Annotated in this window: 56 protein-coding genes and 1 other RNA gene (2 of these 57 only partly in view); 31 read left to right on the top strand and 26 right to left on the bottom strand. The window is 41.3% G+C overall.

Features of this window, described 5'->3' with window-relative positions:
• Nucleotides 1-732 carry the beginning of an FMN-binding glutamate synthase family protein gene (locus Q4600_RS08570; protein ID WP_102528253.1) on the bottom strand. It extends 750 nt beyond the left edge of the window, so the window shows 732 of its 1,482 coding nt (coding positions 1-732); the start codon lies at nucleotides 730-732; its stop codon lies beyond the left edge, outside the window.
• Between the two features lie 274 nt (nucleotides 733-1,006).
• Here Q4600_RS08570 and Q4600_RS08565 point away from each other — a divergent pair, with 274 nt between their 5' ends.
• The 6 genes from Q4600_RS08565 to Q4600_RS08540 all read left to right on the top strand — a co-directional run bounded on the left by Q4600_RS08565 (nucleotide 1,007) and on the right by Q4600_RS08540 (nucleotide 7,423).
• Entirely contained in the window at nucleotides 1,007-1,600 is a 594-nt protein-coding gene (locus Q4600_RS08565) for a DUF5610 domain-containing protein (RefSeq protein ID WP_303515312.1), read from the top strand.
• A gap of 40 nt (nucleotides 1,601-1,640) precedes the next feature.
• Nucleotides 1,641-2,390, top strand: coding sequence for a ferredoxin--NADP reductase (locus Q4600_RS08560; RefSeq protein WP_102528255.1), 750 nt, complete (start codon nucleotides 1,641-1,643; stop codon nucleotides 2,388-2,390).
• A 251-nt stretch (nucleotides 2,391-2,641) separates the two neighbouring features.
• On the top strand, nucleotides 2,642-3,661 hold the full coding sequence (locus Q4600_RS08555; RefSeq protein ID WP_102528256.1) for a Fe(3+) ABC transporter substrate-binding protein: 1,020 nt from the start codon (nucleotides 2,642-2,644) through the stop codon (nucleotides 3,659-3,661).
• Between the two features lie 53 nt (nucleotides 3,662-3,714).
• Nucleotides 3,715-5,346, top strand: coding sequence for an iron ABC transporter permease (locus tag Q4600_RS08550; RefSeq protein ID WP_102528257.1), 1,632 nt, complete (start codon nucleotides 3,715-3,717; stop codon nucleotides 5,344-5,346).
• A 1-nt stretch (nucleotide 5,347) separates the two neighbouring features.
• Nucleotides 5,348-6,376, top strand: coding sequence for an ABC transporter ATP-binding protein (locus Q4600_RS08545; RefSeq protein WP_248955510.1), 1,029 nt, complete (start codon nucleotides 5,348-5,350; stop codon nucleotides 6,374-6,376).
• A 108-nt stretch (nucleotides 6,377-6,484) separates the two neighbouring features.
• Nucleotides 6,485-7,423, top strand: coding sequence for a Dyp-type peroxidase (locus Q4600_RS08540; RefSeq protein ID WP_229369178.1), 939 nt, complete (start codon nucleotides 6,485-6,487; stop codon nucleotides 7,421-7,423).
• A 107-nt stretch (nucleotides 7,424-7,530) separates the two neighbouring features.
• Here the strand turns inward: Q4600_RS08540 and argR are convergent, their stop codons facing one another.
• Nucleotides 7,531-8,001, bottom strand: a complete 471-nt coding sequence (gene argR, locus Q4600_RS08535) for a transcriptional regulator ArgR (RefSeq protein ID WP_102528260.1) — start codon at nucleotides 7,999-8,001, stop codon at nucleotides 7,531-7,533.
• A 316-nt stretch (nucleotides 8,002-8,317) separates the two neighbouring features.
• On the opposite strand from argR, the gene mdh reads away from it, so the two are divergent.
• On the top strand, nucleotides 8,318-9,253 hold the full coding sequence (gene mdh, locus Q4600_RS08530; RefSeq protein ID WP_102528261.1) for a malate dehydrogenase: 936 nt from the start codon (nucleotides 8,318-8,320) through the stop codon (nucleotides 9,251-9,253).
• 114 nt (nucleotides 9,254-9,367) lie between these two features.
• Here the strand turns inward: mdh and Q4600_RS21175 are convergent, their stop codons facing one another.
• The 3 genes from Q4600_RS21175 to Q4600_RS08520 form a co-directional block, all read right to left on the bottom strand.
• Complete coding sequence (locus Q4600_RS21175; protein ID WP_368501615.1) at nucleotides 9,368-9,520, bottom strand: pentapeptide repeat-containing protein; 153 nt, start codon at nucleotides 9,518-9,520, stop codon at nucleotides 9,368-9,370.
• A gap of 38 nt (nucleotides 9,521-9,558) precedes the next feature.
• A complete protein-coding gene (locus tag Q4600_RS08525) occupies nucleotides 9,559-10,389 on the bottom strand; it encodes an SDR family NAD(P)-dependent oxidoreductase (RefSeq protein ID WP_303515303.1) in 831 nt (276 codons plus the stop codon).
• An 89-nt stretch (nucleotides 10,390-10,478) separates the two neighbouring features.
• Nucleotides 10,479-10,868 (bottom strand): thiol-disulfide oxidoreductase DCC family protein, encoded by a 390-nt coding sequence (locus Q4600_RS08520; RefSeq protein ID WP_102528263.1) that lies wholly within the window; start codon nucleotides 10,866-10,868, stop codon nucleotides 10,479-10,481.
• A gap of 148 nt (nucleotides 10,869-11,016) precedes the next feature.
• On the opposite strand from Q4600_RS08520, the gene Q4600_RS08515 reads away from it, so the two are divergent.
• From Q4600_RS08515 to folM, 6 genes are all read left to right on the top strand, one after another.
• Nucleotides 11,017-12,105: an efflux RND transporter periplasmic adaptor subunit gene (locus Q4600_RS08515; RefSeq protein WP_303515297.1), complete on the top strand. Its 1,089-nt coding sequence runs from the start codon at nucleotides 11,017-11,019 to the stop codon at nucleotides 12,103-12,105.
• A 112-nt stretch (nucleotides 12,106-12,217) separates the two neighbouring features.
• The gene (locus tag Q4600_RS08510; protein ID WP_303515294.1) at nucleotides 12,218-13,294 is read left to right on the top strand and encodes an efflux RND transporter periplasmic adaptor subunit; all 1,077 of its coding nucleotides are present in this window, start codon (nucleotides 12,218-12,220) and stop codon (nucleotides 13,292-13,294) included.
• A gap of 74 nt (nucleotides 13,295-13,368) precedes the next feature.
• Complete coding sequence (locus tag Q4600_RS08505) at nucleotides 13,369-16,437, top strand: efflux RND transporter permease subunit (RefSeq protein WP_303515291.1); 3,069 nt, start codon at nucleotides 13,369-13,371, stop codon at nucleotides 16,435-16,437.
• A gap of 130 nt (nucleotides 16,438-16,567) precedes the next feature.
• Nucleotides 16,568-16,924, top strand: coding sequence for a dihydroneopterin triphosphate 2'-epimerase (gene folX, locus Q4600_RS08500; protein ID WP_102528314.1), 357 nt, complete (start codon nucleotides 16,568-16,570; stop codon nucleotides 16,922-16,924).
• Between the two features lie 70 nt (nucleotides 16,925-16,994).
• A complete protein-coding gene (gene folE, locus Q4600_RS08495; RefSeq protein ID WP_102528267.1) occupies nucleotides 16,995-17,639 on the top strand; it encodes a GTP cyclohydrolase I FolE in 645 nt (214 codons plus the stop codon).
• A gap of 232 nt (nucleotides 17,640-17,871) precedes the next feature.
• Nucleotides 17,872-18,597 carry a dihydromonapterin reductase gene (gene folM, locus Q4600_RS08490; protein ID WP_303515288.1) on the top strand — a complete coding sequence of 242 codons (726 nt, stop codon included), beginning with the start codon at nucleotides 17,872-17,874 and terminating at the stop codon, nucleotides 18,595-18,597.
• A 125-nt stretch (nucleotides 18,598-18,722) separates the two neighbouring features.
• Here the strand turns inward: folM and Q4600_RS08485 are convergent, their stop codons facing one another.
• The gene (locus Q4600_RS08485; RefSeq protein ID WP_248955501.1) at nucleotides 18,723-19,934 is read right to left on the bottom strand and encodes an MFS transporter; all 1,212 of its coding nucleotides are present in this window, start codon (nucleotides 19,932-19,934) and stop codon (nucleotides 18,723-18,725) included.
• A 165-nt stretch (nucleotides 19,935-20,099) separates the two neighbouring features.
• Between Q4600_RS08485 and Q4600_RS08480 the strand changes: the two genes are divergently transcribed.
• The gene (locus Q4600_RS08480) at nucleotides 20,100-20,981 is read left to right on the top strand and encodes a LysR family transcriptional regulator (RefSeq protein WP_303515282.1); all 882 of its coding nucleotides are present in this window, start codon (nucleotides 20,100-20,102) and stop codon (nucleotides 20,979-20,981) included.
• A 136-nt stretch (nucleotides 20,982-21,117) separates the two neighbouring features.
• Here the strand turns inward: Q4600_RS08480 and Q4600_RS08475 are convergent, their stop codons facing one another.
• The 6 genes from Q4600_RS08475 to Q4600_RS08450 all read right to left on the bottom strand — a co-directional run bounded on the left by Q4600_RS08475 (nucleotide 21,118) and on the right by Q4600_RS08450 (nucleotide 28,969).
• Nucleotides 21,118-21,891, bottom strand: coding sequence for a 5-formyltetrahydrofolate cyclo-ligase (locus Q4600_RS08475; protein WP_303515279.1), 774 nt, complete (start codon nucleotides 21,889-21,891; stop codon nucleotides 21,118-21,120).
• A gap of 226 nt (nucleotides 21,892-22,117) precedes the next feature.
• Nucleotides 22,118-24,004, bottom strand: coding sequence for a hypothetical protein (locus Q4600_RS08470; protein ID WP_303515277.1), 1,887 nt, complete (start codon nucleotides 24,002-24,004; stop codon nucleotides 22,118-22,120).
• A 54-nt stretch (nucleotides 24,005-24,058) separates the two neighbouring features.
• Nucleotides 24,059-26,542 (bottom strand): hypothetical protein, encoded by a 2,484-nt coding sequence (locus tag Q4600_RS08465; protein WP_303515274.1) that lies wholly within the window; start codon nucleotides 26,540-26,542, stop codon nucleotides 24,059-24,061.
• Nucleotides 26,543-26,584: 42 nt separating this feature from the next.
• Nucleotides 26,585-28,039 (bottom strand): glycerophosphodiester phosphodiesterase family protein, encoded by a 1,455-nt coding sequence (locus tag Q4600_RS08460; RefSeq protein ID WP_303515271.1) that lies wholly within the window; start codon nucleotides 28,037-28,039, stop codon nucleotides 26,585-26,587.
• A 376-nt stretch (nucleotides 28,040-28,415) separates the two neighbouring features.
• Nucleotides 28,416-28,598, bottom strand: a non-coding RNA gene (ssrS, locus tag Q4600_RS08455) — 6S RNA.
• Nucleotides 28,599-28,660: 62 nt separating this feature from the next.
• Nucleotides 28,661-28,969 carry a cell division protein ZapA gene (locus Q4600_RS08450; RefSeq protein WP_102528275.1) on the bottom strand — a complete coding sequence of 103 codons (309 nt, stop codon included), beginning with the start codon at nucleotides 28,967-28,969 and terminating at the stop codon, nucleotides 28,661-28,663.
• Between the two features lie 688 nt (nucleotides 28,970-29,657).
• Between Q4600_RS08450 and Q4600_RS08445 the strand changes: the two genes are divergently transcribed.
• The 6 genes from Q4600_RS08445 to gcvP all read left to right on the top strand — a co-directional run bounded on the left by Q4600_RS08445 (nucleotide 29,658) and on the right by gcvP (nucleotide 38,035).
• Nucleotides 29,658-30,233, top strand: coding sequence for a UPF0149 family protein (locus tag Q4600_RS08445; RefSeq protein WP_229369164.1), 576 nt, complete (start codon nucleotides 29,658-29,660; stop codon nucleotides 30,231-30,233).
• A 113-nt stretch (nucleotides 30,234-30,346) separates the two neighbouring features.
• The gene (gene ubiH / locus Q4600_RS08440) at nucleotides 30,347-31,678 is read left to right on the top strand and encodes a 2-octaprenyl-6-methoxyphenyl hydroxylase (RefSeq protein ID WP_303515265.1); all 1,332 of its coding nucleotides are present in this window, start codon (nucleotides 30,347-30,349) and stop codon (nucleotides 31,676-31,678) included.
• A 58-nt stretch (nucleotides 31,679-31,736) separates the two neighbouring features.
• Nucleotides 31,737-32,948, top strand: a complete 1,212-nt coding sequence (locus Q4600_RS08435) for an FAD-dependent oxidoreductase (RefSeq protein ID WP_102528278.1) — start codon at nucleotides 31,737-31,739, stop codon at nucleotides 32,946-32,948.
• 275 nt (nucleotides 32,949-33,223) lie between these two features.
• Entirely contained in the window at nucleotides 33,224-34,318 is a 1,095-nt protein-coding gene (gene gcvT, locus Q4600_RS08430) for a glycine cleavage system aminomethyltransferase GcvT (protein WP_102528279.1), read from the top strand.
• Between the two features lie 263 nt (nucleotides 34,319-34,581).
• Nucleotides 34,582-34,971, top strand: coding sequence for a glycine cleavage system protein GcvH (gcvH, locus tag Q4600_RS08425; protein ID WP_102528280.1), 390 nt, complete (start codon nucleotides 34,582-34,584; stop codon nucleotides 34,969-34,971).
• Nucleotides 34,972-35,146: 175 nt separating this feature from the next.
• Nucleotides 35,147-38,035 carry an aminomethyl-transferring glycine dehydrogenase gene (gcvP, locus tag Q4600_RS08420; protein WP_303515260.1) on the top strand — a complete coding sequence of 963 codons (2,889 nt, stop codon included), beginning with the start codon at nucleotides 35,147-35,149 and terminating at the stop codon, nucleotides 38,033-38,035.
• Nucleotides 38,036-38,478: 443 nt separating this feature from the next.
• Here gcvP and Q4600_RS08415 read toward each other — a convergent pair whose 3' ends face one another.
• The 8 genes from Q4600_RS08415 to Q4600_RS08380 form a co-directional block, all read right to left on the bottom strand.
• Nucleotides 38,479-39,243: a hypothetical protein gene (locus Q4600_RS08415; protein WP_303515255.1), complete on the bottom strand. Its 765-nt coding sequence runs from the start codon at nucleotides 39,241-39,243 to the stop codon at nucleotides 38,479-38,481.
• A complete protein-coding gene (locus Q4600_RS08410; protein ID WP_303515253.1) occupies nucleotides 39,233-40,057 on the bottom strand; it encodes a hypothetical protein in 825 nt (274 codons plus the stop codon). The genes Q4600_RS08415 and Q4600_RS08410 overlap by 11 nt, the downstream gene beginning before the upstream one ends.
• A gap of 367 nt (nucleotides 40,058-40,424) precedes the next feature.
• Nucleotides 40,425-40,931, bottom strand: coding sequence for a DUF2726 domain-containing protein (locus Q4600_RS08405; RefSeq protein WP_303515250.1), 507 nt, complete (start codon nucleotides 40,929-40,931; stop codon nucleotides 40,425-40,427).
• 143 nt (nucleotides 40,932-41,074) lie between these two features.
• A complete protein-coding gene (locus tag Q4600_RS08400; RefSeq protein WP_303515247.1) occupies nucleotides 41,075-41,737 on the bottom strand; it encodes a hypothetical protein in 663 nt (220 codons plus the stop codon).
• Nucleotides 41,734-42,639 carry a hypothetical protein gene (locus Q4600_RS08395; RefSeq protein WP_303515244.1) on the bottom strand — a complete coding sequence of 302 codons (906 nt, stop codon included), beginning with the start codon at nucleotides 42,637-42,639 and terminating at the stop codon, nucleotides 41,734-41,736. The genes Q4600_RS08400 and Q4600_RS08395 overlap by 4 nt, the downstream gene beginning before the upstream one ends.
• A 195-nt stretch (nucleotides 42,640-42,834) precedes the next feature.
• Nucleotides 42,835-43,209: an ankyrin repeat domain-containing protein gene (locus Q4600_RS08390; RefSeq protein ID WP_303515241.1), complete on the bottom strand. Its 375-nt coding sequence runs from the start codon at nucleotides 43,207-43,209 to the stop codon at nucleotides 42,835-42,837.
• A gap of 370 nt (nucleotides 43,210-43,579) precedes the next feature.
• Nucleotides 43,580-44,731: a lipase family protein gene (locus tag Q4600_RS08385; protein WP_303515238.1), complete on the bottom strand. Its 1,152-nt coding sequence runs from the start codon at nucleotides 44,729-44,731 to the stop codon at nucleotides 43,580-43,582.
• A gap of 16 nt (nucleotides 44,732-44,747) precedes the next feature.
• A complete protein-coding gene (locus Q4600_RS08380) occupies nucleotides 44,748-45,185 on the bottom strand; it encodes a DUF6795 domain-containing protein (RefSeq protein ID WP_303515235.1) in 438 nt (145 codons plus the stop codon).
• A 304-nt stretch (nucleotides 45,186-45,489) separates the two neighbouring features.
• Here Q4600_RS08380 and Q4600_RS08375 point away from each other — a divergent pair, with 304 nt between their 5' ends.
• The 4 genes from Q4600_RS08375 (at nucleotide 45,490) to Q4600_RS08360 (ending at nucleotide 48,137) form a co-directional block, all read left to right on the top strand.
• The gene (locus Q4600_RS08375; protein ID WP_303515232.1) at nucleotides 45,490-46,557 is read left to right on the top strand and encodes a hypothetical protein; all 1,068 of its coding nucleotides are present in this window, start codon (nucleotides 45,490-45,492) and stop codon (nucleotides 46,555-46,557) included.
• A 3-nt stretch (nucleotides 46,558-46,560) separates the two neighbouring features.
• Nucleotides 46,561-46,905, top strand: a complete 345-nt coding sequence (locus Q4600_RS08370; RefSeq protein WP_303515229.1) for a hypothetical protein — start codon at nucleotides 46,561-46,563, stop codon at nucleotides 46,903-46,905.
• A gap of 284 nt (nucleotides 46,906-47,189) precedes the next feature.
• Complete coding sequence (locus Q4600_RS08365; RefSeq protein WP_303515227.1) at nucleotides 47,190-47,363, top strand: hypothetical protein; 174 nt, start codon at nucleotides 47,190-47,192, stop codon at nucleotides 47,361-47,363.
• 207 nt (nucleotides 47,364-47,570) lie between these two features.
• Nucleotides 47,571-48,137, top strand: a complete 567-nt coding sequence (locus Q4600_RS08360; protein ID WP_303515220.1) for a hypothetical protein — start codon at nucleotides 47,571-47,573, stop codon at nucleotides 48,135-48,137.
• A gap of 42 nt (nucleotides 48,138-48,179) precedes the next feature.
• Here Q4600_RS08360 and Q4600_RS08355 read toward each other — a convergent pair whose 3' ends face one another.
• Together Q4600_RS08355 and Q4600_RS08350 are read right to left on the bottom strand one after the other, a co-directional pair.
• On the bottom strand, nucleotides 48,180-48,365 hold the full coding sequence (locus tag Q4600_RS08355) for a hypothetical protein (protein WP_303515217.1): 186 nt from the start codon (nucleotides 48,363-48,365) through the stop codon (nucleotides 48,180-48,182).
• A gap of 69 nt (nucleotides 48,366-48,434) precedes the next feature.
• The gene (locus Q4600_RS08350) at nucleotides 48,435-48,731 is read right to left on the bottom strand and encodes a hypothetical protein (protein WP_303524381.1); all 297 of its coding nucleotides are present in this window, start codon (nucleotides 48,729-48,731) and stop codon (nucleotides 48,435-48,437) included.
• Nucleotides 48,732-49,050: 319 nt separating this feature from the next.
• Here Q4600_RS08350 and Q4600_RS08345 point away from each other — a divergent pair, with 319 nt between their 5' ends.
• From Q4600_RS08345 to Q4600_RS08315, 7 genes are all read left to right on the top strand, one after another.
• The gene (locus Q4600_RS08345; RefSeq protein WP_303515212.1) at nucleotides 49,051-49,941 is read left to right on the top strand and encodes a hypothetical protein; all 891 of its coding nucleotides are present in this window, start codon (nucleotides 49,051-49,053) and stop codon (nucleotides 49,939-49,941) included.
• Nucleotides 49,934-50,410, top strand: a complete 477-nt coding sequence (locus tag Q4600_RS08340; protein WP_303515209.1) for a hypothetical protein — start codon at nucleotides 49,934-49,936, stop codon at nucleotides 50,408-50,410. The genes Q4600_RS08345 and Q4600_RS08340 overlap by 8 nt, the downstream gene beginning before the upstream one ends.
• A 2-nt stretch (nucleotides 50,411-50,412) precedes the next feature.
• Nucleotides 50,413-51,087: a hypothetical protein gene (locus Q4600_RS08335; protein WP_303515207.1), complete on the top strand. Its 675-nt coding sequence runs from the start codon at nucleotides 50,413-50,415 to the stop codon at nucleotides 51,085-51,087.
• A 215-nt stretch (nucleotides 51,088-51,302) separates the two neighbouring features.
• Nucleotides 51,303-51,617 carry a hypothetical protein gene (locus Q4600_RS08330; RefSeq protein ID WP_303515204.1) on the top strand — a complete coding sequence of 105 codons (315 nt, stop codon included), beginning with the start codon at nucleotides 51,303-51,305 and terminating at the stop codon, nucleotides 51,615-51,617.
• A gap of 46 nt (nucleotides 51,618-51,663) precedes the next feature.
• Complete coding sequence (locus tag Q4600_RS08325; RefSeq protein ID WP_303515201.1) at nucleotides 51,664-51,798, top strand: hypothetical protein; 135 nt, start codon at nucleotides 51,664-51,666, stop codon at nucleotides 51,796-51,798.
• Between the two features lie 70 nt (nucleotides 51,799-51,868).
• Nucleotides 51,869-53,116 carry a radical SAM protein gene (locus tag Q4600_RS08320; protein ID WP_303515198.1) on the top strand — a complete coding sequence of 416 codons (1,248 nt, stop codon included), beginning with the start codon at nucleotides 51,869-51,871 and terminating at the stop codon, nucleotides 53,114-53,116.
• On the top strand, nucleotides 53,116-53,697 hold the full coding sequence (locus Q4600_RS08315) for a deoxynucleoside kinase (RefSeq protein ID WP_303515195.1): 582 nt from the start codon (nucleotides 53,116-53,118) through the stop codon (nucleotides 53,695-53,697). Before Q4600_RS08320 ends, Q4600_RS08315 begins: the two co-directional genes overlap by 1 nt.
• A gap of 137 nt (nucleotides 53,698-53,834) precedes the next feature.
• Here Q4600_RS08315 and Q4600_RS08310 read toward each other — a convergent pair whose 3' ends face one another.
• The 4 genes in view from Q4600_RS08310 to Q4600_RS08295 are tightly spaced (each overlapping or abutting the next) and all read right to left on the bottom strand, a layout consistent with a single transcriptional unit that may run on beyond the window.
• Nucleotides 53,835-55,538 carry a Na(+)/H(+) antiporter subunit D gene (locus Q4600_RS08310; protein ID WP_303515192.1) on the bottom strand — a complete coding sequence of 568 codons (1,704 nt, stop codon included), beginning with the start codon at nucleotides 55,536-55,538 and terminating at the stop codon, nucleotides 53,835-53,837.
• Nucleotides 55,525-55,875 carry a hypothetical protein gene (locus tag Q4600_RS08305; RefSeq protein ID WP_229369151.1) on the bottom strand — a complete coding sequence of 117 codons (351 nt, stop codon included), beginning with the start codon at nucleotides 55,873-55,875 and terminating at the stop codon, nucleotides 55,525-55,527. The genes Q4600_RS08310 and Q4600_RS08305 overlap by 14 nt, the downstream gene beginning before the upstream one ends.
• A complete protein-coding gene (locus Q4600_RS08300) occupies nucleotides 55,865-57,355 on the bottom strand; it encodes a monovalent cation/H+ antiporter subunit D family protein (protein WP_102528290.1) in 1,491 nt (496 codons plus the stop codon). Before Q4600_RS08300 ends, Q4600_RS08305 begins: the two co-directional genes overlap by 11 nt.
• Nucleotides 57,352-57,671 carry the 3' end of a monovalent cation/H+ antiporter subunit D family protein gene (locus Q4600_RS08295; RefSeq protein ID WP_102528291.1) on the bottom strand. The gene runs 1,159 nt beyond the window's last position, so only the last 320 of its 1,479 coding nucleotides appear in the window; its start codon lies beyond the right edge, outside the window; it ends in the stop codon at nucleotides 57,352-57,354. The genes Q4600_RS08300 and Q4600_RS08295 overlap by 4 nt, the downstream gene beginning before the upstream one ends.

Genomic DNA, 57,671 nt, shown 5'->3' with positions numbered 1-57,671 from the left:
AATACCGCCTTTGCCCGGTTTAGCACCTTGGCTTAATTTTATTTCAAACATTTTTACATTATCGTGGGCTGCTATAGCAGTTAGCTTTTTGTCATCCAGTTTGCCGTTTTCATCTCGAACACCGTATTTGGCTGTGCCAATTTGAAACACTAAATCACAATGGCCCTTTAAGTGATGTTCACTTAATCCACCTTCTCCAGTATTGAGCCAGCAACCTGCTTGCGCTGCGCCATGGGACAGTGCCGTCACTGCGGGGCGTGATAAAGCACCAAAACTCATGGCCGAAATATGACAAATTGTGGATGTTTGGTAGGGGATCTTACATTCAGCGCCAATGGTAAGAATATTGTCTGTATGTTCATCTGAGTCATACTTGGGAAATGCAGCATTCAAAAACATCACAGTACCAGTCTTGTCATGTGTTTGGGTTGAACCGAATGAAATGGTGCGATCAATATTTTTAGCAGCACGATATATCCAGCTGCGCTCTGCACGGTTAAATGGTAGCTCTTCACGATCTTGAGCAAAGAAATATTGTCTAAAAAACTCACCCTGTTTCTCGAATAAATATCGAAAGCGGCCAATTACGGGGTAGTTATGTCGAATCGCCTGCTTTGTTTGTACTTTATCGACGATATACATATAAATAACCGCGATAACACCGAAAGCAATACAGGCTAAAAATAACCCAGTAAATATCTCTAATCCGACAATAAACCAATGTGGTTGCATTTTTGTTCCTTAAAAATGTTCAATGGATAACCGTGACAAAACTTAGCATCGTTTAAGCTGAATGCTATTCGTAATATTGTTTACTTTTTGACTTAATTGATTATGGATGAAGCTAACCCATTGTTCTAGCCTCATTTTCATCTTCAGATATTCGTGGCTCAGTTTTCTTCGTGAAAATGGTTTACCGATTAAAGCTAAAAGCTTAAGTTTTTAATTATGTTGCCGATAAAATAAGCTAACCTGAAATGTAATTAATCGTTAATTGGAGCTGGTGATGGAGTTATATAATCCGACGCAAATGAATGCTAAATCGAATCGTCAATCACCGCCTGAACAGGCGGCGGACAAATTGAATTCAAAGCCAATAACTGAGACTACTGAAATAAAAAAAACTTCAGTGAATGAAATAAGCCGCGAGTTGAAAAATAGCAGTATTTTAGCGGCACAAGAAAAGGTCAGTATTGCAGCGGGCGATCAATCGATGGCATTGCTATATCGCGCTGCAATTGATGCGATAAATATTGAGCTTGAACCTACAATGGGTGAAAACGCGATACAAAAAGCAGCAGAAACCGATGTTGATTATTCGCCAGAAGCGACGGCAGAGCGTATAGTCAGTTTTGCGACCAATTTCTTTTCGGTGCACCAGCAGCAGAATAGCCAAATGGAGTTTTCTGAACAATTAGATACTTTTATGGACAAAATTTCTGGTGCTATCGATCAAGGCTTTAAAGAGGCAACCGAGATATTATCGGGTTTGAAAGTACTTGAAGGTGACATTGCAGCAGGGGTCGAACAAACCTATAGTTTAATTCAGGCAGGGCTTGAAACCTTTAAACAAAATACAGCACCGCCGCAAGTTGAATGAATACAATCGATTTCTTCATCTAAGATTCAAGGAATAGCTTATGTGGACAACGGGTACCGTCATTGAACGTATTGAATGGAATGAGAAGTTATTCTCGCTACGCATCAAAGCAGATGTAGAACCATTTATTGCAGGACAGTTTATCAAGCTGAGTCAAATTCGTGATGAGAAACGTATTGCGCGTGCCTATTCAGTGGTCAACCCACCAGGGAAAGACTATATCGAAGTGTTGGCTGTTGCTGTAGAAGACGGACAGCTTTCCCCAGATCTTCAAGCACTGAGTATTGGTGACACAATTGAAGTGAGCACCAAGGCGGCTGGCTTTATGACTTTAGATGAAATTCCCACCGGCGCCTTACAAGGGCCGCATCTATGGTTTTTAGCGACAGGTACAGCTGTTGGGCCATTTATTTCTATGATGGAAACAGCAGAACCTTGGCAGCGATTTGATAAAGTGGTGCTAGTGTATGGTGTTCGCTTGATTGAAGACTTAGCCTATTTACCACAGTTAGAAGCATTAAAAGCTAAATACCCAACCCAATTCATATTTATTCCGTTAGTCACCCGCGAAGCATATAGCGGTGGTTTGTCATGTCGAATTCCTGATGGATTACAAAGCGGTATTCTTGAACAGACAGCTGGAGTTGCGCTTAATCAAGATAATTCTCAGGTGATGATTTGTGGCAATCCTGGAATGATTACCGATGCGCAAACAGCATTAATTGAAAAAGGTTTAGTGAAGAACTTACGTCGAGCCCCTGGCCAAATCACCGTTGAAAAATATTGGTAATCTGCCTTGAACAAGCTGTATGACATCTAATTTATGCAGCTCTTGGGATATGATTTATTGCTTATAAATACATAAATCCCCTTGGTATTCAAAGATGGATTCATAAACAACACTTGCTCCTTTAGCAGCGATCTATTATCCTTTCGCAACTGATAATTATTATCATTTCCATAAGCAATCACTCACTATTTTGTTACATATATATTTGTGACAAGGTGAAGTGAGTTATGCAACGCCAAGGAGAATTTGGAATGAAGTCGTTTAAAAGTCTAGCATTGTTAGGTTTAGCTACTGTGTCATCAATGGGATCAATGACTGCTACAGCAGCTGAAGATCTTACTGTTTATTCATACCGACAAGCTTTTCTTGTTGAGCCGATTTTAGAAAAATTCACCCAGGATACAGGCATTAACGTCAATGTCGTATTCGCTAAAGATGGTATTGCAGAGCGTATTGCTCGTGAAGGTCGTCTTTCTCCTGCTGACGTTGTACTCACCTCTGATTTTTCGCGCCTTATGGAATTGGTCGAAAAAGACTTAGTTGTTGATGTTAACAGTGACACGCTTAACAACAATATTCCTGAGCAATATCGCTCACCAGAAAATGACTGGTATGCGCTGACTATGCGTGTTCGTAATGTTTATTCTTCTAAAGACCGTGTCGGTAAGCTTGATCTAAGTTATGAAGATTTAGCCTCTGAAGAGTACAGAGGGAAAATTTGTACGCGTAGCTTCAAACACCCTTATAACATCGCATTAGTTGCATCAATGATCGCTCATCACGGCGAAGCTGAAACTAAAACTTGGCTTGAAGGTGTTAAAGCCAATTTAGCGCGTAAGCCACAAGGAAATGACCGAGCACAAGTTAAAGCGGTGAAAGAAGGTTTATGTGATATTGCTATCGGTAACAGCTACTACTTCGGTAAAATGATGTCAGATCCTAAGCAAAAGAGCTGGGCTGAAGCGGTATATATCAATTTCCCAAATCAGCAAAACCGTGGTTCTCACATCAATGTTTCAGGTATGGCACTCGCTAAGTTTGCACCAAACAAAGATAATGCGATAAAATTAATGGAGTTTTTATCGTCTGATGTAGCTCAAAAATCTTACGCAGAAGTGAATATGGAGTATCCGGTTAAAGCGGATGTGAAGCCTTCTGAAATGGTAGCCTCTTGGGGTGACTTCAAAGCTGATAGTCTTCCAATCTTTAAGCTAGCAGAAAACCATCAAGCAGCAGTGAAGCTACTTGATGAAGTAAAATTTGATCTGTAAGGATGCTTTATTACGCCGCATGATAATCATGCGGCACTGACTGGAAAGTATTTATGATCTTAGGCTTAACCAGAAGCTGGTCGCTCGCTGGTTATGCGATTGCGGTAATATTAATATTGCCGCTTTTTGCACTTTTAGTACAAGCAACATTCCCTGACGAAGCTGTTTTTAGTCATTTAATTGATACCGTACTTCCAACCTATATCAGTAACAGCCTGTTGCTCATGTTGCAGGTTTGTCTCGGTTCTTTAGTCATTGCTGTTCCTGCTGCTTGGTTAGTGGCGAGGTGTGACTTTCCTGCTCGTCGATATTTTCAATGGGCATTATTACTGCCCCTAGCAATGCCCGCTTATATTGTTGCGTATGTTTATACCGACATGCTTGACTATGCAGGCCCCGTGCAGCGCATGTTAAGGCAAGTGTTTGGCTGGACCTCCCCTCAAGATTACTATTTCCCTGATATTCGTACTTTAACTGGTGCAGCTATCATGCTGTCATTGGTGTTATTCCCGTATATCTATTTGCTGGCTCGCACCGCTTTTATGGAGCAATCTTCGAGCTTATTGCACGCCTCACGTATTATGGGCTGTAGTCCTTGGCAAAGTTTCTGGCGATTAGGTTTACCGATGGCAAGGCCTGCGCTAGCCGTTGGCATGGCATTAGTTGCCATGGAAACGGCTGCTGATTTTGCCACTGTAAGCTACTTTGCTGTGCCAACACTTACCACTGCTGTATACGATACTTGGCTAGGGTATGGCAGCCTTTCAGCGGCAGCAAAATTATCAGCAATCATGCTATTGGTCATATTCGCTATGGTGGGTTTTGAGCGTTTTGCCCGTCGTAAACAAGAGTTATTCCAAAAACAATCAAGGTTAACTGAGTCTGATCGCTATCACCTTAAAGGCGTTAAAGCTTGGGTGTCTTTTGGCTATTGCAGTTTACTTATTGTGTTGGCTTTTTTACTGCCATTTATGGTGCTTGCGGGTTATGCCATCGACTATTTCGATGAAAGCTGGAACAGTCGTTTTTGGCAATACAGTTTTAATAGCTTATACATTGCCGCTGTTGTGAGCTTTATCTGCGTTGTTTTAGCCTTACTGATGATGTTTATTAGGCGAGTGAGCCCGCGTAAAAGTGACATTTTACCTTCTCGGTTAAGCAGCACAGGTTACGCGATCCCTGGCACCGTATTAGCTATCGGTGTGTTAGTGCCATTAACCTATCTTGATTTCGCGATTAATGATATTTATGACTATTTTGATGCCCGTGGACCAGGCCTGCTATTTACCGGCAGTGTGTTTGCGTTGATTTTTGCTTTCTGTGTTCGCTTTGTGGCGATTTCAATCGGGAGTATTGAAAACAGCTATAAACGCATATCGCCTTCATTAGATATGGCCAGTATTACCATGGGGCAAAAGCCACGACAGTTATTATGGCGCGTGCACTTACCTTTACTGCGTAAAGGTATATTTGCTGGCGCGTTACTGGTCTTTATCGAAAGCATGAAAGAACTTCCTGCGGCATTATTACTACGTCCTATTGGATTTGAAAACCTTGCGACCCATGTTTTTCAATTCGTTTCAGATGAGCAACTCGAACATGGTGCTTTAGCTGCTATTGTGATTGTAATTGTTGGGCTTATCCCGTTGATTTACCTAAACCGTTCATTGGAGCAAGAGAGCTGATATGTCCACATTGACCATTCAAAATGTAAAAAGTGACTACCAAGGACAGGTGATTCTCAAAGGATTAAATCTGACTTTAGAACAAGGTGAAATCGTGGCTCTTTTGGGCCCCAGTGGTTGCGGTAAAACGACATTGCTTCGCGCGATTGCCGGACTGCAAGCCATTAGTGAAGGCAGTATTGCTATCAATGGTCAGTCGCTAAGTGCTGACGGTGTGTTTGTCCCGAGTGAAAATCGCGGCATTGGAATGATATTTCAAGACTATGCGTTATTCCCACACTTAACCGTGAGCGACAATATTCTTTTTGGAGTAAAAGACTTAACTGCAAAAGAACGCAGTGAACGCCTAGAAGATATGTTGCAACTGGTTAAACTTGAAGGGTTAGGTAAGCGATACCCTCATGAATTATCGGGTGGCCAGCAACAACGAGTGTCGATTGCCCGCGCGCTGGCTTATCAGCCAGAACTGCTATTACTCGATGAGCCTTTTTCAAATATTGATTCGCAAGTACGTAGCGAAATGATGTTAGAAATTAGGCAAATCCTTAAGCAGCGTAACGTTAGCGCAGTATTTGTTACTCACAGTAAAGATGAAGCATTTGTATTTGCTGATAAGTTAGCTTTATTTAAAGAAGGCGGCATTGTTCAGCATGGGTTAGCTGAAGAGCTATATGCTGAACCTATTGAGCGTTATGTGGCTGAGTTTTTAGGCGAGGGCAACTATTTAACTGTTACGGTTAAAAGCCCAACTCAGGTCTCTTCGGTTTTAGGGTTAATTGAGAGTACTAAAACGTTAAACCTCGCGCTTAATAGCCAAGGTGAATTACTGCTACGACCGCAACAAATTGATTTACAACCAGCATCTCAAGGGCATGGTGAAATTGTCGAAAGGCGTTTTCTGGGTACAATTTGTCATTATTGGGTTAAAGTAGGGTTACAAACGCTCGAAGTGAGAAGTCAATTAACTGCATTGAAGCTTGGTCAGAAAGTGAATTTATCCATATCGGCACACCCTTTAGTGATATTTTAGTGACCTAAGTCTAAATTGGTTAATTATCGTATAGAGCATAAGGAATAAATTGCTCAACTACCTTACAATATTAGCATCTTATTATTGTCAAAGGTGGTTGATTCCAACATGGAAACACAGAATATGCCTCGCGAACAGTTAGGAGTTTGTGCTGAAGGAAATTTGCATAGCGTCTACTTGATGTTTAATGCAAATGACGGCGTTGAAGCTCAACTGCGTCCTTGTTTAGCCAATGTAGCCCAATATATTTATGAGTTATCAGATCAATATGCAGACAGTGCCTTTAATGGTTTTGTCGCTATTGGTGCTAACTATTGGGACACTATTTATGGTGAACAGCGTCCAGCTCAATTGCGTCCATTCCCAGCGATGCAAGAGGGGAATCGTGATGCTCCTGCCATTGAGTACGATTTATTCATGCATATCCGCTGTGATCGTTATGATATTTTGCATTTAGTTGCCAATGAAATTAGCCAAATGTTTGAAGGTTTGGTTGAGCTAATTGAAGAAGAACGTGGTTTCCGTTTCATGGATAGCCGTGATTTAACAGGCTTTGTTGACGGCACTGAAAACCCGAAAGGGCGTAGTCGCCAAGAAGTTGCGCTAGTCGCTGATGAAGATAATCAATTTAAAGGCGGCAGTTATGTGCATGTGCAAAAATATGCTCATAATTTAAGTAAGTGGAATCGCCTACCACAGAAGAAACAAGAAGATATTATCGGCCGAACAAAGCAAGATGATATTGAATATGCTTCTGAAGATAAGCCATTAACCAGCCATATTAAACGCGTTAACTTAAAAGACGCTGATGGTAAGTCAATGGAAATCCTACGTCAAAGCATGCCGTTTGGTTCATTAAGAGAGCAAGGGTTAATGTTTATCTCGACTTGTAGCAAGCCAACTCATTTTGAAGAAATGCTTCGCAGTATGGTGCACGGTGATGGCCATGGTAACCATGATCATTTAATGCAATTCACTAAAGCATTAACGGGCTCATCTTTTTTCGCCCCTTCATTAGATTTCTTAGCTCAGTTTGCTAATGACTAACCTGTTTAGTTGTTAGCTATTAGACACAAAAAAAGCAATGCGATGGCATTGCTTTTTTATTGGCTGACTTCCCGTCTTACATCGGTTAGTTCGCCGATATCGTTTAATTACTCGCTGTAATTAAACAGTGACTTAACCGTTTCCAGTGTATCGTCAATAGTCTTGATGCTAGCTGGACAAATGAAAATAGTGTCATCTCCAGCAATCGTTCCTAAAATCCCCTCAGGCTTACCTATTGAGTCCAATAAGCGAGCGATTAACTGTGCAGCGCCAGGGCTGGTGCGAACCACAATCATTGCTTGGTTATGGTCAACGTCGAGGACGAGGTTTTTTACTGGGCTACCTGCGGTAGGAACACCTAATTCTGCAGGTAAACAGTACACCATTTCTTGTTTAGCATTTCGAGTACGTACGGCCCCGAACTTGCTTAGCATACGTGAAACTTTTGACTGGTTGATATTGCCAAAACCTTCTGCTTGCAGCGCGTTAACTATCTCACTTTGGCTACCAAAGCGCTCTTCCTTTAGTATCGACTTAAACGTTCTAACGAGTTCATCCTGATTCTTGGTCGCTGGCATATTTTTTTCGTCTTATAGTAATAATTAAAATGAATACAATATATTCACAAAACGGGTTCATTTTGAATAGATAAACGTCACAAGTCAAGAAATAAGCTAAATCGGTGAATAAAAATTCACTTTACAGTGTAAATGGCTAAATCAGTGATTATTTATATACATATCATAGAATAAGTAATTCACCTTACTCCACTAACGGATAATTGAAATTGTCTCGCTGATGCAGTAATGTGACGCCACAAGAAATATGATCTATGTCACAAACTGCGAATCATACATTTAGAAGTCATACACTAGAACGTTATTGGAGATAATTATGAAAGTAGCTGTACTTGGTGCTGCTGGCGGTATTGGCCAGGCCCTAGCTTTACTATTAAAAACTCAACTTCCTGCAGGCTCAAAGTTGTCTCTTTATGACATTGCTCCTGTTACTCCAGGTGTTGCTGTCGATTTAAGCCACATCCCAACAGACGTTGAAGTAACTGGTTTTGCTGGCGAAGATCCAACGCCTGCATTAGTTGACGCTGATGTTGTGTTAATCTCTGCTGGTGTTGCACGTAAGCCAGGTATGGATCGTTCAGATCTTTTCAACATCAACGCGGGTATCGTTCGTAACTTGATTGAAAAAGTGGCAGCGACTTGCCCTAAAGCATTAATTGGTGTGATCACTAACCCAGTGAACACTACGGTTGCAATTGCTGCTGAAGTACTTAAAAAAGCAGGTGTTTACGATAAGAATCGTTTATTCGGTGTTACTACACTGGATGTTATCCGTTCTGAAACTTTCATTGCTGACCTTAAAGGTCTAAACGTTGCTGATGTAAACATTAACGTTATTGGCGGCCACAGTGGTGTGACTATTCTTCCACTTCTTTCACAGGTTGAAGGCGTAAGCTTTACTGATGAAGAAGTTGCAGCACTTACTACACGTATCCAGAATGCGGGTACTGAAGTTGTTGAAGCTAAAGCGGGTGGCGGTAGTGCGACACTTTCAATGGGTCAAGCGGCATGTCGTTTCGGTCTATCATTAGTACGTGGTCTTCAAGGTGAAGCAAACGTTGTTGAGTGTGCATACGTAGATGGCGGCAGTGAACATGCTGAATTCTTCGCACAGCCTGTAGTACTAGGCAAAAACGGCGTTGAAAAAGTTCTTCCATACGGCGAAGTTAGCGCGTTTGAAGCCAATGCTCGTGATGCAATGCTTGATACTCTAAAAGGCGATATCAATCTAGGTGTTGAATTCGTTAAATAAGCATTTCGCTTATTGACTTAAAAAGCGAAGCGTAATGCTTCGCTTTTTTGTGCCTGTTTGATGATTGAATTTTTAGTAAAAGTACCATCATGCTCTTGGCGTCACAGAGTTTTATCAAGGTACCTTTATCAAGCTACTGTTTATCAAGCTACTGTTTATCAAGCTACTGTTTATCAAGCTACTGTTTATCAAGCTACTGTTTATCAAGTTACTGTTTATCAAGTTACTGTTTATCAAGCTACTGTTTATCAAGCTACTGTTTATCAAAGTATTGTTTACCAAGGTACCGTTTATCAAAGTATTGTTTACCAAGGCACTGTTTTACCTTGCCAGTCTAGAAATTCCGCTTCACGATTGAATGATAACCCTTGATGAATCGTCAGTAATTGCTGTGCGACAAATTCAGTTGTGAACAGTTTTCCTTCGGGTACGTTGTGTTGAAATGGTTTTGACAAATCAGTGTCTGTGGTACCAGGATGAAACGCAATCAGTTTGACGTTTTTAGCTCTGCGGCCATATTCAATTGCAGTGGTTTTGATTAGCATATTTAATGCCGCTTTCGATGCTCGATAGCTATACCAGCCGCCTAAATGATTATCACTGATACTGCCCACTCTGGCGCTTAATACCGTTATGATGCAAGGCTGTTTGCCTTTAAGCAATGTAGTCAGTTGTTGCAGCCACATCATCGGCACTATGGTGTTTGAATGGAATAGTGCCTGCATCGATTCTGGATTAATCTCTTCTAAGCGCTTTTCTGGCGCAAGTAATGGGCTCGATGTTGTGTCTTTTGAACTTGTCAGGGATTGAACCTCAGCAGTAGAGCTGCCGTTGGCTTGCTTATCAACTTGATTGTGTAACCTACCATTACAGATAAACACGTTAACGATATGGCCTTTGATTGGGGCTAAGGAATCGCAAATTTTTGCTATGCTTTCAGCTGTATAATCTGAAACCATATGCTGCAGATTAACCTTATTCTTAATCGCATCAGTCACAGTAGCTTGGTATTGGGTACTTTGACTGACAGTAATGATTTGTTCGATGTCATTATTTGCAATTAATTGATCAACAATGGCGCTTGCAATACCTGATGATGCGCCAATGATGATGGCTGATTGAGTGCTGTTGAGCATTGACACCACCTAGGTTGCTTTATTAATCGATTGAGTCTGCTTACTCGATGTATTCAAGTTACTCGATGGATTCAAGTAACTTGATTGATTCATTTTAGGTTGCAGCTGCCTGTTTCACAGCGCTGTTGACCTGTTAATAAGTAAGAAATTTTATAGCGATTTTTAGCAAAACCTCGATAAGCGATATCTGCAAAAGGCTTGACACAAGGCAACCTGAGTAACTGTATCCATTTGTGCTTGCCGGTTAAAGCCCACGCTTTAGCTGTCACATCTAAGCCTGTAAGGATTTCACCCGTGTTGGTTTCAGCATGTAATATCTTATTAGCCACACTTAAATCAATATGAGGATACTTTTGCTCAAAACCCTGCTGATTTAGATCCGCCAGTTCAATTTTATGCAAGCGGTCATACTTTTTAAGTTGCTCCATTTCATTACTGCACAATGGGCACGCGCTATCGTAAAAAATCCTTAATTCCATTGTGAGACCTCTTTCAGATTTATTAATAGTCATTATGGGTACGCTCAATGTCACACAATAGATCTCTTATGAGTATCAGCGCACCTTTAATGCCAAGGTATTGAGTGTTACTATCGAGTTAATTGCTCACTTTTTGATGGAACAAAATATGAAGAAACTCAACCAGTTTGCTTCTTTTTTACTCATAACCTCCACGACGTTCTCCTGTCTTTTTACTTTTTCCGCCTCCGCTGCAAGCAGCGATGAAGCCACTAGTGTTTCTAGCATTCCAAGACCTGTCAAAGTGGAACAAGTCGATATCGGCACAGAATACCGTGAGCGTTTTTTGCCAGGAGAAGTTAAAGCATCTGAAAAAGCGGCTTTATCTTTTCGTGTGTCAGGTGAAATAGCCCAAATATTGGTGAGACCCGGTGATCCTGTCAAAGCGGGTGATATTTTGGCGACACTGGATAGTGATATATACCAGCAGCAATTAGCCGTCGCCCAAGCGCAGTTTGAATTGGCTAAAGTACTTTTTGAGCGTAATGAGTCCTTGGTTGAGCAAGGTGTTGTATCTCGTAATGATTATGACCAAGCAAAGAGTGATTACACTATTGCCCAAGCAGCGTTGGATAAAGCTAAAGCTGACGTGACGTACACTAATTTAATCGCACCCTATCAAGGGGTGATTTCTAAGCGGATGAAGCGTGAGTTTGAGTTTGTGCAAATGCAAGAAGAGGTGATGGGGATCCGCACTGAGTCCGCAGCAGATATTAGCTTTCAGTTACCCGAACAGTTTATTGGATTTCTACAAAAATCAGATAAGAGCTTACAAGATATCAATAATATCGAAGTGAAATTTGATAGTCGCGATCACTGGTATGCGGCAAAACTCAAAGAGCTAAACACGGTTGCAGATCCAACGACCAGCAGTTACACCATCATTCTTACTTTACCTATGCCAGATGAACTTAATGTACTTCCCGGGATGTCAGCGCAGGTGAAAGTTAAACTGCCCGCGAGAACGGCCGATGCTCACCCCAAAATTCCAGCTGGTGCAATGGTTAAAGAAAACCAAGATACTTTCGTATTTGTTTGGTTACCAGAAGAGAAGCGGATTAAAAAAGTGGCTGTGACATTACAAGGCACTCGATTAATGACAGGTTTAAATGATGGTGATTGGTTAGTGGTTGCTGGAGCAAGCGAGCTCAAGGATGGTCAGTCTGCGGTTAAATGGATTAAAGAGCGAGGATTATAAGATGAAGACACTTTTTCCTCATAAGATACTTTCTACTCATAAGATATTTTCTCCTCATAAGAAACTTTCTACTCATAAGAGATTTTCTTCTCATAAACTGGTGAGTCATAAAGTGAGAAACACCTTAGCGGTATTAGTAAGCCTTATTGCTATAACAGCATGTACGCCGAAAGTGACCATAGAGCCAACTGAAACTTTAGTAAAAACTTACACTTTACCCCGTGCTAATAATGAAGTGATCAGGGAGTTTAATGGCGTTGCAAGAGCGCAGGATTTAACTAACCTGTCATTTCGAGTCGAAGGACGAATTGAGCGAATACCTGCAACCAAAGGCAAAGTGGTTGAAAAAGGCGAGCTGCTTGCAGTGCTAGAAAAACGGGATTTTACAATCGCATTGAGTGACCGACAAGCCCGAAAAGAAGTCAGTTATAAGCAAGCCCAGCGAGGCAAACAGCTGGTTGATAGTAAGCTGATGGCACAATCTGAGTATGATCAAATGAATGCACAGTATTTGGTGGCTAAAGCGGAAGAGAAACAAGCTGAACTCTATTTGCAGTATACCGAACTTAGAGCACCATTTTCAGGCATTGTCAGTGATGTATTTTTGGAATCTTTTGAAAATGTTCAACCGGGAGTGTCGGTATTGAGCATGCAAAAGGTTGAGCGAATCGAAGTCGATGTGCAAATCCCTGACGTACTGATTGCAGTGTCTAAAAAGGAAGAGGACAGAAAGCAGCAGGCACGACTTAAAGTGAGCTTTGAAGCGTTTCCTAATACGACATTTGAAGGGCGTTTACTTGAAGTTAATACCGAAAAAGACCCACTAACATCAACTTACATTGCCACCATAGCGGTCGATTTAGACCCTAAGTACAAAGTACTGGAAGGTATGCCTGCCAAAGTCGAAGTCAACTTAAGTGATATGACATACACCTATAATCGAGAGTATCTAGTGCCTATTGAAGCTGTGGTCATGCAAGACGGTAGCGATATCAATACCCAAGCAAGTGGTGTCTGGCTTTATAACCCAAGTGATAAATCAATTGAATATCGCTCAGTGACGCTAGGGGTGATTGTCGGAAATGATATTGAAATCACCAGTGGCCTTGAAGATGGATTGACGATTATTACGACTGGCGCCGCAAGGTTAGTGAAAGGTCAGCGTGTAAAGCTGATAGAAGGAGCCTAAATGATGGGAATATTAATGGGCTCTTATGGCCACAATAGTGACTTACTAACAGCGAAAACAAAGGAATGTGTCTTATGAATATTGCAGGTTACTTTGTTAAAAATACCGTTATCAGTTGGATGTTTACCTTAATCTTATTGATTGGCGGTTTAATGGCATTCACCGGTCTTGGTCAGTTAGAAGATCCACCATTTACGATTAAAGATGCCGTTGTGGTAACGCTGTATCCGGGGGCGACTTCAACAGAAGTTGAAGAAGAAGTGACATATCCCATTGAAAAGGCGATTCAAGCCTTGCCATATGTGGATTACATTCGCTCATTAAGTACTTCTGGTATGTCACAAATCACCGTGACCATGAAAAACATCTATGGCCCAGAAGAGCTACCGCAGATATGGGACGAATTACGTCGTAAAGTGAACGACATGTCAGCCAGTTTACCGCCAGGGGTTCAAACACCGATCGTTAATGATGACTTTGGTGATGTATACGGCATCATGTTGATGGTCAGCGGAGCAGACTATAGCTACCGCGATATTCTCGATTATGTTGATTATGTAAAACGTGAACTTGAGTTAGTCCCAGGTGTGGGTAAAGTTTCCCTTGCAGGTAATCAGCAAGAGCAAGTCTTTGTTGAGATGTCACTGAACAAAGCAGCTAGTTCTAACATTGACCCTTCATTAATCCAAAATTTGCTTAACTCGCAAAATATGGTGTCTGATGCGGGTAATATCAGAGTGTCAGCCGACAACTTAAAAATCCGCACCAGTGGCGGATTTAAGTCCGTCAGCGAGCTTGAAGAATTAATTATTCCTGGCACCCAGGGCAACAAGCTTATCTATTTGAAAGATGTCGCAACGGTTTCTCGTGGCTTTCAAAACATTCCAACCAATCTACTTAAATTCGATCAACACGATGCCATTAATATCGGTATTTCATTTTCAACTGGGGTGAATGTAGTTGAAGTTGGTAAAGCGATTGATGCCAAACTGGCGAGCATTGAAAGTGTCCGCCCAGCTGGGATGGTCATTGAAACCATGTACAACCAACCAAACGAAGTGGACGCTTCAGTTGGCAGCTTTGTGTGGAATCTGATTGCCGCAGTGGTGATTGTGGTCGGGGTGTTACTGGTATTTATGGGCTTCAAGTCCGGTATCTTAATTGGGTTAATCTTATTTTTAACCTGCCTAGGTACCTTTATGTTGATGCTACAAGCCGAAATTGAGCTGCAGCGGATCTCATTAGGTGCGCTTATTATTGCACTGGGGATGCTGGTGGATAATGCCATTGTGATTGTTGAGGGAATCCTCATTGGCAGGCAACGAGGGCAAACAACACTAGAAGCAGCTCAAGCTATTGTAAAGCAAACCATGTGGCCACTGTTAGGTGCAACAGTGATTGCGATCACCGCATTCGCCCCTATTGGCTTATCGCCTGACTCGACAGGTGAATTTGCCGGTTCGCTATTCTGGGTATTGTTGTTCTCGTTATTCTTATCTTGGATTACCGCAATTACGATTACGCCTTTCTTTGCGCAGCTATTTTTTGGCGCAGAGGGTGAGAAAGTAGAAGGTGAGTTAAAAGATCCTTATGGCGGCGCATTTTTTGTGTTTTATAAAATGCTCCTCGATCTATGTATGCGCTTTCGCTGGGTCAGTGTTATCTCAGTAGTGATTGCGTTTTGTATCTCTATCTATGGTTTTGCATACGTTAAACAATCCTTCTTTCCACCTTCAACGACTCCGATGTTCTTAGTTGATGTTTGGATGCCTGAAGGCACGGATATACGTGAAACCCAAACGGTTGTCGAAGGCATGGAGAGCATCGCAGTTGAGCTTGATAATGTGGAATTTGTCGCCTCGACCATAGGTAAAGGTTTCCCGCGCTTTTTGCTGACGTACTCACCTGAAAAAAATTACGCATCTTATGCGCAAATTTCTATTCGTACGACTGACTTTGAAACCTTAACCGATGTAATGGTTAAGTTCAGGAAGGATGTTGAAACGGATTACCCTCAAGCGCAGCTTAAATTTAAGCGTCTTGAAATTGGCCCATCAACGGATGCGAAAATAGAAGCGCGCATTAGTGGCGCCGACCCAGATGTATTGCGTAGTATTGCCGCACAAGTGATGGAAATCTTTAATGCCACCCCCGCCACAGTCAATGTACGTCATGACTGGCGTGAGCGAGTGAAATACATTGCACCACGCTTTAACGAAACCCAAGCCCGTCGTTTAGGTATTGTAAAAAGTGAAGTTGATGAGGCATTGAAGTTCTCGTTTACTGGCATGCAAATTGGTGTTTATCGAGAAGGAACAACACTGCTGCCTATTATCGGTAGGCTACCAGAAGATGAACGTATTGATATCGAGTCAATGGAAAGCATCCGCATCTGGAGCCCAGCACTGAGCGCATTTGTACCACTGCAGCAAGTCGTCGATGGTTTTGAAGTGAAGTTTGAAGATCCGATTATTCAACGCCGGGATCGTAAGCGTACCTTAACGGTATTTGCAGATACTGACTTTGAGTATGACATTTTACCTGCAGAGCTATTTAAAACCATTAAGCCGAAAGTTGAAGCATTGGAGCTGCCTGTGGGTTATGAGCTGCAATGGGGCGGTGAGTATGAATCTTCAAGTGATGCGCAGGAGTCATTATTTGCGACGCTGCCATTAGGGTTCTTGTTCATGTTCTTAATTACGGTGTTCCTATTTAACTCTGTTAGAAAGCCGTTAGTTATCTGGGCTTGTGTACCGCTTGCGATTATTGGTATTACCTCAGGTTTATTGATTTTAGATAAACCATTTAGCTTTATGGCGCTGTTAGGGATGCTGAGTTTATCGGGCATGCTACTTAAGAATGGCATTGTATTACTGGATCAAATCAATACCGATATTAATAATGGGATCGAAACTTTTGAGGCAGTATTTAACTCAACAGTGAGCCGTGTAAGGCCAGTATGTATGGCGGCAATTACGACTATTTTAGGGGTGTTACCGCTATTAACCGATGCCTTCTTTGAGTCGTTGGCTGCCGTGGTAATGTTCGGTTTAGGTGTGGCAACCATATTGACATTGATCATTGTGCCAGTGTTCTATCTGATCATATTTAAAGTTAAGTATAGAAACTACAAAGAGTTTTAGTTAGCAAAACTAGCGATATATCGCTATAACTATAAGAGTCAACTATAGAAAGTTGGCTCTTTTTTATGTGATCTAACTTGCTCATTCTCACGTATCACGTTTATGTATTTACAAGAGGCTCACTATGTCTATTAGCCAAGCAATGATTAAAGTAACAAATCTTCGTTTACGTACCTTTATTGGTTTTAACCCAGACGAACGTGAAAAACAGCAAGATGTTGTGATCAATATTGAGATCCAATATCCAGCCGACAAGTCATTTGAAACCGACGATGTTGCTGATGCACTAAACTATAAAGTTATCACTAAAAAAGTTATTCAACATGTTGAAGAAGGGCGTTTCTTATTGCTCGAAAAGCTAGTAGCAGATGTACTGGCTATTTGTAGTGAACACCCATCTATTACCATGTCACGAGTAACGATTGATAAACCTCATGCTTTACGTTTTGCCGACTCTGTTTCACTGTCTTTAGAGCAGCGCAAATAAGCGATCGCCTAGCAAGCTTTCACGTAACGGTGTGGTTTTTATTTGGCACGGGTTGTCATAAGGAAAACACATGATTTCAGAAGAAGCACGCAAAGTGCAGCAAGTATTAATTGAGCGAGGTCTTGAAACGCCATTAGTTGAAAATGACATGACTAATGAGCAAAAAATTGAACGTATCCAAGGCTTAATGACTGAAGTTGTTTCAACTCTCGGATTGGACTTAACTGATGACAGCTTATGCGAAACGCCGCATCGGATTGCAAAAATGTACGTTAATGAGATTTTCTCAGGGCTTGATTATCATCAATTTCCTAAAGTGACCCAAATAGACAACAAAATGGGCGTTGAGGAAATGGTTAAGGTCAGTGATATCAGCGTCGTGAGTACTTGTGAGCACCACTTTATCACCATCGATGGTGTAGCTGATGTCGCATATTTGCCGAAAAAGAAAATTATCGGCTTATCTAAAATCAATCGATTGGTGCGATTTTTTGCCCAACGTCCTCAAGTACAAGAGCGCCTGACACAGCAAGTGCTGGTAGCGCTACAAACCTTACTTGAAACCGATGATGTAGCGATAAGCATTAATGCTACCCATTACTGCGTTAAGTCTCGTGGGATTATGGATACTCAATCCCACACTAAAACGTCAGCTCTGGGTGGATGCTTTAAAAATAATCCAGCTTCACGGGCAGAGTTTTTCTCTAAGGGTTAAATAAGCTAACTTGTCTTTTATAACTTAAAATTGATTCTACAAACTAAGTTTACAAAAGCTACAAAAGCTACAAAAGCTACAAAAGCTACAAAAGCTACAAAAGCTAAGTCTATAAAAACTCATCAATGATGATTAGGCCATTAGTCAGTGCTAATGGCCTTTGTTTTTTTCGAGTTTATTTTTTAATATCCATAAAGCAGATTTGGATTAACACAAGAATAAGAGATCCCAAATGAAACAAACCATACTGATTACCGGTGTCGGCAAACGAATTGGCTATGCATTGGCAAAGCACTTTATTGCCCAAGATATTAATGTGATTGGCACTTTCAGAAGTCACTATCCATCAATCGATGAGTTGTTAGAACTAGGGGCTGATTTATATCAGTGCGACTTATGCCAACCCGCTGAAATCGATGACATGCTGACTCGAGTTAAGGCGCAGCATCAAGGGTTAGATTGCATTATTCATAACGCGTCTGATTGGCATAACGATAAAACCAGTGCTGACATCACCTCTGCCGATATCATGACTAGAATGATGAACATTCATGTCAGCGCACCTTATCAAATAAATCTTGCCTTAGCTAACATGTTAACCGCCTCAGCAGGCGAAAGTGTCGGTAGCAGTAACATTATCCACATTACTGATTACGTCGCTGAAAAGGGCAGTCAGAAACACATTGCTTATGCGGCCAGTAAAGCGGCGCTGCACAATATGACCTTATCCTTTGCTGCCAAATTAGCCCCAGCAGTAAAAGTGAACTCTATTGCGCCGGCAATGATTTTGTTTAACGAAGGTGATGACGAGGCATATAAAGCCAAAGCATTAGCTAAAGCGATATTGCCAAAAGAGGCGGGTAATAGTGAGATTATCGAGCTCGTGGATTATTTGCTTGCTAGCCAATATGTCACTGGCAGAAGTTATGCGGTAGATGGTGGTAGGCAGTTAAAGTAGCCTTTAAAATACTGCGCTATGTTGTCGATTAATGATGATATAACGATGTTCAGTGAAGATAGGCTAAGCGCAAGGCTTAGCCTATTTATGTCGTCACTAAAACATTATGTTATGACAACCAAAAGTTAGTCAGAGCATAGGCTTTGAGCGTCAGATTGAGCCTTTGTATTTAAACCTGCCGTCTTGTTATCTAGTCGGCCACTTAATCGTGTTAATCCCAGTGCAATCAATACAATCACAGCGCCAACCCAAGGGGTGTGCATTAAGCCTGCGTTAGCCACAATTAATCCGCCGCCCCAAGCGCCTAATGCAATACCGACGTTAAATGCGGCGATGTTTAAACCTGAAGCAACATCAACGGCATCTGGCGTGTATTTTTCAGCTAGCTTGACTACGTATACTTGTAAACCAGGGACATTACCGAAAGCAAATGCGCCCCAAATCAAGATAGTGATTACAGCTGTTACAGGGTTAACAGCGGCAAAGTTAAACATGATCAATACCGTTACCAAACCAGAGAATATGATGGTTAGCGCTTTAATCGGGCCCATTTTATCTGCCATTTTACCGCCCCAAATATTACCGACGGCTACCGAAACACCATAAACCAACATAATCAGTGCTATCGCATCAGGATTAAAACCTGAAACTTGCTCTAAAATTGGCGCTAGAAAAGTAAAAGCGGTGAATGTGCCGCCATAACCCAAAGCGGTAATTGCGTATACCAGCAATAAGCGTGGCTGAGTTAATACTTTAACTTGAGCTGATAACTTGGCCGCTGGTGGCTGTTTTAAGTTATTAGGCACTAATATCGCGCTACCAATGAGGGCGATTAAACCCAGTACAGCGACGACTAAAAAGGTGGCTTGCCAACCGAATTCCTGGCCAATGTAAGTACCTAACGGTACCCCTGTCACCAAGGCTACAGTGAGGCCGGTAAACATAATGGCAATAGCGCTGGCAGCTTTTTCTTTTGGCACTAAACCTGTCGCAATGGTTGAGCCAATCGAAAAGAAAACACCATGGGCTAAGCCAGTCAGTATTCGCGCCAGCATCAAGGTAGTGTAATCAGGCGATTGCCACGCCAAGAAGTTGCCGGCTACAAACAATGCCATTACGGCAAGTAACACATGTTTGCGATTCCATTTACCCGTAAGGGCTGTTAGCACAGGAGCGCCAATGGCGACCCCTAATGCATATAAACTAACAAGTAACCCTGCTGATGGCAGAGTGACATTTAAATCGGCAGCCATAGTCGGAATTAAGCCGACGATGACAAATTCAGTGGTACCGATAGCAAAGGCGCTAAGCGTCAATGCAAGGAGTGCTAAAGGCATAATATTGTCTCATTCAAGTAATTAACTTCAGTGCGTGTTTTGTTTCAATGACGCTATTATGCCGATAAGCTTATTTGCTAAAAATAGTGCTTTTTACAAATTACTTTTGTCATTAATGGTTATAATGAAGGGGTGAAATGACATTGAAAGATTAAGGGTATAGACATGCTGACAAGATCCGATGATTTAACCATCTTACTGACCGTGGTAGATACCGGAGGGTTTTCTGCAGCAGCAGAAGCACTGGATATTCAAGTTGCAAGGGTATCGCGTGCGGTGAGTAAAATTGAAAAGCAGTTGGGCGTGTCTATTCTTAATCGCACCACCAGACGCGTGAATGTTACTGACGAGGGGCGACGTTTTATTGATTCAATTCGCACAGGGTTGCAGCAGATCCAACAGGCTGAAGATGATCTTATGGCACAAAAAGAAATGCCTCAAGGGCGCTTACGCGTGGATGCCGCTAGCCCATTTGTATTCCATCAACTGGTGCCACTCATAAAGTCATTTAATCAGGCATACCCTAACATTCAATTAGAGCTCAGCTCCAACGAAGGCATTGTCGATTTAATTGAAAAACGCACCGACTTAGCCATTCGCATTGGTCATTTATCAGATTCTTCATTACATGCTAGAGCACTGGGTAAAAGCGCCTTGTACTTAGTGGCAGCACCAGAATATCTCGCTACTCGAGGCATACCGATGCAAACCGCCGATTTAAGCGCACACGACACCATAGGTTTAACTGGCTCAAAAGCACTCAATCAATGGCCGTTAAAAGGATTTGAAGCACTTAACCCGAGTTTTTCATCCAGCAACGGTGAGACGGTGCGTCAGTTAGCGTTAGCAGGTAATGGCATTGCGTGTTTATCAGGTTTTATGGTCAAACAAGATATTGAAGCTGGGCGATTGATATCGATACTAGAAACACAAAAGCTATCTAATACAGCAAGGGAACAGGTTAACGCTGTGTACTATCGTTCCTCCACAGTCGCCAAGCGGATCTCTGCCTTCATCGACTTTATTCAACCTAAGTTGAGTTTGTAGTTGGTTAAGCAGACTTTTGCGCTCAGTCAATATTGGCAATGCCAAATCTAGAGCGCAACCCTAAACTTTTAGTTAAGCGAACTTTTCATTAAGCTAACTTTTGATTAATCCAACTTTTAGTTAACCCAACTGCGCATTACCCCAAATGTGCTGAGAAAATTCTTCTTGTTGGCGTAATGATCACCGGTAAGGGCACATCCCAATACTCTATTGGTAAAAAGCTCACTTGTTGGCAGTCATGGGCATAACCTACAGCCAGAGGTTTATTGTCAGTTACTTGTGCTAGGGTGCGATCGTAAAATCCGCCGCCCATCCCCATACGGTTACCTTGATCATCAAAGGCCACTAATGGGGTCACAATCATATCTAGTTGGTTTACTGTAACCATATGGCGGATATCTAACTTAGGCTCAGCAATATCATAGCGATTGTTAATCATCTGGGTATCCGGGGTGTAGCGCATAAACAGTAAATGGCCCTTAGCAAAAGGGTGCAAGCGCGGTAAATACACCTCAACATCATGTTTCCATAACGCTTCAATTAACTTGCCCGTTGCTAATTCGCCATCAAAACCTAAATACATTGCGACCCGCTTAGCAGAAATCCGTTGAATTTCGGCTAACAAGTGACGGCTGGCAATTAAAGCCAATTGATTTTGATCCGCTGCTGAAATCCCATTACGTTGCTGCCTGATATGGCGACGTATATTGTCACGACTCATATCATTACTATCAAAAATAGGCTCAGATAATGAAGGATCGGTAAAAGAGTCATTTTCCAACATTATTTGATGAGATACCGCAGGATCAGTTGCAGTGCTGCTAGAGGAAAAATAGGTAATTGAGGTTTGATTTGCAGCTTGAGTTAATGGCTGCTCATCTGAATTAGTCATAAAACGCGTCATGCTCATAGGTAGGAAGTACTCCATCACTTACAAATGAAAGATAAAAAGGCGTTATTAATAAGGAAACCGTTTTCAGGTTATCGCGATAAAGCAAAATTTCAAAGAAGATAATCAACTGTTTAAGCAGCATTTGCTTATATGACGAGAATTAATCAGTTGTAAGATAAAAAAACGCAGATTAGGTTACCCATAATCTGCGTTTTTCAATTGTGTATTACTTAGCAATGATGGGTTATTTTTCCATGTTCATTGATTTTAGTAATACTGGGCTGTCGTATTCAGCAACTAAACATTTGGCTTTTAGCCAGAATTGGCGACGTGTAAGGAAGTAGGCAAATATTACTGATAACATGGCCCATTCAACTAGGTTTTCGGCCATGAATCGAGTGCCAGGATGTAAAAACTCCAATAATTCATGCGGATACCTTCCATGGTTTTCAATAAAACCGACTCGAGTATTCAATAAATACAGGCCGTAATGCATGGCGCAGAAGGCACCAATACCAGCTATGAACCCAAGTAACTTGGTATACCATCTGTTAGGCAATTTAGCGCCAAACATCATAAAGTAAAAGCCCACTAATATTGATGCTGCCAATAATGCATTGGTTACTTCTAATGGATGGTTAATAACTTCAAGCCCGTTATAGAACAAGCTGAACCCAATATGTGGGACGAGTATGGTTAAACTGAATGCGAGTAACCATGTCTTCCCAGGACCAATGTTCTTCCAATACCACTTTTTGACGCATTGAAAGCTCAGCCAGAAAAAGCCAAAAAAGAATAAGTAATTACATAAAGCAGGCAGGCCAAATAAGGCAAACTTCATTGTTAGTAATGCAAAATACCATTCAGGAAGCTGTAGTACACTCATGCGGTATGCAGAATCTTGTGCAAAAGTGGGGTACATGGCAGCGAATAAAATGCCTAAAGTAAGGAATAGAAAAGTGAAACTGATCAACCCGCCAAACATTTTAGGTGCAATACCTTTAACACTTTGTTTTTTAAGCTGGGTCACTAAGGTTTGATAGTTAGAAACGATCGCATCTTTAATATCGGTTGATACCCAGTTCTCTTCCAGTAATCCAATTTTTGTTTTGGTTTCGCTAGCTTCAATGATGTCTTTAACCGCAGGCGTTGCCAGTACCGATTTATCAGTTGATTGACTACCGCCACCTAATTGCTTGGCCACACTCCACACAGCTGGATCGTAAACACCACCGGCATCGTGGGTGTTATTATTGCTCCCAGCAAAGCACATTGTGGTATCAACTTGATCGATGTTGGCATTAAATTGCAAAGTAGGCAGGTTAGCGGTAAAGGCATATATAAAGGTGCAACCATCTAACGCACCTTCTACATTAACTTCGGTGACTTCAGTTAATTGGTGAACGAGTTTTAGGCCGGTTTTCTTAACGTAATCGGTAGTCCATTCATGGTAATCATTGGTGTTATAAGCCCACTTTGTGCTGCGTATTGCATTACCGTCAATGGTGTAACTAAAGTAGAGGTAACCACCACCATCACAGGTGCGACAAGTGACCTTGCCACTTCCGCCACATCCGCCACAAGTATTACTACCACTCCCCCAACAAGCAGAACATGACTCCGTAGTATGAACCGTGCGATTGTTTTCATAACGAGTGACATGATTACGGCCCTTGCCGCCGCAACTTGAACAAGAAGTACTGCCACGACCATGACAACTAGAACAAGTATCTTTACCTGTACCGTCACAGGTATAACAGACTTTACTGCCTACATAAGTCTCAGGGGCTGATTTTAAGCCCCTATCTTTAATCAAAAAATTCTCAGAAATATCAGGGCCGAGGATTTTAAGGAAGCGATCGTTGAACAAGCTATTTTGACCGCTAACATATTGTTTAGCAGTATCATTAGCACAACTATAGGCATTTGATGCCGAGCCAGATTTTATCCCAGAAGGGCAATGGCCGCCGTGTTCATGTTCTGTAACACCGATCTCAATGGTCCAGCCAAAGGTAAAATTGAGCTCTGGTAGTTTTGTTTGTTCGTCGCTTAATACAACGGGTACATTTACACCCGTTAAGTCTTTACCGTTATTGCGGATAAACTCTTGGAATTGTTCTAATTTACTCACGTAATACTTCCTATCAATCAATGCGTGAATGTGACGTTAAACTGGTCGTTCGTTTTATAACTTTATGGTGAAATCTGTTTCATCGGCCTTGAGGTATACCCATTTTCTAACAGCTTGATGGCCATTAGCTGACACTTTAATGTCATAGCCTCCAGGCGGCAGCATCATACCTGCCGCATATTTCGGTTTAATGTTCATTACGGCGATATTCGCACCACTAATATTAGTAGTAATAGTGAGTGGCAATAAGGCTTTAGCTACAGATGCTGAGCTTGGCTGAGAGCTGGTTTCATGTTCTGGCATGATGGCTAAATCAAAGCGGTTAATCGGCTCGCTAATCGCATCAAATCCCCGAGTAATCATTAGGTGTTCATCGATCCGAGCACCAATAGGTTGCACCATAGGCTGAGTCACCAATAACCATTTAAGTGCGAATGAAATACTGGCAGAGTCATTGTTTTCCATTTGCTCAAAAAAGTAATGCATAGCGGAATCTTTCATGGTGTATTGGTTACTACTCACGGTGATTGGTACGATAAAAATCGAAAACAATAACACCGCAGAAATTCCGCCTTTAATGTAACCTGCTTTGGTTTTTTGTTTACCATCGGCGGGTTCATCATTGGTTTTATTGGCTTGCTTAGCTTGGACCAACTCAACGGCTTTCATCGGCAGTTTTAATACCGTTAATAACACTAATGCTAAGCTAATCGACATGGATATAGGTGGCACTATGGTTGCGCGCAGTGCAGATTTACCCGTTGATTCAAATGCGCCGCCATCAGCAAATTCAGCTTGCTGGGCCTCAAGTACATTAAGGTACTCTGTGGTTTTACGTTGAATATTAGGCTCAATAATACGTTGCTTAAATTCGCGGTTATTCCAATCTGCGAGGGTTGGGCTAACATAAAGCTCTTTCATTTTCCGTTCGATACGTTTTTGAATGTCGCCTTGCTTTTGGAATTGTGACCAACTCAAATTAGGCGGCATATCTAAGCCTTTATTTTTCATGCTTGAGCGCCAGCGTTTATCCGCTTCTTGGCGAACTTTTTTGGCAACGGCATTATCAAAACTGGTGCGATCAGCCATCACCCAAGTGGTGGGTAAAGACAAACCTTTTTGTTTGAGGGTTTTATTCACTTTAAGGCTGGTTAATTCATGATGTCTAAATTCATGAATAGACGAAATTCCTAATGGGTAACCACCTGATTCTTTGACAAAGTCAGGTTCCATTTTCACCATCAACACATTCTTATAGTGGTTAACATCATTGGTATAGACCATACGATGATCTTTAAAGCCTGCATCGCCACCCGTCGCAGCATCAGCGGCTTGCATCGCGGTAAATAAACCAAACGTCATGATGCCGGTGATAATAGAGTTACCGACATTTTCAGACGTCGAAATTTCTTCTCGGATTAACCAATCATCAGGGGGAATATAAGGAATGCTGTATTTAGCGATTTCTTTGTCGTAGCCCTTTTGTAAACGTTCATAACAGCTGTTTTTACGGCTGCCTTTTTTCATGTCGCCGCATTTATTGCGACGCTCAAAAAAATCATACATTTTAGGGGCGATTTTTTGCGCTCTAGATTCAACTCGAGCTTCATAAGCGCTAACGCCTTTTTGATACTTACCCCAACCTTGTTTCACTTGATTTTGAGTATCTAGCCAATACTCATTTGAGCGTTCAGGTGAGCTTGCCAGTGCTTGGTTGTATTCGTTAGAACCTTGAGCATACTCTTTGTAATTATCCCGCAGTGAATGACGAAACTCATCATAGTTTGCGTAGTGCTCGTCAAAGCGAGACAACGCGCGATCGCGAACAAACTTTTCCATGATCATGCGCTTCTTTTGTTTAAGATCATCGACCAGTTTATCGTCAGCGTAAACTAAGCCACCAAACACCGATAAGAAGGTTTTTTCTGTGGCGTTATGGTCAGAGTCAGGGTCGTAATCAATGCCTTCAAACTGGATTGACTTTTCAATCAACGCACTGCGTAATACTTGAGATAAATAAGCTTGTTGACGCTCAGACGGTGACGAGGCATCAATAATAAAATGATCAACCAGCCATTTTTGCCCAAAAAACACCGTTGGCCATACCAAGATTGCAATCAAGGCGAAGTAGCCAATGGCTCGGCCTACACGTGCGACTCGTTTGCCCTTTAATAGCATATCGGCCAACAACAGGGTGACACCAATACCACTGATGGTTCGGCCAAATAATTCAACCGCGCGTAAATCATCTTCGCTGGAGTTTTTGCCGCCTGCCACATCAGTTAGCGCTGCATTAAATACCGCCTCAGGGAACAAATACAATACCGAGCAAATAAACATCAGCATCATCCACCAAAAAGGTTTGCCTAATTTGGTGATTTCATTTTCACGGGCTTGCTGGGCAGCGGCCTTTGCGGACGAGCTTTTCTGCTTTTTTTGTACTTTTTCTAATTGCTTTTCTGCCACTTGCATTTTCTGCTGTGTTGGCGTTTTATTGAGCAAGTTGGTTGCAAATGGGCTTTGTTTTTTATCAGTCATTTTGTTGCTTACTTTTTGTTTTTATTATTGTCTTTGTGTGCGCTATTTTGCTTTGCTATCAGGCAAAGTGAGTAAAATGGTTTCACCGGTTTTATGCTCAATTTTCTCGTCAGTAATGGTCGGAAATCCATGCTCAAGCAAGGGGGTTGGCGTGGTATTTTTCACCTGTGCCTTTTTGGTGCCAGTGATGGATTTAAGCCCGTCATTGAGGGAAAGGTAATAGCCTTCAGTCTGATAGCCCAACATTTCCTGAAAACGATCAAAGTCTGCATCTTGAGGCAATGATGCGATATAACGACCAAGGTTACTGAGCGGTTGGTAGCGCTTTGCAGGCACTGAGGCGGTAAATAAACGTTGGCAAATTTTATAAGGTGTCGCATCCACAATCACACCGTCAGGCAGCTTATTCTTGTTGAGTTTAAGCAGCTGTGTTTGATGATAGTCGGTGCCATTGAGTGAATAAGTATAGACTTTCATTCCTAAGCTATGAGCTCGACTTTTTACTGCTAAATGCTGCATATAGCTGCGAATATCCAGATGAATACCAGAATTGCTACCGAGCTTATTTTGCAGTTTTCTTAGGGCTTCGCTGCTGGTGTAGTCTTTGTAACGTGAACGATAGCGCTTAGTGCCGTAACGTCCAGCTAGCTCGATGTCATCTTGGTTATCAAGGTAATAGGCATCATTTTTAACCCCTTTACGTAAATCACTGCGTAGCTTTTCTATACTCGTTGGGTGTCCTCCTTGTAAAAAACCAAGATACACATAAGGGTTAATCCCACGAAGTTTGTATAAAGTGTCTTGATCTGCTGCCGAAAAATAATAACCACTGAGGCCGATATATTTACGCAGCATATTGTCTAAATCGACAAGCTCTTGGCCATTGGCATCGGACTTTATTTCTACATTGAGTTTTTGCGAAGGCAGGCGATAAGCGGCAAATATCTTAAATGCTTCAGCGGCCGTAATTGGGCGCTCATTAAGTAAAGCATTCGTGTCTTTATCACGCAGTTTCAGTTCAGAAAAATCTTTGCGAGACATACGCTCAAGCTTGTAGCGCTCGCCAGTGTAGTGCACGGTTGCACGACCAGTTTGACTGTCATGGTGATTAACCCAAGTGCCATCTTTAAGTAGCATGACGTCAATTTCAACACTATTGAAGTTGTCATTTAATGCTGCAGCAATGGCGTTATAGCTACTTTCCGGCTGTCGAAAGTCACCACGATGGGCTGAGATATCAATAGGACATTGTGCTGTTGATAGCATCTTAATATGGCCATGATTGGTGAGGTATAAATTACGATCGCCAAGCGCCATTTGGGTATCAATAATATCTAGGCCCTGACTAGCTGCATCAAGAGGTAAGTGAGCAAGTGCAGCGGGGACAACATAAGCTGGTTCAACGGGTTCTGGAGTTGATTTACAGCCAGATAAGATAACGAGACCAGTGATAACTATGAGGTTGAAAAAGGTAAAATGTCGGGTACGACCTGTCATAATCCATATTTACAAGTTATTAATATTGTAGGCTTTATACATGATTGTTTTCCCTGAAACAATATCAACCATAGTTTTAACGTGTGTATCTTTGTCAGTTTGCGATACGTAACAATTTTGCAGCCTGATTACACAAGTTTTGATACAGTTTTTGACAAAGTATTGGATAGTTAACTGAGTTGCTTAAGGGGAGGGCATCGTGGCGGGACTTCATTGTTAAGTTGTCGACACTGTACTCATAAGTATTGAGTTAAGTACTGAGTTAAGTACTGAAAACGGACGCTGAATCGTAAAATTATATGGCTAAATTTCAGAGTCAACTGCTGAAGATTCAGGCATAAAAAAACCACCCAATAAGGTGGTTTGTTTAATTAGGATGCTCCCCAGAATACCGACCGTCGGTGTAGCCCTTGAACCGTAGGTTCAAGGCGGGAAAATGTTCATCTCCTAAGGTTTCTCGGTACAAGCCGAGCATACGCAATGTCAATGAAAGCATTCACCCTGGGTTTGTAAATATCGGCACAGGGACATAACCTACAAGCGCATATCCCAGGGAGCAAAACCGGTGTGAATCATGTCAAACTCAACTTAAAATTGGTCTAACACAAGTCTAAAAACTGTTTAGTCGTCCTTGCTAGTTCGTTCAATCAGCGAGTTTTCTAACGTCGACTGTAATAACGAAATACGCTCATCCATTTGCGCCATGTACTGCTTATTCTTTTGCTGTTCTTCATGTAACTCGTAACCAATATTCAGCGCGGCCATAATGGCTAATTCTTCGCGGCTTAAATTGTTGGTACGTGCTTTCAGGTTAGTCAGCTGTTGCTCAACACCTTTAGCGATCGAACGCAATGCATCCTCTTGTCCTTTTGGACAAGCGATAGAGTAGGTGCGCCCTAAAAGGGAGATATCTATAGCACTATTACTCATATGTCGCTGAGGATCCTTATTCGTCTAAAATAAAAATTGTAGCAGTTTATCTAACCCCTTGACTGTAACGCTTTAGCATTAAAGCCATTTCTCTTTAAGATTAAGCTGTAAAGCTTATCGCATAACACTAAGTGCTTATTATCTAACACTCAATCAAGAGAATGGAACTAGCCTATTTGCGGACTATATAGCGCATATATTAAAAGTGCAAGGTAACTCGCGTCCTAAACACCTATTTGCTTGATGTATGAGCAGCTTAGGCCACATATGTAACCTCCTAGTGACAACAGAGGTTAATTGCTAGCAATTTATCGCTATTCAAACTGAATCAACAGATACCGCAACTAGATACCGAATATGTTTATTTCGACCTGATTAAGCATACTAGTTTTGACACCATTCGCTTAGTTTATCGAGTTATATGTGGCAAGGTTTATATTAGCTTTTGATTTAGTTAATTCAGCACCATTAAAAAACTGAAAACAGAACCTAATGATTAACAAGCAATTAGCCTGTTATCTAAGCTAATCATCCCAAGGTGCTTTATACTAAAGAGATTCACATCAAAGTTTGTATAAAAACACGTCACCGGTGGCTAAATTACTCAGCAAATTCTTGTGCAGAGTTTGGTGGCAGTTATTAACTCTGCTAGCATTGCAGCAGATTGAATATTTAATGGAACATTACCATGGCAACCCCTCCTTCTTTATGTATTGAAAAACTGAAAAAAGCACTCGATTCAGCTGAAATTGGTCAGCATCCAGTCGAGGTGCATGGCGCCTTAGTCGGGTTAATTTGTGGTGGGGTAGAACAAGCTAATACCGTTTGGCTAAAACCATTACTTGAATTAATGAACGATGGTCAGCCATTAACCAGCGAGTTACAGCAATTAATCACGGAACTGTTTCAAGACACAGCCACCCGTTTGGGCGATGCTGAATATGGGTTTAATCCGTTACTACCTGAAGAAGAAGAGCCACTAAGCACTCGTCTAGAATGTTTAGCTTTATGGGTACAAAGCTACCTTACTGCCATTGCGTTAATTCAGCCTAAACTGAATGGCGCATCATCAGATGTACGTGAAATCATTCAAGACTTAGGTGCGATTGCACAAGTTGAATTTGACGTAAGCGATGACGATGAATCAGAAGCTGCGTTTATCGAACTGCATGAGTTTGTCAGAATGGCCGCTGTATTGTGTTATTCAGAGTTCGGCCCAGAAATCCCATTAGATGACAGCGAGCCAGCAGCGCCACTGCATTAATAATTTAAGCTTCACTAAATACTAAAACAGTACATTAGTCAGCTAAAACACGCGCACAGATAATAAGTCTTGTGCGCAAGCGTCAATCTAATTAATAAAAAGAACACGCTTTTATGACCCAGCCAGAAACACTTTCAACGTCTACTAAGCCTATTTCGAGTAACACAACGACAAATAAGCCTATTGCTAATAACGATGCAGAAAAAGTGGATATCACCATTGTTGGTGGTGCGATGGCAGGGGCCAGTCTCGCATTGGGTTTAGCCCAGCTTTCTGAAAAATATCAAGCCAAACTTAACCGACCGTTATCAATTGCCATTATTGAAGCCGTAGCACCAGATGCCAATCACCCAGGGTTTGACGCGCGCTCTATTGCCATCGCTCATGGCTCAGTATTTGAATTAACTCGTTTAGGTATTTGGCCAAAACTTGCAAGTCTTGGCACCGAGATTGAAAACATCCACATATCCGATCGTGGTCATTTCGGCATGACAGAACTCAACGCTGAGCAGTTTAATCTCTCGTCCATGGGCCAAGTCGTTGAGCTGGCTAAAGTCGGTAAGGTCTTGTTTGATGAGTTAAAGCAACATGATATTAAGCTTTATTGCCCAGCGACCTTAGACACCCTTGAAACTGACGCAACAGGTCACAGCTTAACCCTCAGTAATGGTCAGCAAATTCGTACTCAGTTGCTTGTAGCGGCTGACGGCGCACACTCCAAAGTTCGCCAAGCACTAAAACAAGACATTGAAAAAGTCGAGTTTGACCAAGTCGCACTCGTTGCCAATGTGCAAACTGATAAGCCACATCAAGGTTGGGCTTATGAGCGATTTACCGACACCGGGCCTTTAGCGTTACTGCCAATGTCATCTGAATCTGTACAAGGTAAAAGCCATCAGCCACGTTTGTCATTGGTGTGGGCGCTTGATAGTGAGCAAGCACAAGCACTTAAAACCGCGCCTAAAGCTGAGTTTTTAGCAGCCTTACAACGCGCGTTTGGCAACCGAGCAGGGCGCTTTACCGATGTAGGCGAGCGTGTCAGTTATCCACTGACATTGTCGTATATGCCGAGGCCGATATACCATCGCACCGTATTTATTGGTAATGCTGCGCAAACCTTGCACCCGATTGCAGGCCAAGGGTTTAACTTAGGTTTACGTGATGTGGTCGGCTTAATTGATGCCATAGAAACAGTCATCAAATGCAGCCTGCAACAGCAACAAGCATTAGATATTGGCCAACACACTGTAATACATGATTATCTGTCACTACGTGAAGCTGATCGTAGCAATACCATCAACAATGTAGAGTTTTTAGTGCGCGGCTTCTCAAATCAGTACTGGCCATTAGTGGTTGGGCGCAGTCTAGGGCTAAGATTGTTGTCATGGTGTCCGCCGCTCAAAGCGCCTATTGCCCATAAAGCAATGGGTTGGAAAAGTGCCTAAAGATTGCAAGTGCAGTTATAAAGCATCTCAGTAAACCGATTGAAGATTAAGGATTAACATGTTTCAAACTCAGACCTATGATGTAGCCATAGTTGGCGGTGGAATGGTTGGCTTGGCAACGGCAATCGGTTTAGCCGAGGCAAACTTAAACGTGGTGGTGATTGATGCGGGCCAAACAGAGGCTGTGTCAGGTGAGCCACGTTTACGTGTGAGTGCGATTAACAAAGCCAGTGAGCGATTACTAACAAACTTAGGTGCTTGGCAATACATTGACCAAGCTCGCACTGCGCCTTATCAAAAAATGGCCGTATGGGACAAAGACGGATTAGGCAAAATTGCCTTTGATGCCGCCAGCATCAGTGAGCCATCCCTTGGGGCGATTATCGAAAACCAATCCATCAGTTACGCCTTAGCCAAGCGCACCAGCGAATTAACTAACATTACCCATCTTGAAGGCCAGCGACTTGAACGCATCGCATTTGGTGAACGTGAGTCGTGGTTAACCTTAGATAACGGCGAAAACTTAAGTGCTGCGTTAGTGGTTGCAGCTGATGGCGCTAACTCTTGGGTGCGAACCCAGTGCCAAATTCCACTGACCTTTTGGGATTACGGTCACCACGCCATTGTAGCCACTATTCGCACGAGTCAGCCCCATGAAGATACCGCTCGTCAGGTGTTTTTAGCCGACGGCCCATTAGCATTACTGCCACTATACGAAGACAATCTTTGTTCTATCGTATGGTCAGTATCGCCGCAAGAAGCCGAAAGGCTATTAGCGTTATCGCCTGAAGAATTTTCTAAAGCCTTAACCGCAGCATCTGATGGTCGCTTAGGCGTATGTGAACTGGTTAGCGAGCGTCAATCACACCCACTGCGTATGCGTTATGCACGCCACTTTGCTCGTCATCGTTTGTTATTGGCAGGCGACGCCGCCCACACCATTCATCCGTTAGCAGGCCAAGGGGTTAACTTAGGCTTTTTAGATGCGGCCAGTATTATCGAAACCGTTAGCGAGTTACATGACGCGGGTAAAGATCTCGGTGATTACGCCAACCTTCGTGCACTAGAGCGCTGGCGAAAAGCTGAAGCGATAGAGATGATCAGTGCAATGGAAGGTTTCAAACGACTATTCGCAGGCAGCAATCCAGTTAAAAAAGCCTTACGTGATTTGGGTTTAAACCTGATTGATAATGTCGCTGGACTAAAAACAGTGTTCATCAAACAGGCTATAGGCAATAAACTGAAACTTCCTAAACTTTGCCGTGAGTAAAATTTGACATCACTTCGGCCTAAAACCTCTTATATATCAGGGGATCGGCCGAAGTAGATGAAATTCTTGTAAAAAAACTACACCCTTCGCATTAGTTAAACTAATGTTAAAATCTCGGATTAGAAAATTTCCTACTATACAAAGTTCACCCTATGGGTATAATTTTGCCCCATTCATAGCCGTGAATATCGGAAAGACGATATTTCCAATGTTCACGGTATATAAATCGCCTTCACCTGTTGTACCCTCAGAAGGCTCATAAAAAAGAGATAATAATGGCTAATAAAACTGTACTCTTTAACAAGCACTTAGAATCAAACGGCAAGATGGTAGATTTCCACGGTTGGGATATGCCACTTAACTATGGTTCACAAATCGAAGAACATAACGCAGTGCGCCAAGACGCAGGCATGTTCGATGTATCACACATGACAGTGGTTGATGTGACAGGTACCGATGCTTGTGCATTCCTACGCAAATTATTAGCAAACGATATTGCTAAGCTAAAAGTCGCTGGCAAAGCGCTTTACAGCGGCATGCTAGACGACAACGCTGGCGTTATCGACGACCTCATTACTTATTACCTTACTGATACCCATTACCGTGTGGTGGTTAACTCAGCCACTCGCGTTAAAGATTTAGCCTGGATGGAAAAACAGTCAGCAAGTTTTGATGTGACCATTACTGAGCGCCCTGAGCTTGCAATGATTGCTGTGCAAGGTCCTAACGCGAAAGCTAAAGCGGCTACAGTATTCAGCGCTGAGCAAAACGCCGCCGTTGAAGGCATGAAAATGTTCTTTGGTGTGCAGTCAGAATCATTATTTATTGCGACCACAGGTTACACCGGCGAAGCGGGTTACGAAATCATCGTCCCAGAAGCTGAAGCCGCTGCATTATGGCAAGCACTGCTTGAAGCTGGCGTAAAACCATGTGGCCTAGGCGCACGTGACACCCTACGTTTAGAAGCGGGCATGAACCTATACGGTTTAGACATGGATGAAACCATTAACCCGTTAGCAGCAAACATGGGCTGGACTATCGCATGGGAGCCAGAAGATCGTGACTTCATTGGCCGCGCAGCACTAACAGAAATTAAAGCAGCAGGGCCAGACAAATTAGTTGGCCTTATCATGGAACAAAAAGGTGTATTACGTCACGGCATGCCAGTGTTCTTCACTGACGCAGATGGCGTTGAACATGAAGGTTCGATCACCAGCGGGACTTTCTCGCCAACTTTAGGCTATTCTATTGCCATGGCGCGTGTACCTAAAGGTATTAGTGATACGGCTGAAGTCGAAATGCGTAAAAAGCGCGTAGCTGTTAAAGTCATTGCACCAAGTTTCGTACGTAACGGTAAACAAGCATTCTGATGTTAGCAGCGAATTGCGCTAAATCGGTTAATTTTTTTGTCGCCTGTACTCATTGATACTGACACATAAGCTATCAACTCCATACAGGCTGCTCAAATTTAATCGATTTCACAGCACGTTTTGCGACTAACATATTTTGGTATAAGCACTTATTTAGATAATATCAATCAATAATCAACGAATTGATGATTAAGTACTTATCCCATTAACCCAAATTATACTAATAATTGCGCTTTAAATTTATAGATATAGGAATTACGATAATGAGCAACATTCCAGCTGAACTTAAATATGCTTCATCTCATGAGTGGATCCGTAAAGAAGAAGACGGCACTTACACTGTGGGTATCACTGAGCATGCACAAGAGCTATTAGGTGACATGGTATTCGTAGAATTACCAGAAGTTGGCGACACAGTAACAGCTGGCGAAGATTGCGCAGTAGCTGAATCAGTTAAAGCAGCGTCAGACATCTACGCACCGATTTCAGGTGACGTAGTGGCAGTAAACGAAGCATTAGAAGATTCACCAGAATTAGTAAACAGTGAAGCATTTGGCGAAGGTTGGTTCTTCCGCGTTAAGCCATCTGACGAAGCTGAAGTGGCTAACCTGTTAGATGCTGACGGTTACCAAGAAGTGATTGACGAAGAATAAACGTCGACGCTAATAGAAGCTCCCTTGGGAGCTTCTTTTGTTTTGCCTTTAAAAATTTATTAATGGCATAAGCGATCCTTACGCTTGCTATTAAAGTATTGCACAACAACATTTTTCCCTAGACCAGTTTAATGCCCTACAGCTTGATTCTGGCAGATTTGGAACACGACTTCTCATGACAAAGCAAACCCTAACTCAATTAGAGCAACACGAATTATTTTTAAGCCGACACATCGGCCCTAACCAAGCTCAACAGCAAGAAATGTTGAACTATGTTGGCGCAGAATCGCTTGAAGACTTAACCGCACAAACTGTGCCGGGTTCAATTCGTTTACCGCAAGAGTTGACCATTGGTGATTCATGTGGCGAAGCGGAAGGCACAGCCTACATCCGCACCATTGCTGATAAAAACAAAGTATTCAAAAGCTACATCGGCATGGGCTACTACGGTACTGAAGTACCAAACGTCATTTTACGTAACGTGTTTGAAAATCCGGGTTGGTACACAGCGTACACCCCGTACCAGCCAGAAATTGCTCAAGGTCGTTTAGAAGCCATTCTTAACTTCCAACAAGTGTCGATGGACTTAACCGGTCTTGACCTTGCATCAGCATCACTACTTGATGAAGCGACCGCCGCTGCTGAAGCAATGGCAATGGCAAAACGTGTGTCTAAAGCCAAAAAAGCCAACATCTTCTTTGTGGCAGACGACGTGTTCCCACAAACATTAGATGTAGTGCAAACCCGCGCAGAATGTTTTGGTTTTGAAGTGATTGTTGGCCCAGCAGCAGAAGCCGCAAACTACGAGCTATTTGGCGCATTATTCCAGTACACCAACCGTTTTGGTGAAATCACCGACAACACTGAACTGTTCGCTAAGCTTGCTGAAAAGAAAGCGATTGTGACTGTTGCTGCTGACATCATGTCACTGGTACTGCTTAAGTCACCGGGTTCAATGGGCGCAGATATCGTATTTGGTAGTGCACAGCGTTTTGGCGTACCAATGGGTTATGGTGGACCACACGCTGCATTTTTCGTTGCACGTGATGCACACAAGCGTTCAATGCCTGGTCGTATTATTGGTGTATCAAAAGATACACGCGGTAATGACGCACTGCGTATGGCAATGCAAACACGCGAGCAACACATTCGCCGTGAAAAAGCCAACTCAAACATTTGTACTGCACAAATCTTATTAGCGAATATGGCGTCGTTCTACGCCGTGTTCCATGGCCCACAAGGGCTTAAAACCATTGCTAGCCGCATTAACCGTTTAACTGACATTCTAGCGACTGGCCTTAAAGCCAAAGGCGTTGAGTTAGTTAACAACACTTGGTTCGACACCATTAGTGTTAAAGGCTTAGACGTAGCAGCAGTTACAGCTCGCGCTGTCGATGCAGAATTAAACTTACGTATCGATGCTGACGGCATTTTGGGTATCAGCTTAGATGAAACCACCACACGCGAAGATATCGACCAGTTATTGACTGTGATTATCGGTGAAGGTCATGGCCTTGATGTTACGGCTATCGATGGCGACATCGTAGGTAACGGCTTTAGCTCAATCCCAGCAGAGCTTGAGCGTAAAGATGCCATCTTGACTCACCCAACATTCAATCGCTACCAAAGCGAAACTGAAATGATGCGTTACATCAAGCGTCTAGAAAACAAAGATTTAGCCCTAAACCATTCAATGATTTCATTAGGCTCATGTACCATGAAGCTTAACGCAGCCGTTGAAATGCTACCGGTAAGCTGGCCAGAATTTGCCAACATGCACCCATTCTGCCCGCTAGACCAAGCGCAAGGTTACACTCAGCTAATCAATGAGTTATCTGACTTCCTAGTCAACATCACAGGTTACGATGCCGTTTGTATCCAACCTAACTCAGGCGCACAAGGCGAATACGCTGGGCTGCTAGCGATTAAGAAATACCACGAGTCACGCGGCGAAGGGCACAGAGACATCTGCTTAATCCCACAATCTGCTCACGGTACTAACCCAGCATCGGCGCAGCTTGCAGGCATGAAAGTGGTCGTGACTGCATGTGATAAAGAAGGCAACGTCGACGTAGAAGACTTACGTGCAAAAGCCGCTGAGCTTGCAGACAGCCTATCGTGCATCATGATCACCTACCCATCGACTCACGGTGTGTATGAAGAATCAATCGCTGAGATTTGTGAAATCGTCCATGAGTATGGCGGCCAAGTTTACCTTGATGGCGCAAACATGAACGCACAGGTTGGCTTAACGTCACCGGGCTTTATTGGCGCAGACGTATCGCACCTTAACCTACATAAAACCTTTGCTATTCCACATGGCGGCGGCGGACCAGGTATGGGCCCAATCGGCATTAAAAAGCATTTAGCGCCGTTTGTAGCAGGTCACCAAATCGTAAAACCAGGCCGCGAAAGCGACAACAATGGCGCAGTATCAGCCGCGCCATACGGCAGTGCAAGCATCCTACCTATCAGCTGGATGTACATTAAACTGCTAGGCACCGAAGGCGTGAAACAGTCTACTCAAATGGCACTGCTAAACGCTAACTACGTAATGAAGAAACTGTCAGGTCACTACCCAGTATTATTCACTGGCCGTAACGACCGTGTAGCGCACGAATGTATTATCGACTTACGTCCGCTTAAAGAGTCTTCAGGCATTACCGAAATGGACATTGCTAAGCGTCTAAACGATTATGGATTCCATTCGCCAACCATGAGCTTCCCAGTAGCGGGCACCTTAATGATTGAGCCAACAGAGTCAGAGTCAAAAGTTGAGCTAGACCGTTTCGCAGAAGCGATGATCTCAATTCGCAAAGAGATCGCCAAAGTAGAATCAGGCGAGTGGCCAAGCGACAACAACCCACTGCATAACGCACCGCACACAATGGCCGATATTATGGACCCAGCGTTTGATACACGTCCATACAGCCGTGAAGAAGCCGTGTTCCCATCAGCAGCGGTTAAGGCTAATAAGTTCTGGCCAACAGTGAATCGTATTGATGATGTTTATGGAGACCGCAATTTAATGTGTTCTTGCGTCCCTATCTCTGACTACGAATAATTGCTGCTTGGGCTCGCTATTACGGCGTTGAACCTCGGCTCCAGTGCTCATTGACAACAGTCAACTCCGCGCTAGAGCCTTCGGTTCGCCTTGTACTAGCATTGCCAGCGACGCAATTATGGTGGTAGCTGGCTTCATTTAAGTTTGGTTATTGGTAAAAAGAAAAAGCGAACCGATTGGTTCGCTTTTTTGTTGGCTACTTAGTATCAGTAATACAGCATTAGATGCGACTTTTTGCATGGCTCGAAGTTAAGAGTTTGACAACAGTCAACTCCGTGGCGAAAAGCAGCGGTTTTTTTGTCTTACTTTCGGCAGTAACGCTATTATGGTGATAGCGGACTCATTGGGGGGTTAGTTATTTGTCAAAGTAAAAAGCGACCTTAGGGTCGCTTTTAGCAATATGTGCTTTCATTTTTGGACGTAGTAGCCTTAGAGTACAGTAATTAATATAATTCAAATGATAGTCCTGTTTCTTTTATTGCTATTCCCAGTTCCGTACTGTTCTTTAAATAACTAGTCGAATGGTAATTTAAAAATTGTATACTTATCATTAATAGACGTAATTGAGAAAAATCAGTGAAGTTTATTAAAGTCATGAAGTGTGAATTTCTAATTTTATTATCAAATCCTTCCTTGTTACTTAATTTTTCTTCTATGTTTTTAACTATTACAAAAAATGATCTCGTAAGCCCGAATATTTGATCTTTGGAGTCTATGTTACTTAGGTATTTCTTGATGTAGTCATTTGATTTTTCTTGTTTTCTCATTAATTCAATATCATCTTCTATTTTTAAAACTGCATCTATTCCTTTTAGTTTTAATCCAGAAGGGAACTCTATATTTAATGAATTAAATTGATTTTTTTGAGACTCTATCATATTAAAAAAGAGTGCCTCGAAAGCTCTTATTTTCTCAGTTTGTTTACTATTAACTAATTCCTCTCTTAAACTAGCGTTTGCTTGGTTTTGTAAATTTAGTGACTTAATTAATAATGCCAGAGATATGAATGTCAATGCTGGGCTTAAAATACCACCCACATAGCTGGAGAAGTGAGACCAATCTTCAGGTTTGTGAGAAACAGAGTATTCAAGAATAGTGTAAAAGTTAAATATGTAGCTAATAATAATAATTAATGAGGATATAATTGCAAAAATTATATATTTATTTGTTTTAATATCCCCATTTTTCATGATTTCTTCAGTTTTCATAAAAACCTTTAATTATATATTTAACAACTTTACCCCCTCTTAGTTTCATTGGGGAGGCACTTAACCTTAGATATTTCCATTTATCTTCATTTAGCCCGTTATTGTCATTTAAATTTGTAGAGAATATTTTTTTAGCTTCTACTTTAACGGCTTTGTACTTTAAATTAAATCCAAAAGCTATTGTTTCATCGGTACCTTTTAGTTGCAGTCTGCCATTTCCAGTGTATATATTTAACCGTGTAATACTTACAACAATATCTTCTTCGACGTCTTCTAAAGTTGCTTGTAATGTCCGAGCTGTAGTTCGATTAAAACTTCCCAGTACTACTTGTTTGTTTCGACTTTTTCTATATCTGAATTTAATATCATGATTAAATTTAGTTGATATTTCATGAATACTTTCTAATGAAGAGGCTCTAAGGTGCTCAACAAGCTCCTCAGATTTTTCTCCAAGGTTGTTGATAATTTTCTGAGCTTTAGGGGTTAATTCTTTAGACTCTAAAAACAAAGATTCACTAATGAAGTAGGTAATAACTTCGGTAAAACAGGGTTTTCCAATACTTTTGAATTTAGCTTCTAATACAGGATCATAAATATCAATGCTAAACACTTGTCCATAAGAGCCCTTAAAGTTCTCTTTTAAAGACGTTCTAACATTGTTTGTGTGATATTGCTTTTTTATAACCCTTCCAGTTAACACTGTATCAGCAATACATCGTGTAGTATCAGAAATACCTTTTAGAGTTTCTAGTGCAGACTTCATATCAACAGTATGTTCTGGTGTTTCTATAATGATATCAAAATTAATTGCCATGCTTTTCCTTTATAACTAAGTCTGTAATAACAGCTTTAACGATCTAAAAATTGCTAAAAGTAAAATTTTTAATACTTCTGAATAGTCATTAGTAGGGGCAGAGTAAACTTTTCATTTTGTGCTTGTGTGGTTCAAATGAACTGGTTTTTACAAGCTAATGATTGGCTTCTTCTTCCCTGAAAGGCGTTCTCTTATTGGATTAAGAGCTTAGCCTACTTTGTTTTTTTATTGGTTCTACAATACGCCAATTTTTTAACCAATTGCAATGGGTTAGCGCACTGTTTTGTCCGAAAGTTTGAAATTAAATCATTTAAAAAGCAGGGTGTTACAACATGTATCGTTAATTATGTTTTGCTGGTACAGATTGCTAAAGACTACCTTTGATTTCAGGCGTTATAGTCTGCTCTATGACTTGTTTTACTTCTTGCACCGAATACCTCGCTTTGGCTGGAAATCGTATGAGCGGTAGTTGGGCACTTTCACAAGCTTCATTAATGAGTGCGTCACGTTTTTGAGCTTGTTTGCTGTTATGGCTTTTATCATCTAGCTCTATGGCTGCAACAAACTCCATGGTGTCGGGTTTACACAATATATAGTCGAAGTGCTTGGCTGAAATTCGATTAAATGCGGTTTGCCAATTGCTTCGGTTCAAGCCTTTTTCTGGGGTAAGCACATCGGCAACTCGTACTTTGGCAAATACACGATATTGATCTGCACAGGCGGTATCAAGCACACCCAAGAATGAGCGTTCTGCATGGCTGAATAGCTTGGTTTTACGGCGATAATTTAATTGCTGAGGGCGGCTAATAAAGGCGATAAATAGCCTAATAAGCACGATAAATACAAATGCTAAAATAAGGTAGGTGAAATCCATTATTCATCCTTGAATTGAAAATATTTGGTCAGAGTAATAGCATGGCCACCCATGATTATTGGGGGGGTATCAGACTTTGCCACCATTTGCTTATTGAAAAAGAACCACCAAATGGTGGCTCTTTTTATTTCACTAACCGAACGTTAATTCAATAAGCCTTGAGTATTATCTACCAGCACAAGCCAAGCAATGTAAATAGCTGGGCTTAAACAAGCGAAAACGATCGTTGTGCCAACAAAATGAAAGCCTGAACCAGCTTCTTCGTCATCGTCCTCTTCATTTGCACTGCCCAATTTATTCAGTGCTTGCGCAAGTTCATCGTCTGTTGAACTTGAGGAAAACAGCTTACCAATTGAAGCTCCCATTTCAGCGGGATCAGACACGGGGCGATATTGGTCAATATCGAGCGGCTGTGCTAAGTCGGCTTCATTGTCTGCGCCAACTAGTTCACTGAATGAATAAACTGAGTTTGGAGTAACAACTTTGGGGCCTGTTTGTTGTGGTAATTTGTCCTCATCTTCGGCAGCATCTAAATCATCTGGGTTATAAAAAGCGTGAAACTCTTGGGCTAAGACAAGGCCGACAATTAAAATGATTGATGACGATGTAATCGCAGCCACAATCCACTGTTGAGGGAAAGTTAGCCAATTTGCATAATCGGCGAACACTACGCCTGCTGACACCAGTAAGAAAGCATGTAAGGTACCCCACCAAAAGTCCCGTTCTTCAGCAAGCCAACTACCTTTGATGACATATACTTGATAGGACGCAAACAGCGCAATGTATAAATAGAAGTACCAACTCATAGTACGACCTCCTTACCAGAGAGAACACCTTGTTGAGACAATGAATACAATGATTGTTTAGGTAGTAGTATTGCCCATGCCGCTTCGTCATCCTCAATAATATCGAGCAATCCCATCGCCAAGCTGGCTTCTTTTTTCAGCATTAATGCTAGATGAATAATAAAGTTTTCAGACACTGAGCGAGTAAACTGTTTAAACAGCCAATGTTGAGCTCCCTTACTAGAGTCAAATGTTAGCTCCACACTTTTTTTATCTTCGTCGAACTTGCAATGAATATTGGTAATTTCTAGCTCGGTTGCAAGACTGGCAACCGTCTCCATCATTTCAGCATAGTATTCATCAGGCTCAAAAATATCACCGCCTTGCCAAATGATACTTTTATGTGACAATACTTCCTGCACAAAGTGTTCTTTGCAAAGAAGATCGTTAAGCAGATCGTAGTCTTCGATGTACTCTTTCACTTGCTCTTTCACCTCTGATGTTAAGTCAATCAGTCCCGCATTGACCAAAGCCGTTAGCAGTCGCTTCATTTCGGCTTTGTTTTCAATCGCACAGGCCTTGGTTTCTAATTCTTCTTCGTCATCAAAATCAACTGATTCAAGTTCATCTAATTCATCTTTGAGTACTTCATAGGCCCGTTTTTTTTGCTTTTCTGATGCATTTCCTGAAAACGTTGCTGTCACGTCCGATAAAGGTTGCAAAGCTTGTCTTCCCTTCCAACTTGAAATCGCCGAAAACACTAAGCAAGGTATCCAGAACCCCCAAAAGGCAGGCATGAAAAACCAATTTTCATGAAATAAACCAAAAAAAAGTGACAAGGTTAAAGCGACAATACCCGCTTTAATTGAAGAGAAAAGCCACTCAAATAGATAGGCCTTTTGTAGTAAGGTAAAGATTCTCAATTTACGTTCCTTCGCATTGTTTTATTTTTAAAGTCAGTAAAATTGCCCTGTCATTGGGGGGTTACTCACTTCTGTTTTTGCTATCTTATTCTTAGATTTATCAATCCCGATATCTATATCTCTGTAGCTATTAAGTTGTTTGGGCATGCTTGCAGGTGGCACTATGTCATGACACCTGCGAGCTAAAAATAAAGCTTAATTTAGTAATTCAGCGAGCTCTGGACAGCCTTTATGAAAGCTACTTTCAAGTGCGTAATCTAATGCATTTTTATCACTATCATTTTTGATTGCTTTATCAGCGCCTTTATCAAGTAGGATTGTTGCTATCGGTACTTGGCAAAACTTTGCTGCTTTAATTAGGGCAGTGTCATTCTGGTTCCATTCAACGATATTAATATCGATACCACGATCAATATATACCGTTAATTCATCGACTTTTCCTCTAGATGCTGCATTGTGAAACCCAATAATATCTTGGGTCGAGAATGTGCTGCTATCACCTGCATTAGCCGTTGGTGTTAATGATAGATGCAAAAATAATGCGCCAATAATAAAGGACAATTTTTTCATAATACTTCCATGTTGGTTTGAGTGAGTTTTAAAGTGGGAGAGGCAAGTTACATTTGTGCTTGTGCAGTCAAACGAAATGACTATATCTAGGCTAATGATTGGCTTCTTCTTCCCTGAAAGGCGTTCTCTTATTGATTTAAGAGCTTGACCTGCTTTGCTTTTACCGATTATAGATTACGCTATTTATTCTTAAAAGTGCAATGCCTTTAAGCATCAATCTGTGATTAAAATGATTTAAAAATAGTGTGTTAGATTCATATCGTTTGTGTGGGCAGGCAAATGCTGCTGGTTTGGTGTTTAAGGATGTTTTGCAGTGTTAAAGCAATAAAGCCAATTCCTACTTGCAGTTATTGGCTTATTTAATCATTGCTTAGTTGAGAGCTTCACGTGCTAATCGATTGACTGTTTTAATGGTTTGTTCAAATACCCACTTAATAAAGTCATAAGATAATGTTTTTATTTTATGGCTAGCATGACCAGCAAACACCAACATATGGGCGAGTAAGCCATTTAGTTGCCCTGTGAAGGTGGCATTGTGTAAAGTGACATCAGATAATACCATGGCGATTTGATCGTAAAAATTCAAACCATTTGAGATACCACTTTGTATTCTGGCAGCAACGCCATTTCCTAGCTGACGTAATAAGGTCAGTAGCGCTTCGCTTAATCGATTCATCCAAAATAAATCACGGCTGACTTGATGACTTAAGCGTGCATCTAACGTCACTCTTTTGTGGCTATTAAAGCTCACTTTCCGTTGATATGAATGCCAATCATTGCTTTTCATATCTTGCATATAATATTTAACTCTGTGCTTGATAGGGTTCACAAAGCCTGAGTTATCAACTCGATATTCATAGCCATTATATGGTGCATGCACAAAAGGCCAGACTGGCACCATAGGGACGGGGTCGCAACCTTTAGTGCAGCGAAATATATTCTCTTGCCCTAAAGAGTTTGTACTTTTAAGTGCGAAATCGGCAAAGCCAACTTTCGGTGCACCGATACTATATAGCTTCACATTTGCGAGTCGTTGCTTTGCCCAATCGGCAATTAATGTTGCTATGGCGCCACCTAAACTGTGTCCAACACAATGAAGCGTTGCATTGGCTGGTACTAAATTAATATATTCGCATAATTCAGTTTTCATTGATTCAAATACTGAGTTGAAACCTGCATGCACTAATGCACCACGCTCAGTTGAACTGGTAGAGGCTCGCGCGTCAGTAGACAAGTCATTTAAACTCGCAAAATTTGTCCCACGTACAGCGATGACAATATCATTTTTATATTCTTGACTCTTGCCTTGCCCAACTAATGCAAAGCCTGTCTGTTGATTTCTAGCTTTAGCAACAAAACCACCAGATGTTCCCATCACGGGTTTAGAAAATGAATCAAAATTAAAGTGATTTGATAAGGATTTGCTAGTATCAAAGGAAAATCGCTTTTGTTTTTTCATTTGTAGCGTCGAGTAGGCAATAGAAGAAAGCTCTACCACCATATTTGGAGATAATGTTCCCATAATTTCATCCTTAAATTTAGAGTGAACAATTCGATCTTACAATTAGAGGGTATTCAGGTGCTTCTACATTGGTTAATTCAAACACCTCTTCTTCATTACTTATATCAGAAGTAAGATTGCTTAAGTGTGTTTTACATATAGTAGGGCAAGTAATGTCATGTTGGTTTGTAGCCCAAATATAAGTTTCACTATCATGATCATGCATAGTGAATTCAATCACTTGCCTAACAACGGGTTCATGCAGAATATTACCTGGTAAGCGTGATTTGATAGATTTTGCTTCAAAGCTAAACTCACCATTAGCATTTGTTAAGCAGTTATCTAGATATTCTTCGTCAGCGTAGGTTAGGCTGCGCTCTATAAGCAGGTTTTCAATAGGGGAGCCATTATTAGAGATTTTGCCATGAACCTCTGGGCTTAATTCGACAGTATATTTCTTAAGCATTCCTAGCATACTTTTGCTCCTTGCAAGTAAGGTAAGTGATTATAATCGCCGTTTATAATAAGTAAACTATTTGAAGCTAAAGTTGATTTTTTCAGAATAAAAAACCTTTAGTTATATACCCTTAAGTATGTTTTTGTGCTTCATGGGTAGTTATTTCTGGCGTGTTGGGGCAGACTAAACTTAATTTAAGAAATAATAGGGCAGAGTTTGACCCCGCTTAATGCTTAAGTCTTGTTCAATATGTTGTGCCGTAAAGGATTTCGTGTAAAATCTGTTTGGAAATTATGGAAAGCTCAATTAGAAAGGAACTCTAATGCCACAAGAATACGATCTGTGTTTTAGTACACAAAGCCGCGCTTCATTACCTATAAATGCTGATGATATTAATCAAGTAAAAGCATTTCGAAATAACAACCCGCATATTTTAGGCAACTTTCTGCCTGCTGGTACTCCGTTTGTTTTGCCAGCTGATGCAACTCAATCTATTCAGCAAGCTCGGCCAGATCTCGCTTGTGCATTGTCAGAAGTGTATAACTGGCCTTCGCATTCCCAGCGAAAAGTGGCACAAATGAATGCTATTTTTGGTGATGATCAGCTCCAAGCTATTGCAGCTGTTTACCAAAAAGAAATACAACCTTATGTGACAACAGCAAGAAAGATGACCGAAGGGAATGTTGATTCATTAACGGGTTTAGGCGCAGGTGCGACTGCAATAGCTGCTAAAGAAGGGCGCTTAAGTAGTTTTGGTAAAGCTATTTTCAAATATCAAACAGCTTTAATCGATATCCATCATGCTTCTAAAAATAAAGCGAATAAAACGACTTTAATTAAATTAGGCCAAATTGCCAAAGCGGCTCATTTAGACCTCAACGAAAAATTTGCTCGAGAAGTTAAACATTTCAGCGGTGTGGTTAAGGCAAATAAGCGTGGCAATATCTGGTCAAGTGCACAACGTGGCTCAGATATCGCACGAAGCAGCCGTGATATCTCACGTTTAAAGTTAACGTCACTGTCAGGTATACGCAGTATTCGTGGTTTAGAAATGGCGTCTGATATTGCTGGCAAGGGGCTTATAGCGTTGGATGCTGGTATTCGAGCTGATAGTGTTTATAACGATTATAAAGCAGGTAATGACTGGCAACGTAGTGCAGTGGTAGAGACTACAGGCTTTGGCGCTGGCACAGCAGCAGGGCTTTATGTCGGTACCCAAACAGTAGCTCTAGGGGCGGGAATTGCTTTAGCACTCGGCCCTGTGGGTTGGGTTATCCTAATTGGAGTTGGAATTGGCGCAGGTTATGCGGCTGGCAAGACAGTAGATAAAAGTGCTCAATTTGTGTCAGGTGCATTATATGATCGAAGCTCACGGGTAAACTGGTTTTAAGATATGACTGAAGAAGATTTAATATTATTAATTGCATGTGGAAGCATGATTATTTGGTGTTTTAGCTTTTTGCTGTTCACACGGACTTCCATGAAAACCATAGAGCGTAAAATGCTTGATGAGGGAATCGATATTCCTTGGTGGGATGAAAAAGGCTGGGGATTGAGAATTTCTACCTTCGTATCCGTTCTTGCTCGAGGAAAACAATCAAAAATACCTGTATTAGCAGATGAAGCAATATTACGTCATGCTCGTACTTATGATCGCGTTCTTGCAAGAGTCGTATCGTATTCATTTATCATTTTTATGCTTGTATCTATTTATATTGTCTATATGGCTGATTTATAAGTTATATAATGATTAAAAAATAAGAAGAACCACAGCTATTTGAGTACACACCAAGGCTTACATTATTTTTGAAAATAGCAATAAGTGGGTCAGGGTTCATGCTCTCCCCCTGGCTATGTGGCAGGAAAAATAGGTGACTATTTGGGGAAAGACTTTTCAGGGTACTTATATGATATTAGTTCATCTACAGGTTGGTTTTGAGTAATGGATGAATTCTTATTAATCACGAGGGGAGTACTAAGGTGTTATCTCTTTTGAGCACTTTAATATTCCCCAGAACCTCAATGAAAATGATAGCGCGTAAAATGCTTGCTGAAGGAATTGATGCCCTTGGTGGGTTATGGGGGTATAGAATCTCTACTTTTGTCTCGGTGTTAGCTCGTGGTAAACCTTCAAACCCCTCCGTGTTAGCTGATGAAGCAATCCTAAGGCATTTTCTTACTTACAATAAAGCATAGGCAAAAGTTGTTTCTATTTCATTTATCGTATTTTGGGTGTCAGGAACGTTTGCTTATTTGTTGAAGATTTACTTTTTGAACTAGCCAATGCTGGTTTTTAAATATTAACTCTTAATGATGGTTTGCCGCAGTTATACATATATATTATTGATTCTACGTTTTTTTTGCTTTGCAAATATGAGGAGTTCCCTTTCGGGTGCTAAAACATTGAAAGAAAGTGAAATCAGAATTAGCCCTAAGCAAGGCCTATTCTTCATTACAGTATTACTGCTATTTATCCTTGGTTATTTTTACGGATTGATTCAAGAAATAAGCATGTTAAACCGTATTGAGGAAGGGGCGGCCTTAGTTAAGGTTAGGCCCTCAACCCCAGCATTATTGGTTATGGTTCCTGCGTTGATGGTACTCATTGCTGGGATTGCTTTACGCTTATTAAATAAGATGACAGCGAAGCGTCAGAAGACAGGGCTTGTCATCATTATTGCTAGTTTTCCATTATTTCTAATGACTTGGTTTATTTTTTCACTACAACTCTCTGACAAACTCGAAACACATGGTTATAGCAAGTGTGGTTGGTATTCTGGAGCGTCTTTTGGTGCCCCTCAAGTCATGGTGTTAAACGAGCAGTTTTGTATTAAAGAAGGTTACCAAGTTCGTATCGATCTTTTAGATTGGTTTGAGCAACAATATAGTACTGGAACAGAAGTCTCAGTTGAAATGGTGTTGAAACAACAACAGCAATTATTAGATGATTTTCAGCGAAAGTTTAATTGATAATTCCATCAAAGGTCTGGCTAATTAGAAAGAGCAAACTGTTCATATTTGTGCCGTTGAAATAAACAGGTTTTCATAGTCTACAGGTAAATTTATCTGCTCCGTTGTTTGTGTTTTCAACAAACGATCAGCAGACTTTTTATAACCATAACCATAACCATAACCATAACCATAACCATAACCTAAATAGAAAAGGCTAGACCCATTCGGGTCTAGCCTTTTAGTCATTGTCTGTTTGCTATTACCTTATTTACAAAGGTACATGTGACTTCTTGATTGGCTATGCCACTACAATGCTTAGTTCACAAAGCCTATAAACAAGTAAGTTGCCAAAATCACTGCGACCCACAGCACCATATTACCTGATGGGTAATCACTGGAGATAAAGCTTCCTGCACCGCCTTTATTCTGGCGAGATAAAAACTTCTGACATTGGTCTAACTTGCCTCGTACTGATTGACGAATATCGCCATCCACTTTCCAAATGACAGCAAAAACGCGTTGTAGTGCATTAGGCACTAAGCGCCTGTATACCCAATCTACATCAAGGTGAGTAGAGCGTAGCTCAGGTGGATACATCCCTTTTAAATTCAACCAAACGAACGCTAATGCTGAGAACAGTAATAACTGAGTCTGAGCCAGTACATGGGTCGCGTCATATGGGTTATAGCCCGTATCGTAAGGTAGCAGAGAGTAAAGCGCTGCTGGGTAAATTCCAATGTTAAAATAAGATATTTGAAATCATTATTCATCCTTGAATTGAAAATAAATGGCCAGAGTGAGATTAATTTTTATCTCATAACGAAGCAGTTATTATATTATAACTCTATAATATACAAATGGTTATTTAAATTGTTAACTGAATTTGGTAATGTGTTGATGTTTATTATTAGGTAGCAATATAAGGCTTAGAATGGATTCTACCGTTAAAAAATCAGGTTGCGAGAGTAGGCAAGAACAAGATTATGCAGCTTCAAATGACGATTACTCATTGACTCAAGTAAAACTCATGAAGGTTTGGAGGGATAATCAAGGTTACTTATTACAACAGTTGGGGATATCTGATTACAGCGACCCTAAGCTTGTTAGATTAAATGGTATTACTCCTGAAGTAGTTATGAGCTTAAACTACCTTAATAAGACTGAAGAGTTACTTGAGCAAGATAGTGATTTTACTTTATCTCCTAAAGGTTTTGAAAAGTACAAATCAGCTCATTTCATTTCTTTGAAGTTTTTAACTGAAACTTACGAGCAACGAAAAGCTCAAGAGCAAGCTATCTCCGCCAAATTTTATTTTTTTTCGCGTGCAAAACATATTGCACAACAAAAAAAATCTATCCCGTGGCACTTTACGCTTTTCCATTTTATCTTATTACTTGTAAGTGCATTCTGGTCGGCTTCTATTTTGTTAGGTGCCTTTGCTGTCACACAAAAAAACCATTATGTGTTTGTTTTGATTACATTATCTCTCATTAATATTTATTCGATTGTCAGAAAAAGAACCCAGAAATATAAGATAACAGCCTTAACACCATTTCGTTTTTTGGTGAGCTATTTCAGTATATGTTCGCTAATAACAGCCTTATATGCGTTACTTTTTGTTTTTTTACCTTTTTTCATTGCTTCAAAAGTTAATCAGTACTGGCGAGATGATTTTATTCTTTGTGGCTTAGTCGTCTTCTTGTTTGTTGTTTGGGGTCACTCCCGTAATAATGGAAAATCAATTGGGAATGGGGGAAGCCAAGAGCTTGAAGTTGGCATTACTGGAAAAAGTAAAGATTCTGAGGGAGGAACAAATGTATAAGTTATTAATGACAATACTTATTATAGTTTATTGTTCCTCAGTCTTTGCAGTTGAAGTAGATGTAGTTGCTGCATGTAATGAGCGGGACGAACAAAAAAGTGCATGGTTGGCCAATTCATTATCTACATCACCCGTTGAGGCATTTATGGCTGGTCAATGCATTGGTTTTGAGAGTACTAAGGTAAGTTACTGGGGTTATGATAAATTTTCGTTTGAGAGTTTTAGTGACTTACCAAAATCGTGTGTTGAGTTTGTAGAAAAAAAAGAGGCTTTGCTTTCCTTTTTAAGTACATCATTATCAGAAGCTATGCATGCAGGCATGTGCGTTGGAGCTATATATAAAGTTGCTTTTGAATGTGACCGAAGTTACCAGATTAGCTACCTGAGAGTTGCGAAGAGCATTAATGGGTTAAGTTCACAAGGTGCTATAAATTACATTGCCGATCATTTTGATTGTAACGGTTATTAATTATGGCTAAAAAAGGAAATAGCATAGCAGCTGTAGCTTCAAGAGCACTGGGAATTGAGCAAAAACTTTTGCCAGAACGACTTCGTAACCGGCTTAATCAGTATGTAAAAATTGACTCCCTGAAGAAAGTACTGAGAGATGAGACTGAATTTGAATCAGAGTCGGTTCAATACTGTTCTCATTCTGTCCGAACAGGGCAAACCACTTTTATAAGAAACCTAGTAATCCTCGATACTCTTTTCAACGATTACAAGCTCGTTGGTGGTTGTTTGAGTGGTGGGCTAGCTAGCCATGAAATTATAGAGCAATTTAGTGCGGAATGGAGAGCAAAAAAGGTTCTGTATCAAGCATTAGAATCTAACATATCAGTGTTAAGCGAGTTTTTTGCAAGAGATGATATCGATTGGGAGAAGGATGAGGTGCCTTATCCATTCAGAAATGGTCAGTTTAGTTCAGTAGAGCTTATTGCTAAAAGCATCACAACCGATAATGAGCCTTCTGTTTATGACAGAGCAATAAAGGCAGTATTGACCAATCAATTTTCAGAGCTAGGGCAAGTTTTAGAAGAATTCCCTAATGAATTCATCAGTGTTGATAGGCTGTGGTTGTCACAACTTTATCAAGTAAAACGTCAAGAGTATGAGGAGTTTTACGAATTACTAAATAAGTACAATTAATTTCTCATAAAGGCTTTTTTGTGAAATTCACAGTTTGATACTTGATTCTGAAGTCAGCACAAATGGTGTGTTGATTATTAGGAGAATTATATGTATCAGCTAATTTTATTTTGCCTATTTAATGCAAAACGCCTAAGTCAAAAAGATCAAATGATTAAGCATCAATTAACAACCAAAACCTGCTCAACTTATAAACCAGTTAAGGGGGAATGAAGATGCTTAAGTCTTTTAAAAAATACCTTAGTAATACTACTTCATCGCATCGTGTTAAATCTAATGCTAAATGTTTTAAGGGGACTATTCCTAATTCGGTCTTAAAAAAGCAGATTGATATTGATATGCAATTGTCAGGTGGTTGCCACCCACAGTCACTGGGGGCGAAAAAGCTTCGTTGCTTACCCAAGTTATACCGTATGCGTGTGAGCAACGGATTTCGTTTATTGATTGGTTTCGATGGTCAAGAGTGGGTTTCGTCAGGGATATATCCTCGCCAGTATTTTACTACTCTAGTGAATAAACGAAGGCGCTAATCATTTCATTAGTGCAACTAAATTTAACTGACTAAAGGTACCTAAAATGTCTAAAAAAGTTGACCCTAAAGATAATCAATCTAATCAAAAAAACGCTAATAAAGGTACAGACGGCACAAACCGTCAATACGACCAAAATCAAGGTAATCGTGGCAAGCAAAAGCAGCCAAAGAGTAACTAAGCAAGGATAGCAAGTATGCGCTCCCTCATCGACTGAGGGAGCTTTAATACAAAATAGGAATTTTGAGGTTATGAGTAAGATAAAAAGTGCGCTATTAGTAACATTCGATTTTACACAACGGGGGAAAAGCGGAACCGGATTTGCGGCAGGGAGCTTAATATCCGCTTGTAAGGCTCACGTGGAGTATGCAAAGAAATTCAAAATAGACCATTTAGCAATTCCAATGACAGAAAAAGCTGGAAGCCAGTTATCAGTCGTCACAATAGTCGATTTGATTAACCAAATGGCCCCTATAAATGAATTAGATAGCCTAGTATTAGCTTGCTATGTGTGGAGTTCTGACCTTGTGGAACCGATTATTAGAATGTGTCGATTACAAGGTTTTAAAGGTAAAGTGATTTTGGGTGGTTATCAAATTAATAAGAAAACATGCAAGCATTTGTATCCTAGCGGTGACTTTTATATTCCGGGGTATGCTGAAGCATCCTTACCTGAAGCGATTATTAAAGAACGACCATTTTTAAGTCGAATCATTGAGACCGCAGTGGACTTCGAAACTTTGCCATCACCCTATTTAGATGGTTCTATTGTACTTGAGCGAGGGCAAAAAATGCTCCATTGGGAAACTCGCCGAGGGTGCGTATTTAAATGCAATTTTTGCGCTCACCGTGATCTTAAAGATAAAGGGTTGCACCAGCTTGGAATGAACAAAGTTAAAGCAGAGCTAGATTTGTTTAGAAAAATGGCTGTGAAAAAGATCAATGTTCTTGACCCAATTTTTAATAACGAACCTAATCATGTTGAGATTCTTCAATATGCTATCGATATTGGTTTAACAGCTTTGTTATCGCTTCAAGTTCGTTTCGAGCGAGTTAGTGAGGAATTCCTAAAGCTTTGTGCTCAACTCAATGTGCATTTAGAGTTTGGTTTACAAACTGCTGTAAAAAGTGAGTCCGTAGTCATTGAACGTGGAAACTCCATGGGTAAGGTCGATAAAGCAATCAAGCTTTTACAACACTGGAATCAATCTTTTGAAGTAAGCCTTATTTATGGTTTGCCAGGCCAAACGCCGACAAGTTTTAAGTACAGCATTAACTATTTGCAGGAACGTAATGTGGACGAAATTAAAGCTTTTCCGTTAATGGTGTTAGAAGGGACTAAGCTTGCTGAAGATAAGCAACTGCATAGAATTGTCGAAGGTGTCATCGATGAGAGTGGCATTCCTCATGTTGTAGAATGTTACAGCTTCACTCGTGCTGAGTGGAATTTAATGCACATCATGGCTAACAATCTTACAATAAGCGAGGCCGCATCATAATGTTTATTGTAATTGAAGGATTGGACGGTGTAGGAAAATCAACTATTTCAGCAGCACTTGCAGAAGCGCTAAACACTGAATTACTGTCTACTCCAGGTGATAAGTTCAGGAATGTTCGCAATGAATTAGATGACATTTTCAGAGATAATCATCAAGCTAGGCAGTTGTTTTATACTTCAACGGTAGTGAGTATTGCAGAAGATATTCGTCAGTTGATTAAGGATGGCAAGAGTGTAGTCGTTGATCGCTATTGGTTATCAACTCAGGTTTATCATCATTGGAAAAGTGAAGGCAATCACTTTGAACTTTTAGAGCTGAAAAAAAGTTTACTTAAACCTGACGTAACCATATATCTGGAGTTATCATTAGCGCAAAGAGAGAATCGTCTAATTGAGAGAAATGACTCAAATTCGGAAGATAATTTAACACTTTCAGAAAAAGCAGATGATGAGCTCCGTCAACTATATTCAGATTACTCAATTGATGAAGTAACAGGCTGCTTCTTAAGTGTTGATGCAAACAAAAATGTAAATGAGCTTGTGCTGCATATCTGTAAACTTCTTAAAGAGTTCAAAAAATAAATAAGAGTCATTAAATTCTATTTATTTCTGTAGAGTTAACTTCACTAATCTTCATGTTTTAAAAGCTAGCCTATTTGCTAAAGTCATTAGCAAACGGGCTAACTTGTTTCTAGATACTACTTTTCTAACTGAGCCTTCTAGCTCACAAAGCCAATAAACAAGTAAGTTGCCAAAATCACTGCGACCCACAGCACCATGTTACCTGATGGGTAATCACTGGAGATAAAGCTTCCTGCACCGCCTTTATTCTGGCGAGATAAAAACTTCTGGCATTGGTCTAACTTGCCTCGTACTGATTGACGAATATCGCCATCCACTTTCCAAATGACTGCAAATACGCGTTGTAGTGCATTAGGTACTAAGCGCCTGTATACCCAATCTACATCAAGGTGAGTAGAGCGTAGCTCAGGTGGATACATCCCTTTTAAATTCAACCAAACGAACGCTAATGCTGAGAACAGTAATAACTGAGTCTGAGCCAGTACATGGGTCGCGTCATATGGGTTATAGCCCGTATCGTAAGGTAGCAGAGAGTAAAGCGCTGCTGGGTAAATACCAATACCAATACATAGACAAGCGGCAATGAACATCGCTGTTAACATGTTGACTGGTGGGTCATTGGCTCGAATACCCGAGTCATGGGCGAAGAAGGCAAAGTAAGGGATTTTAATACCTGCGTGGTGGAATACACCCGCCGAGGCAAACAGTAGCATTAACCAAACCCAGTCATGACCAGTCTCCATCGCTGCAGACATTACCATTGATTTACTCACAAAGCCGCTAAACAGTGGGAATGCAGAGATAGAGGCCGCTCCGACAATACATAATATTGTGGTTTTGGGCATCGTCTTATAGAGACCGCCGAGATCGGAGCCATTTATTCGGCCAGTCATATGCAGTACGGCGCCCATACTCATAAACAGCAAGCCTTTAAAGATCACATCATTAAACGCATGAGACACTGCGCCATTTAATGCAAGGGAAGTCCCGATACCGATCCCGACTACCATAAAGCCCACTTGGTTTATCAAGCTGTAGGCTAACACTCGACGAAGATCGTTTTCGATCACTGCAAAGAAGATAGGAAAACAGGTCATTGCCGCGCCGATATAAATCAGTATTTCTGTGCCAGGGTAGGCACGAGCAAGGGCATAAACTGCAACCTTGGTGGTAAAGGCGCTGAGTAAAACAGTACCGGTTGGTGTTGCTTCTGGGTATGCGTCGGTAAGCCAAGTATGCGCAAAAGGAAACGCACACTTAATGCCAAAGGCGATAAAGATAAGCCAGCCAGCAATGCCATTTAAACCGATATAGTCAAAGGCAATACTACCTGTCTCGTTGATATAAAATAGCGCGCCAACTAACAGAATAACCCCAGAGAGTACCTGCATGATGAGGTAGCGCATCCCCGCGCTATATGCTGCTGGAGTACGGCGGGCCCACACTAGAAATACAGAGGTAAAGGCGAGTAGCTCCCAAAACACGAATAGGGTTAACAAGTCACCCGCAAATACGGCGCCAATGGCACTACCTGCGTATAGCATAGCGGCAACTTGTTGCACTGTATCTTTAACGTGTAATGAGTAGACGATGCCAATAAATGCGGCAATATGGAAAATATAGCCAAACATCAGACTTAATTTATCTGCGCGATAAGGGACTAATTCATAGTCTAAAAACATCAATTGCAAATGGACGCCTTCTGGCACCGTCCACAAATGCAATCCGCTGATCACTGGGATCGCTATCATCAAGGCACCGCGCAACTTTCCACGAGTTGTAGCAGCAATCAATCCGCCAATGATAAACAGCACAAACGGCGGTAACTCAAGCATCCACATTGCGATCACCTTTATTGTTATTGTTAGCTTCTTTGGCGTGGCCATCGCTGACGTCGACTATTTCAATTTTGCTATTATCAAGCTCTTCAACGGGCCCATAATAATCTTCTGGACGCATCAAAAAGCTGCGCATCCAACTGGCGACCACAACAAGGATCACACAACCGACAAAGCCATAAATTGGGTAAAAAGCAGGTAGGTTTTCCCAGCTATGGTAAACATGGCGATGAATGACAAAATCAAGTACCACTAACAATGCACAGCAGGTGTATAACAGGTATAAAATCCGCTGGATGTTTTTGGGTTTATCAAAGAGGTACTGCTTCTCATTGTCCATGGTTGACTCCAGATACAGTCAAAATAGCTTTCGCCAATTCATAAAAGGGCTGTGGATGAATGAACATAATCAAGCAGCCTAAGGATGTGATAACTATTGCAATTAAAGATGGCATAGGGGCTTCTTTAATACCGTTATTTGACGGCTTAAATCCTTTACCTGGGAAAAAGGCATGGTAAGGAATTGGCAGAAGGTAAGCGATATTAAGTAGCGAACTGAGCATTAAGGCAACCATGACAACCCAATAGCCGGTTTCAATAGTGCCCATTAATAGGAACCATTTACTCCATGTTCCTCCAGCTGGTGGAACGCCAATAATGCTAAGGCTAGCAATGAAAAATGCGGCCATGGTGATTGGCATGGTATAGCCAAGTCCGCGTAGCTCACTTACCTTAGATTTATGGCTAGCTACCAAAATGGCTCCGGCACAAAAGAACAGGGTAATTTTGCCAAAGGCATGGGAGGCGATATGCATTGAGCTACCGATAACACCTGATGATGTGGCCAGCAGGGCACCGATGGTGATGTAGCCCAGCTGACTTATCGTAGAGTAAGCCAATCTTGCTTTTAAATTATCTTGTCGCATGGCCACAATCGAGGCCATCACCACAGAGAAAGTCGCTAAATAAAGCAAAAATTCTGTAGTTGGTAACTGTGGCAGTAAATCGAGACCAAAAATGAAGATACACACCTTTAATACTGTAAACACCCCAGCCTTTACCACCGCCACGGCATGTAAAAGTGCACTGACAGGCGTTGGCGCGACCATTGCGGCAGGTAACCAGCGGTGAAATGGCATCATCGCCGCCTTACCAATACCAAATATAAACAGGACTAATATAGCGCCCGCTACTGTGGTATTCACATTGGCATCAAATACACCGCCAGCGGTAAATTCGAGGGTGCCACTAACAAACCAAGTTAAGATGATGGCTAATAGGAAAAAGGCCACAGAGGTACTAAGCAAGATGCCAAGGTAAACCCGACCCCCTTTTTTAGCTTTATCTGTACCCGCATGAGTCACTAGCGGGTAGGTAGACAGTGTGAGTACTTCGTAAAACACGAATAGGGTAAATAGGTTAGCAGAAAAGGCGAGGCCCATGACCGCACTAATCGCTAAAGCAAAACAGATGTAAAAGCGGGTTTGGTTTTCTTCTTCATGACCACGCATATAACCAATGGCATAAATGGTCGTGATTAACCAAAGAAAACTGGCAATTAATGCGAATAACATGCCTAGAGGTTCTACTACAAAGCTTACCTCTAAACCTGGCATAAGCTCCCACCATGAGACCTCAATGCTGGTGCCAGCGTTGAGCGCTTGATAGAGGTTTATCACGCAATAAAGTACCACAAGACTGGTACTGATAGTGACAGCCTCACGTAGGTTAGGTTTCTTTCCTGTTGCAGCTATTGCAAAGGTTGCCAGCAGCGGTAATAGGATAGTTAGCTGTAACATCAGCGCTAAAGATGGATTCATGGGTTTATTCCAAACAAGCTTTGAGAAGCCGCCTGTGCCACTTGCACACTCAGGCGAGTATCGATACCGAAATAGATATTAGCGAAGACGAGGATCCAGATTGGAACAAGGAAAGTCCAAGGTGCCTCTTTAACAGCTTCACGACCAGGTAATGGCGGCTTGAAATAAGCCATTTCTACAATGCGCCAGATATACACAATGGCCAGCAATGACCCTAATAGGATAAGTACCGCAACAGGCCACATACCAGCTTCAACACTAGCCACAAGCAGATACCATTTACTGACAAAGCCGACGGTTAACGGCACACCAATCA

Origin of the sequence: Shewanella sp. 2_MG-2023 (assembly GCF_030548905.1) — a bacterium.
GTDB lineage: Bacteria > Pseudomonadota > Gammaproteobacteria > Enterobacterales > Shewanellaceae > Shewanella > Shewanella electrodiphila.
Note: the sequence above shows the minus strand (reverse complement) of the source record. Positions and strands in the feature narration are given on the sequence as shown.

What these genes read in the sequence shown, in the direction of transcription:
- Q4600_RS08565 (WP_303515312.1), top strand. Translation starts at nt 1,007, where the DNA reads ATGGAGTTATATAATCCGACGCAAATGAATGCTAAATCGAATCGTCAA.
- Q4600_RS08560 (WP_102528255.1), top strand. Translation starts at nt 1,641, where the DNA reads ATGTGGACAACGGGTACCGTCATTGAACGTATTGAATGGAATGAGAAG.
- Q4600_RS08555 (WP_102528256.1), top strand. Translation starts at nt 2,642, where the DNA reads ATGAAGTCGTTTAAAAGTCTAGCATTGTTAGGTTTAGCTACTGTGTCA.
- Q4600_RS08550 (WP_102528257.1), top strand. Translation starts at nt 3,715, where the DNA reads ATGATCTTAGGCTTAACCAGAAGCTGGTCGCTCGCTGGTTATGCGATT.
- Q4600_RS08545 (WP_248955510.1), top strand. Translation starts at nt 5,348, where the DNA reads ATGTCCACATTGACCATTCAAAATGTAAAAAGTGACTACCAAGGACAG.
- Q4600_RS08540 (WP_229369178.1), top strand. Translation starts at nt 6,485, where the DNA reads ATGGAAACACAGAATATGCCTCGCGAACAGTTAGGAGTTTGTGCTGAA.
- argR (WP_102528260.1), bottom strand. Translation starts at nt 8,001, where the DNA reads ATGCCAGCGACCAAGAATCAGGATGAACTCGTTAGAACGTTTAAGTCG.
- mdh (WP_102528261.1), top strand. Translation starts at nt 8,318, where the DNA reads ATGAAAGTAGCTGTACTTGGTGCTGCTGGCGGTATTGGCCAGGCCCTA.
- Q4600_RS08525 (WP_303515303.1), bottom strand. Translation starts at nt 10,389, where the DNA reads ATGCTCAACAGCACTCAATCAGCCATCATCATTGGCGCATCATCAGGT.
- Q4600_RS08520 (WP_102528263.1), bottom strand. Translation starts at nt 10,868, where the DNA reads ATGGAATTAAGGATTTTTTACGATAGCGCGTGCCCATTGTGCAGTAAT.
- Q4600_RS08515 (WP_303515297.1), top strand. Translation starts at nt 11,017, where the DNA reads ATGAAGAAACTCAACCAGTTTGCTTCTTTTTTACTCATAACCTCCACG.
- Q4600_RS08505 (WP_303515291.1), top strand. Translation starts at nt 13,369, where the DNA reads ATGAATATTGCAGGTTACTTTGTTAAAAATACCGTTATCAGTTGGATG.
- folE (WP_102528267.1), top strand. Translation starts at nt 16,995, where the DNA reads ATGATTTCAGAAGAAGCACGCAAAGTGCAGCAAGTATTAATTGAGCGA.
- folM (WP_303515288.1), top strand. Translation starts at nt 17,872, where the DNA reads ATGAAACAAACCATACTGATTACCGGTGTCGGCAAACGAATTGGCTAT.
- Q4600_RS08485 (WP_248955501.1), bottom strand. Translation starts at nt 19,934, where the DNA reads ATGCCTTTAGCACTCCTTGCATTGACGCTTAGCGCCTTTGCTATCGGT.
- Q4600_RS08480 (WP_303515282.1), top strand. Translation starts at nt 20,100, where the DNA reads ATGCTGACAAGATCCGATGATTTAACCATCTTACTGACCGTGGTAGAT.
- Q4600_RS08475 (WP_303515279.1), bottom strand. Translation starts at nt 21,891, where the DNA reads ATGAGCATGACGCGTTTTATGACTAATTCAGATGAGCAGCCATTAACT.
- Q4600_RS08465 (WP_303515274.1), bottom strand. Translation starts at nt 26,542, where the DNA reads ATGACTGATAAAAAACAAAGCCCATTTGCAACCAACTTGCTCAATAAA.
- Q4600_RS08460 (WP_303515271.1), bottom strand. Translation starts at nt 28,039, where the DNA reads ATGACAGGTCGTACCCGACATTTTACCTTTTTCAACCTCATAGTTATC.
- Q4600_RS08450 (WP_102528275.1), bottom strand. Translation starts at nt 28,969, where the DNA reads ATGAGTAATAGTGCTATAGATATCTCCCTTTTAGGGCGCACCTACTCT.
- Q4600_RS08445 (WP_229369164.1), top strand. Translation starts at nt 29,658, where the DNA reads ATGGCAACCCCTCCTTCTTTATGTATTGAAAAACTGAAAAAAGCACTC.
- ubiH (WP_303515265.1), top strand. Translation starts at nt 30,347, where the DNA reads ATGACCCAGCCAGAAACACTTTCAACGTCTACTAAGCCTATTTCGAGT.
- Q4600_RS08435 (WP_102528278.1), top strand. Translation starts at nt 31,737, where the DNA reads ATGTTTCAAACTCAGACCTATGATGTAGCCATAGTTGGCGGTGGAATG.
- gcvT (WP_102528279.1), top strand. Translation starts at nt 33,224, where the DNA reads ATGGCTAATAAAACTGTACTCTTTAACAAGCACTTAGAATCAAACGGC.
- gcvH (WP_102528280.1), top strand. Translation starts at nt 34,582, where the DNA reads ATGAGCAACATTCCAGCTGAACTTAAATATGCTTCATCTCATGAGTGG.
- gcvP (WP_303515260.1), top strand. Translation starts at nt 35,147, where the DNA reads ATGACAAAGCAAACCCTAACTCAATTAGAGCAACACGAATTATTTTTA.
- Q4600_RS08415 (WP_303515255.1), bottom strand. Translation starts at nt 39,243, where the DNA reads ATGAAAACTGAAGAAATCATGAAAAATGGGGATATTAAAACAAATAAA.
- Q4600_RS08410 (WP_303515253.1), bottom strand. Translation starts at nt 40,057, where the DNA reads ATGGCAATTAATTTTGATATCATTATAGAAACACCAGAACATACTGTT.
- Q4600_RS08405 (WP_303515250.1), bottom strand. Translation starts at nt 40,931, where the DNA reads ATGGATTTCACCTACCTTATTTTAGCATTTGTATTTATCGTGCTTATT.
- Q4600_RS08400 (WP_303515247.1), bottom strand. Translation starts at nt 41,737, where the DNA reads ATGAGTTGGTACTTCTATTTATACATTGCGCTGTTTGCGTCCTATCAA.
- Q4600_RS08390 (WP_303515241.1), bottom strand. Translation starts at nt 43,209, where the DNA reads ATGAAAAAATTGTCCTTTATTATTGGCGCATTATTTTTGCATCTATCA.
- Q4600_RS08385 (WP_303515238.1), bottom strand. Translation starts at nt 44,731, where the DNA reads ATGGGAACATTATCTCCAAATATGGTGGTAGAGCTTTCTTCTATTGCC.
- Q4600_RS08380 (WP_303515235.1), bottom strand. Translation starts at nt 45,185, where the DNA reads ATGCTAGGAATGCTTAAGAAATATACTGTCGAATTAAGCCCAGAGGTT.
- Q4600_RS08375 (WP_303515232.1), top strand. Translation starts at nt 45,490, where the DNA reads ATGCCACAAGAATACGATCTGTGTTTTAGTACACAAAGCCGCGCTTCA.
- Q4600_RS08370 (WP_303515229.1), top strand. Translation starts at nt 46,561, where the DNA reads ATGACTGAAGAAGATTTAATATTATTAATTGCATGTGGAAGCATGATT.
- Q4600_RS08365 (WP_303515227.1), top strand. Translation starts at nt 47,190, where the DNA reads ATGAAAATGATAGCGCGTAAAATGCTTGCTGAAGGAATTGATGCCCTT.
- Q4600_RS08355 (WP_303515217.1), bottom strand. Translation starts at nt 48,365, where the DNA reads ATGACTAAAAGGCTAGACCCGAATGGGTCTAGCCTTTTCTATTTAGGT.
- Q4600_RS08345 (WP_303515212.1), top strand. Translation starts at nt 49,051, where the DNA reads ATGGATTCTACCGTTAAAAAATCAGGTTGCGAGAGTAGGCAAGAACAA.
- Q4600_RS08340 (WP_303515209.1), top strand. Translation starts at nt 49,934, where the DNA reads ATGTATAAGTTATTAATGACAATACTTATTATAGTTTATTGTTCCTCA.
- Q4600_RS08335 (WP_303515207.1), top strand. Translation starts at nt 50,413, where the DNA reads ATGGCTAAAAAAGGAAATAGCATAGCAGCTGTAGCTTCAAGAGCACTG.
- Q4600_RS08330 (WP_303515204.1), top strand. Translation starts at nt 51,303, where the DNA reads ATGCTTAAGTCTTTTAAAAAATACCTTAGTAATACTACTTCATCGCAT.
- Q4600_RS08325 (WP_303515201.1), top strand. Translation starts at nt 51,664, where the DNA reads ATGTCTAAAAAAGTTGACCCTAAAGATAATCAATCTAATCAAAAAAAC.
- Q4600_RS08320 (WP_303515198.1), top strand. Translation starts at nt 51,869, where the DNA reads ATGAGTAAGATAAAAAGTGCGCTATTAGTAACATTCGATTTTACACAA.
- Q4600_RS08315 (WP_303515195.1), top strand. Translation starts at nt 53,116, where the DNA reads ATGTTTATTGTAATTGAAGGATTGGACGGTGTAGGAAAATCAACTATT.
- Q4600_RS08310 (WP_303515192.1), bottom strand. Translation starts at nt 55,538, where the DNA reads ATGTGGATGCTTGAGTTACCGCCGTTTGTGCTGTTTATCATTGGCGGA.
- Q4600_RS08305 (WP_229369151.1), bottom strand. Translation starts at nt 55,875, where the DNA reads ATGGACAATGAGAAGCAGTACCTCTTTGATAAACCCAAAAACATCCAG.
- Q4600_RS08300 (WP_102528290.1), bottom strand. Translation starts at nt 57,355, where the DNA reads ATGAATCCATCTTTAGCGCTGATGTTACAGCTAACTATCCTATTACCG.